At 46.1% G+C, this 56,529-nt stretch carries 53 protein-coding genes and 1 tRNA gene; 29 read left to right on the top strand and 25 right to left on the bottom strand.

The features are described 5' to 3' along the window. Window positions 1-94: 94 nt before the first annotated feature. The 3 genes from F752_RS24620 to F752_RS0119060 all read right to left on the bottom strand — a co-directional run bounded on the left by F752_RS24620 (window position 95) and on the right by F752_RS0119060 (window position 2,097). A complete protein-coding gene (locus tag F752_RS24620) occupies window positions 95-580 on the bottom strand; it encodes a DUF4168 domain-containing protein (RefSeq protein ID WP_051049923.1) in 486 nt (161 codons plus the stop codon). 152 nt (window positions 581-732) lie between these two features. Beyond that, on the bottom strand, window positions 733-1,497 hold the full coding sequence (locus F752_RS0119065) for an SDR family oxidoreductase (RefSeq protein WP_017733348.1): 765 nt from the start codon (window positions 1,495-1,497) through the stop codon (window positions 733-735). Between the two features lie 159 nt (window positions 1,498-1,656). Next, entirely contained in the window at window positions 1,657-2,097 is a 441-nt protein-coding gene (locus tag F752_RS0119060) for an organic hydroperoxide resistance protein (protein WP_017733347.1), read from the bottom strand. A gap of 290 nt (window positions 2,098-2,387) precedes the next feature. On the opposite strand from F752_RS0119060, the gene F752_RS0119055 reads away from it, so the two are divergent. Continuing rightward, complete coding sequence (locus F752_RS0119055) at window positions 2,388-3,374, top strand: DUF6929 family protein (RefSeq protein ID WP_152425209.1); 987 nt, start codon at window positions 2,388-2,390, stop codon at window positions 3,372-3,374. Between the two features lie 45 nt (window positions 3,375-3,419). Here F752_RS0119055 and F752_RS0119050 read toward each other — a convergent pair whose 3' ends face one another. After that, the gene (locus tag F752_RS0119050; RefSeq protein ID WP_017733345.1) at window positions 3,420-4,253 is read right to left on the bottom strand and encodes a DUF4249 domain-containing protein; all 834 of its coding nucleotides are present in this window, start codon (window positions 4,251-4,253) and stop codon (window positions 3,420-3,422) included. Further along, on the bottom strand, window positions 4,253-6,655 hold the full coding sequence (locus F752_RS0119045) for a TonB-dependent receptor (RefSeq protein WP_017733344.1): 2,403 nt from the start codon (window positions 6,653-6,655) through the stop codon (window positions 4,253-4,255). Before F752_RS0119045 ends, F752_RS0119050 begins: the two co-directional genes overlap by 1 nt. Before the next feature lie 230 nt (window positions 6,656-6,885). Here F752_RS0119045 and F752_RS0119040 point away from each other — a divergent pair, with 230 nt between their 5' ends. The 4 genes from F752_RS0119040 (at window position 6,886) to F752_RS0119025 (ending at window position 12,491) form a co-directional block, all read left to right on the top strand. Then, on the top strand, window positions 6,886-7,314 hold the full coding sequence (locus tag F752_RS0119040; protein ID WP_026135850.1) for an FKBP-type peptidyl-prolyl cis-trans isomerase: 429 nt from the start codon (window positions 6,886-6,888) through the stop codon (window positions 7,312-7,314). Between the two features lie 147 nt (window positions 7,315-7,461). After that, on the top strand, window positions 7,462-9,648 hold the full coding sequence (locus F752_RS0119035) for a peptidase domain-containing ABC transporter (RefSeq protein WP_017733342.1): 2,187 nt from the start codon (window positions 7,462-7,464) through the stop codon (window positions 9,646-9,648). Between the two features lie 21 nt (window positions 9,649-9,669). Beyond that, the gene (locus tag F752_RS0119030; protein WP_017733341.1) at window positions 9,670-11,034 is read left to right on the top strand and encodes an HlyD family secretion protein; all 1,365 of its coding nucleotides are present in this window, start codon (window positions 9,670-9,672) and stop codon (window positions 11,032-11,034) included. Beyond that, a complete protein-coding gene (locus tag F752_RS0119025; protein WP_017733340.1) occupies window positions 11,034-12,491 on the top strand; it encodes a TolC family protein in 1,458 nt (485 codons plus the stop codon). The genes F752_RS0119030 and F752_RS0119025 overlap by 1 nt, the downstream gene beginning before the upstream one ends. Window positions 12,492-12,568: 77 nt before the next feature. Here the strand turns inward: F752_RS0119025 and F752_RS0119020 are convergent, their stop codons facing one another. The 4 genes from F752_RS0119020 to rsfS form a co-directional block, all read right to left on the bottom strand. Then, window positions 12,569-13,381: a hypothetical protein gene (locus tag F752_RS0119020; RefSeq protein ID WP_017733339.1), complete on the bottom strand. Its 813-nt coding sequence runs from the start codon at window positions 13,379-13,381 to the stop codon at window positions 12,569-12,571. Next, window positions 13,371-14,147: a UDP-2,3-diacylglucosamine diphosphatase gene (locus F752_RS0119015; protein ID WP_017733338.1), complete on the bottom strand. Its 777-nt coding sequence runs from the start codon at window positions 14,145-14,147 to the stop codon at window positions 13,371-13,373. Before F752_RS0119015 ends, F752_RS0119020 begins: the two co-directional genes overlap by 11 nt. Before the next feature lie 87 nt (window positions 14,148-14,234). Then, window positions 14,235-16,304, bottom strand: coding sequence for an ATP-dependent zinc metalloprotease FtsH (ftsH, locus tag F752_RS0119010; protein WP_017733337.1), 2,070 nt, complete (start codon window positions 16,302-16,304; stop codon window positions 14,235-14,237). Between the two features lie 67 nt (window positions 16,305-16,371). Continuing rightward, a complete protein-coding gene (gene rsfS, locus F752_RS0119005; RefSeq protein WP_017733336.1) occupies window positions 16,372-16,734 on the bottom strand; it encodes a ribosome silencing factor in 363 nt (120 codons plus the stop codon). A gap of 37 nt (window positions 16,735-16,771) precedes the next feature. On the opposite strand from rsfS, the gene F752_RS0119000 reads away from it, so the two are divergent. The 4 genes from F752_RS0119000 to sucD all read left to right on the top strand — a co-directional run bounded on the left by F752_RS0119000 (window position 16,772) and on the right by sucD (window position 21,573). After that, the gene (locus F752_RS0119000; RefSeq protein WP_017733335.1) at window positions 16,772-17,533 is read left to right on the top strand and encodes a biotin--[acetyl-CoA-carboxylase] ligase; all 762 of its coding nucleotides are present in this window, start codon (window positions 16,772-16,774) and stop codon (window positions 17,531-17,533) included. Window positions 17,534-17,599: 66 nt separating this feature from the next. Then, window positions 17,600-18,889, top strand: coding sequence for a cation:proton antiporter (locus tag F752_RS0118995; RefSeq protein WP_017733334.1), 1,290 nt, complete (start codon window positions 17,600-17,602; stop codon window positions 18,887-18,889). A 320-nt stretch (window positions 18,890-19,209) separates the two neighbouring features. Beyond that, on the top strand, window positions 19,210-20,517 hold the full coding sequence (ahcY, locus tag F752_RS0118985; RefSeq protein WP_017733333.1) for an adenosylhomocysteinase: 1,308 nt from the start codon (window positions 19,210-19,212) through the stop codon (window positions 20,515-20,517). A gap of 162 nt (window positions 20,518-20,679) precedes the next feature. Beyond that, the gene (sucD, locus tag F752_RS0118980; protein ID WP_026135847.1) at window positions 20,680-21,573 is read left to right on the top strand and encodes a succinate--CoA ligase subunit alpha; all 894 of its coding nucleotides are present in this window, start codon (window positions 20,680-20,682) and stop codon (window positions 21,571-21,573) included. A 278-nt stretch (window positions 21,574-21,851) separates the two neighbouring features. On the opposite strand, the gene asnS is transcribed toward sucD, so the two are convergent. Further along, on the bottom strand, window positions 21,852-23,300 hold the full coding sequence (gene asnS, locus F752_RS0118975; protein WP_017733330.1) for an asparagine--tRNA ligase: 1,449 nt from the start codon (window positions 23,298-23,300) through the stop codon (window positions 21,852-21,854). Window positions 23,301-23,496: 196 nt separating this feature from the next. Here asnS and rpoN point away from each other — a divergent pair, with 196 nt between their 5' ends. The 3 genes from rpoN to F752_RS0118960 all read left to right on the top strand — a co-directional run bounded on the left by rpoN (window position 23,497) and on the right by F752_RS0118960 (window position 26,536). Further along, complete coding sequence (gene rpoN, locus F752_RS0118970) at window positions 23,497-24,942, top strand: RNA polymerase factor sigma-54 (protein ID WP_017733329.1); 1,446 nt, start codon at window positions 23,497-23,499, stop codon at window positions 24,940-24,942. Then, window positions 24,943-25,671 carry a hypothetical protein gene (locus F752_RS0118965; RefSeq protein WP_017733328.1) on the top strand — a complete coding sequence of 243 codons (729 nt, stop codon included), beginning with the start codon at window positions 24,943-24,945 and terminating at the stop codon, window positions 25,669-25,671. An 85-nt stretch (window positions 25,672-25,756) separates the two neighbouring features. Beyond that, window positions 25,757-26,536 (top strand): enoyl-CoA hydratase/isomerase family protein, encoded by a 780-nt coding sequence (locus tag F752_RS0118960; RefSeq protein ID WP_017733327.1) that lies wholly within the window; start codon window positions 25,757-25,759, stop codon window positions 26,534-26,536. Window positions 26,537-26,688: 152 nt separating this feature from the next. Here F752_RS0118960 and F752_RS0118955 read toward each other — a convergent pair whose 3' ends face one another. Then, complete coding sequence (locus F752_RS0118955; protein ID WP_152425208.1) at window positions 26,689-27,501, bottom strand: outer membrane beta-barrel protein; 813 nt, start codon at window positions 27,499-27,501, stop codon at window positions 26,689-26,691. A gap of 155 nt (window positions 27,502-27,656) precedes the next feature. On the opposite strand from F752_RS0118955, the gene F752_RS0118950 reads away from it, so the two are divergent. Beyond that, window positions 27,657-27,730 (top strand) — tRNA-Arg (locus tag F752_RS0118950). 52 nt (window positions 27,731-27,782) lie between these two features. On the opposite strand, the gene F752_RS0118945 is transcribed toward F752_RS0118950, so the two are convergent. Then, complete coding sequence (locus F752_RS0118945; RefSeq protein WP_236614036.1) at window positions 27,783-28,397, bottom strand: TlpA family protein disulfide reductase; 615 nt, start codon at window positions 28,395-28,397, stop codon at window positions 27,783-27,785. Between the two features lie 395 nt (window positions 28,398-28,792). Between F752_RS0118945 and F752_RS0118935 the strand changes: the two genes are divergently transcribed. Both F752_RS0118935 and ygiD read left to right on the top strand, forming a co-directional pair. Beyond that, window positions 28,793-29,374, top strand: coding sequence for a Crp/Fnr family transcriptional regulator (locus F752_RS0118935; RefSeq protein WP_017733323.1), 582 nt, complete (start codon window positions 28,793-28,795; stop codon window positions 29,372-29,374). A 171-nt stretch (window positions 29,375-29,545) separates the two neighbouring features. Next, window positions 29,546-30,379, top strand: a complete 834-nt coding sequence (ygiD, locus tag F752_RS0118930; protein ID WP_026135844.1) for a 4,5-DOPA-extradiol-dioxygenase — start codon at window positions 29,546-29,548, stop codon at window positions 30,377-30,379. A 153-nt stretch (window positions 30,380-30,532) separates the two neighbouring features. On the opposite strand, the gene F752_RS25890 is transcribed toward ygiD, so the two are convergent. Next, the gene (locus F752_RS25890) at window positions 30,533-32,215 is read right to left on the bottom strand and encodes a GAF domain-containing sensor histidine kinase (protein WP_160164142.1); all 1,683 of its coding nucleotides are present in this window, start codon (window positions 32,213-32,215) and stop codon (window positions 30,533-30,535) included. Between the two features lie 112 nt (window positions 32,216-32,327). Here F752_RS25890 and trxA point away from each other — a divergent pair, with 112 nt between their 5' ends. The 3 genes from trxA to F752_RS24610 all read left to right on the top strand — a co-directional run bounded on the left by trxA (window position 32,328) and on the right by F752_RS24610 (window position 34,679). After that, complete coding sequence (gene trxA, locus F752_RS0118920) at window positions 32,328-32,633, top strand: thioredoxin (protein WP_017733320.1); 306 nt, start codon at window positions 32,328-32,330, stop codon at window positions 32,631-32,633. A gap of 154 nt (window positions 32,634-32,787) precedes the next feature. Continuing rightward, on the top strand, window positions 32,788-33,948 hold the full coding sequence (locus F752_RS0118915; RefSeq protein ID WP_017733319.1) for a lycopene cyclase family protein: 1,161 nt from the start codon (window positions 32,788-32,790) through the stop codon (window positions 33,946-33,948). 539 nt (window positions 33,949-34,487) lie between these two features. Continuing rightward, complete coding sequence (locus F752_RS24610; RefSeq protein WP_051049922.1) at window positions 34,488-34,679, top strand: hypothetical protein; 192 nt, start codon at window positions 34,488-34,490, stop codon at window positions 34,677-34,679. Here F752_RS24610 and F752_RS0118905 read toward each other — a convergent pair. Next, on the bottom strand, window positions 34,674-35,705 hold the full coding sequence (locus F752_RS0118905) for a hypothetical protein (RefSeq protein ID WP_017733317.1): 1,032 nt from the start codon (window positions 35,703-35,705) through the stop codon (window positions 34,674-34,676). The genes F752_RS24610 and F752_RS0118905 overlap by 6 nt on opposite strands. Window positions 35,706-35,950: 245 nt before the next feature. Here F752_RS0118905 and F752_RS0118900 point away from each other — a divergent pair, with 245 nt between their 5' ends. Next, window positions 35,951-36,145: a YwbE family protein gene (locus tag F752_RS0118900; RefSeq protein WP_017733316.1), complete on the top strand. Its 195-nt coding sequence runs from the start codon at window positions 35,951-35,953 to the stop codon at window positions 36,143-36,145. 80 nt (window positions 36,146-36,225) lie between these two features. On the opposite strand, the gene F752_RS0118895 is transcribed toward F752_RS0118900, so the two are convergent. The 3 genes from F752_RS0118895 to F752_RS0118885 form a co-directional block, all read right to left on the bottom strand. Then, the gene (locus F752_RS0118895) at window positions 36,226-37,020 is read right to left on the bottom strand and encodes a DsbA family oxidoreductase (RefSeq protein WP_017733315.1); all 795 of its coding nucleotides are present in this window, start codon (window positions 37,018-37,020) and stop codon (window positions 36,226-36,228) included. 21 nt (window positions 37,021-37,041) lie between these two features. Continuing rightward, window positions 37,042-37,998 carry a manganese catalase family protein gene (locus F752_RS0118890; RefSeq protein ID WP_017733314.1) on the bottom strand — a complete coding sequence of 319 codons (957 nt, stop codon included), beginning with the start codon at window positions 37,996-37,998 and terminating at the stop codon, window positions 37,042-37,044. Between the two features lie 220 nt (window positions 37,999-38,218). After that, complete coding sequence (locus tag F752_RS0118885; protein ID WP_017733313.1) at window positions 38,219-39,070, bottom strand: metallophosphoesterase; 852 nt, start codon at window positions 39,068-39,070, stop codon at window positions 38,219-38,221. Window positions 39,071-39,189: 119 nt separating this feature from the next. Here F752_RS0118885 and F752_RS0118880 point away from each other — a divergent pair, with 119 nt between their 5' ends. The 5 genes from F752_RS0118880 to F752_RS0118855 all read left to right on the top strand — a co-directional run bounded on the left by F752_RS0118880 (window position 39,190) and on the right by F752_RS0118855 (window position 44,380). Next, window positions 39,190-40,476: a hypothetical protein gene (locus F752_RS0118880; protein WP_017733312.1), complete on the top strand. Its 1,287-nt coding sequence runs from the start codon at window positions 39,190-39,192 to the stop codon at window positions 40,474-40,476. Between the two features lie 243 nt (window positions 40,477-40,719). Then, window positions 40,720-40,950: a FeoA family protein gene (locus tag F752_RS0118870; protein ID WP_017733311.1), complete on the top strand. Its 231-nt coding sequence runs from the start codon at window positions 40,720-40,722 to the stop codon at window positions 40,948-40,950. Window positions 40,951-40,958: 8 nt separating this feature from the next. Then, window positions 40,959-43,085: a ferrous iron transport protein B gene (feoB, locus tag F752_RS0118865; RefSeq protein WP_017733310.1), complete on the top strand. Its 2,127-nt coding sequence runs from the start codon at window positions 40,959-40,961 to the stop codon at window positions 43,083-43,085. A 2-nt stretch (window positions 43,086-43,087) separates the two neighbouring features. Then, window positions 43,088-43,225 (top strand): FeoB-associated Cys-rich membrane protein, encoded by a 138-nt coding sequence (locus F752_RS26320; protein ID WP_017733309.1) that lies wholly within the window; start codon window positions 43,088-43,090, stop codon window positions 43,223-43,225. A 345-nt stretch (window positions 43,226-43,570) separates the two neighbouring features. Further along, the gene (locus tag F752_RS0118855) at window positions 43,571-44,380 is read left to right on the top strand and encodes a formate/nitrite transporter family protein (protein WP_017733308.1); all 810 of its coding nucleotides are present in this window, start codon (window positions 43,571-43,573) and stop codon (window positions 44,378-44,380) included. 57 nt (window positions 44,381-44,437) lie between these two features. Here the strand turns inward: F752_RS0118855 and F752_RS0118850 are convergent, their stop codons facing one another. Then, window positions 44,438-44,707: a hypothetical protein gene (locus tag F752_RS0118850; RefSeq protein ID WP_017733307.1), complete on the bottom strand. Its 270-nt coding sequence runs from the start codon at window positions 44,705-44,707 to the stop codon at window positions 44,438-44,440. A 179-nt stretch (window positions 44,708-44,886) separates the two neighbouring features. On the opposite strand from F752_RS0118850, the gene F752_RS0118845 reads away from it, so the two are divergent. Beyond that, window positions 44,887-45,090 (top strand): heavy-metal-associated domain-containing protein, encoded by a 204-nt coding sequence (locus tag F752_RS0118845; RefSeq protein WP_017733306.1) that lies wholly within the window; start codon window positions 44,887-44,889, stop codon window positions 45,088-45,090. Window positions 45,091-45,463: 373 nt separating this feature from the next. Here F752_RS0118845 and F752_RS0118840 read toward each other — a convergent pair whose 3' ends face one another. The 6 genes from F752_RS0118840 to F752_RS24600 all read right to left on the bottom strand — a co-directional run bounded on the left by F752_RS0118840 (window position 45,464) and on the right by F752_RS24600 (window position 52,202). Next, window positions 45,464-46,990 (bottom strand): outer membrane protein assembly factor BamB family protein, encoded by a 1,527-nt coding sequence (locus F752_RS0118840; protein WP_081604609.1) that lies wholly within the window; start codon window positions 46,988-46,990, stop codon window positions 45,464-45,466. A gap of 61 nt (window positions 46,991-47,051) precedes the next feature. Further along, window positions 47,052-47,483: a transmembrane 220 family protein gene (locus F752_RS24605; protein ID WP_017733304.1), complete on the bottom strand. Its 432-nt coding sequence runs from the start codon at window positions 47,481-47,483 to the stop codon at window positions 47,052-47,054. 340 nt (window positions 47,484-47,823) lie between these two features. Continuing rightward, the gene (locus F752_RS0118830) at window positions 47,824-48,417 is read right to left on the bottom strand and encodes a TlpA family protein disulfide reductase (RefSeq protein ID WP_017733303.1); all 594 of its coding nucleotides are present in this window, start codon (window positions 48,415-48,417) and stop codon (window positions 47,824-47,826) included. Between the two features lie 479 nt (window positions 48,418-48,896). Then, window positions 48,897-49,550 carry a M23 family metallopeptidase gene (locus tag F752_RS0118825; protein ID WP_017733302.1) on the bottom strand — a complete coding sequence of 218 codons (654 nt, stop codon included), beginning with the start codon at window positions 49,548-49,550 and terminating at the stop codon, window positions 48,897-48,899. Window positions 49,551-50,410: 860 nt separating this feature from the next. Further along, window positions 50,411-51,127, bottom strand: coding sequence for a LytR/AlgR family response regulator transcription factor (locus F752_RS0118810; protein ID WP_017733299.1), 717 nt, complete (start codon window positions 51,125-51,127; stop codon window positions 50,411-50,413). Then, window positions 51,102-52,202 carry a sensor histidine kinase gene (locus tag F752_RS24600; protein WP_017733298.1) on the bottom strand — a complete coding sequence of 367 codons (1,101 nt, stop codon included), beginning with the start codon at window positions 52,200-52,202 and terminating at the stop codon, window positions 51,102-51,104. The genes F752_RS0118810 and F752_RS24600 overlap by 26 nt, the downstream gene beginning before the upstream one ends. A 240-nt stretch (window positions 52,203-52,442) precedes the next feature. Between F752_RS24600 and F752_RS0118800 the strand changes: the two genes are divergently transcribed. From F752_RS0118800 to F752_RS0118790, 3 genes are all read left to right on the top strand, one after another. Beyond that, the gene (locus F752_RS0118800) at window positions 52,443-53,054 is read left to right on the top strand and encodes a peptidase associated/transthyretin-like domain-containing protein (protein WP_017733297.1); all 612 of its coding nucleotides are present in this window, start codon (window positions 52,443-52,445) and stop codon (window positions 53,052-53,054) included. A 52-nt stretch (window positions 53,055-53,106) separates the two neighbouring features. Continuing rightward, window positions 53,107-53,697: a YceI family protein gene (locus F752_RS0118795; protein ID WP_160164141.1), complete on the top strand. Its 591-nt coding sequence runs from the start codon at window positions 53,107-53,109 to the stop codon at window positions 53,695-53,697. Between the two features lie 355 nt (window positions 53,698-54,052). After that, window positions 54,053-54,436: a hypothetical protein gene (locus F752_RS0118790; protein WP_017733295.1), complete on the top strand. Its 384-nt coding sequence runs from the start codon at window positions 54,053-54,055 to the stop codon at window positions 54,434-54,436. Window positions 54,437-54,644: 208 nt separating this feature from the next. Here the strand turns inward: F752_RS0118790 and F752_RS26700 are convergent, their stop codons facing one another. Further along, window positions 54,645-54,743, bottom strand: coding sequence for a histidine kinase (locus F752_RS26700; protein WP_152425210.1), 99 nt, complete (start codon window positions 54,741-54,743; stop codon window positions 54,645-54,647). Window positions 54,744-55,074: 331 nt separating this feature from the next. On the opposite strand from F752_RS26700, the gene F752_RS0118785 reads away from it, so the two are divergent. Further along, entirely contained in the window at window positions 55,075-56,310 is a 1,236-nt protein-coding gene (locus tag F752_RS0118785; protein ID WP_026135841.1) for a PQQ-dependent sugar dehydrogenase, read from the top strand. The last annotated feature ends 219 nt before the right edge of the window (window positions 56,311-56,529 follow it).

Genomic DNA, 56,529 nt, shown 5'->3' with positions numbered 1-56,529 from the left:
CAGACTCTTCAAAACATAAAAAAAGTGGCCGGAATTTCTTCCGACCACTCATGCTATTCATGAGCCGCCTTTCTCTTTTTGCATGGGAACAGTTTTATTCCTGTTTTCCCACTTTCTCTTCTAGGAGCTGGTTAATTTCCTGTTGCAGCTCAGGGTCCTGCTGGTAAGCCATTCCAATTTGCTGGTAGGTTTGCTGGCCTATTTCCTCTTCAATCAGCTGGCTAATTTCTTTCTGGGCTTCCTGCTGCACTTCCATTATTTTTTGGGCAGCCTTGTTGAAAGCAGCCATTTCTTCGGCTGTAGCATCTATTTCGCTGATGTTCTGTTGCTGCTGGCGGGCCATCAGAATTTCATTGAACTTTGCAAGGTCAATGTTTTCTTCCTCCTCAATGGCCTGCATCATTACAGTTTCATTCTCCATTCTTATTTCATTGGCCTTGATGTAGACATCCACAAACTGCTCCAGTTCATCGTCGCTAAAATCAGTTTTTATCTGCTCCTGTTCTGCTGATACCTGTGCCATGGCAGCGCCACTCATAAAAAGGGCTGCCGCCAGCGAAAGCAAGAACTTTATTTTCATTCCCGCTATTTCCTTTTTTAAATTCGTCATCTTCTGGTGTTAATTATTTGTGAAAAAAATAATGCACTATCAGTTTAGTGCATTTTTTCAGCATACGGATGCCCGGGAGTGATGTTCCATTCCAGTGGATTTATTTCTCCTGCCTCCTGTATCTATAGGGCACTGATGCTCATGCCACCGTCAATAATAATGTTCTGGCCGGTAATGTAAGAAGCCTTTTCCATGGCTAAAAAAGCGACAGCTCCTGCCATTTCCTCAGCCTCGGCAATGCGTTTCTGGGGTGTGCGTGCAATAATGGGGTTGGCTCTTTCGGCATCGGAAAGGAGCCCTTTTGTTAAGGGCGTTTGGGTAAACCAGGGAGAGACGGTATTCACCCGAATATTCTCCTCTGCCCACTCGGCAGCCAGATTCCTGCTGAGTTGAATAAGGCCGGCCTTTGACATACTATAGGGGGAGCCGGTACGAACATCGAACATTCCGGCAATAGAGGCAATGTTGATGATAGAAGTATTTTTCCCCTCTTTCAGGAGGGGAAACAGCTGGCGGCACAGTTCAAAAGGAGCCATCAGGTTTACTTCCATCACCTGCCGGTATTCCTGCTCCAGGTAATCGGTTGTTGATTTACGTATATTGGTGCCGGCATTGTTTACCAGCACATCTAAAGCACCCCAATGCTCGCTAATCCAGCTTTGCAGTCGCATCCGGTCTTCTGGCTTACTAACATCTGCAGATAAGCCGCTTGCTTTAAATCCTTCTTCCCGAAGCTCCTTTTCTATCTGCTGTACCTGCTCTTTATTACGAGCGGTAAAAAGAACTTCGGCACCAAGCCCTAAAAATTCCTTTACAATGGCCAGCCCTATTCCTTTGGTGCCGCCGGTAACCAGCGCCCTTTTGTTTTTTAAATCCCAGTGAGTCATTAATTTCAGTTGGTAGCGTATGTAATAAATGTGGTTCAGCACCTTTTTGGTGTCAGCTGTGCTGGTTTATCTGGCAAAAAAAAGGCGTTGGGTGGTGAGCTTCATTCAGGTGAAGCTTTAACCTTTCAGGTGCCGGTTTATAATGGGTTCCGGAAAACTCTATTTTGTTACCAGGTCTACCTCTACATTCCCTTTAATGGCTTTAGAATAAGGGCAAATTTCATTTGTCTTTTTAATTAGTCGCTGTTTAGCCTCTTCTTCCAGTCCGTCGGCCTGCATTTCCATTTTTACTTTTAAGCCAAAGCCATTATCCTGCGGATCTTTTCCTAAGGAAACATGGCAGGTAACTTTTAATGCATCGTCTTCAAGTTTCAGGCCCAGGGTTTCAGCGGCAAGCTTTGCCGCACTACTAAAGCAGGCAGCATATCCTGCCGCAAAGAGTTGTTCCGGATTGGTTTTTCCCTGCGCGCCATCACCTCCCAGCTCTCTGGGTTCGGTAGTGCTCAGGTTTATAGCTCCGTCGGAAGATTTTACCTGCCCGTGGCGTCCTCCTTCTGAAGTGGCAGAAGCGGTATATTGTACTTTTATTTCTTTACTCATAAGTATGGATGTTTATAAACTTTCGTTTTGTTGTTATAACAGTTTGTATAGTCTTGTGTTGAAGTTATTCTTCTTTATTTGTACAAACTTTCCTTTTTTGCCATGAAGCCTGTTTGTGGAGTAACACTCCGACTCCCTTACTGCGCTGGCTGCCTTGCTTGCTCCATTCTTTTCAGTAGCGGCTAACAATATGTTTGTAAAACTATTGAGGAGTGCAGGAGCAGCCTTTTAGCCCCGAGTGGCAGACAGCATTTATTAAAGATAATTTCAAGTGAAGTTTTAACCCTTTTATGATGATTTTTCTTCCACTGGCGCTTATCTTTAGTCTTTTACCTATACTCATTCATCATCAGAATCCAATGATTATAACAGGCCGTGCAGTTATATTAGAAGAAGTTCCTTCCGGTTCCGGACTGGCAGTGGAAAAGGGCAGGGTATATATTGTGGGAGATGATTCTCCCTTCCTTTTTACTCTCAGTGCCAGTTTCGAGTCCATGAATAAAACGCTGCTCCTGCCCTCTTTTAAGGAGATGCACCGGATTCCCAAGCCGCTTAAGCCGGATTTTGAAAGCTTGCTTGCCGACACTTCCGGCAGTCAGCTGGTGCTTTATGCTTTTGGCTCTGGCTCTAAATCGGTGGAGCGCGATAGCCTGCTGCAAATAACGATGGGCGAGCCTGTGCAGGTGGAGCATTTTTCTTTGAGTGCTTTTTATGCAGCCTTAATGGAAAGGATGCAAATAGGCATAGAAAGCTTTAACCTCGAAGGAGCAGCTCTGATGGACGGTACTGTTTATTTATTCAACCGCGGTAATAATTATATCATTACTCTCCGTTGGGACAACTTTAAGGCTTACCTGAAAAATGAGAAAGAGTTGCAGGAGCTGGAAATGAACTTTTATCCTATTATCCTGCCGGAAATAAAAGGTGTAACCGCAGGCTTTTCCGGCGCCTGTCCGGTACCTGAAAAGCGTGCCCTGCTGTTTACGGCTACGGTTGAGGATACCCAAAACTGGATTGATGACGGAGACATTTTAGGGAGCTTTATTGGTAGCCTTTCTGTAGATGAGCTGGAGAAAGGGAGACCTACCCGCACTGTTTTAGTGATTGATGAAGAGGGCACGGGCATACTGGAGAAGCTGGAGTCCATTGATATCGTTTCGCAAACACCTGAAGGAGATTTCCATGCCCTTTCGGTGGCAGATAATGATGATGGGGCTTCTAGCTTGCTGGAGCTTAAAATCACCAAAGACTTTTTCGAACCTGAAGAGGAAAGGTAAAAAGAAAGGCAGCCTTTTTTGGCTGTCCTCTTAAACGACCGATATTTATTCCTCTTCCTCCTCCCTGATAATGATGGTGCCGGTGGTAACCGAAGCTACCTGGAAATAGCCCAGTGGCGGGTTATCAGGATCGGTGAGGTTGGTGATGGTACTTACCGGGTTTTGCGGCGGCGGACTAAAGAGGCCCCCGTCGTTGAACAGGAGCGTTACCAGCTCAAGGTAATACTGGTACATTTCCTTTTCAAGCGTATACATCTCAATTCGTACAGTATCGCTGTTTCCGAAAGGATAGCTAAACCGAATGTTCGCCAGGGTGTCGGGTACGGGCGGCTCAGAATTGTTCTGGAGCAGGAAGTCGGTGCGGTCGTTATAAAGCGAGTCATTCTCATACACTTTAAAGCGGAAATAGTTATTCCGGTCTGCCGGCAGTCTGCCGAAAAAGAAAATATAGTATCCTTCTTCAAAAATAGGATTGGCCTCAAAGTAGCGATAGTTGAGTGAATCAATTACAGCCTCCTCAAGCAGGGTGCCGGTATCTTCGTACACATTCCCGTTCCACTCGATGTGCAGCGTATAGCTGCGCCCAATCACCCCTTCAAGCGAATCAGTAACATACAGCCCTGGTTCAATCTGTTCCAGGGTATCGGCATGGCCCTTATTGTCGCTGATAATCACCAGCGCCTCGGTTACCGGCGGCGGGGGCGCATCGGAAAAGTAGTCCTGCGTAAGGCTGAGACGTACGGTATGCGGCCCTTCTGTATCGGTTAGCTCCGCTTCAATTACTAACTGCGGGTCTTCTACAGGCAGGTCAAACACTACCTCTTCGCGGCAGCCAATCAGCAGAAAAACAGCCAGAAAAATTATAATATATGTTTTCATTATGGCTTAAAGGTAAAATTATAGGTAACAGAGGGTATAATGCTGAACAGGTACAGTTTTACGGCTCCCGGGCGGCGACTCACTACCGGCTCTCCCTGTCCGGGTTCAAAGGAAGGATCATCGTTATAAATATCTTCAAAGGTTATGCTAAAGGCATTTTCCCTGGCATATACATTGTAAATGGAGAATGACCAGCTTCCTACCCACTTTTTATCTTTACGAGGGACTCCATTAAAGGTGGCGGACAGGTCGAGCCGATGGTAAGGGGGCATGCGGTGCGCGTTCCGGCGGCTATTATCATATACAGGCACCGTTTGCCCTGCAATAACCGTACGCCCAACCGGAAAGGATACGGCAGAGCCTGTACGGTATACGAAAGCGCCGGAGAAGGTCCAGCGGGGGCTGGCTTCATGGTTTACCACCAGCGAAAGGTCGTGGGTACGGTCGTAGCGGGCAGGGTAAGGCTGGTCGTTATTAATGCCACCGACCTGGCGCATGGTACGGCTGAGGGTATAGCCCAGCCAGCCGGTGGTGTTGCCCAGGTTTTTACGGAGGAGCCATTCCGCTCCATAGGCCCAGCCTCTTCCTTCCAGTATCTCGGTTTCAATGTTGTTGGTGAGCAATACCTGGGCAGCCGGTTTAAAATCAATCAGCCGATCCATCCACTTATAATATAGCTCCACAGAGGCTTCGTATGTATTTTTGTCGAAGTTTCTGAAATAGCCCATGGCTACCTGGTCGCCTATGAGCGGACGAATGTAGGCATCGGCCGGAATCCAGCGGTCAATCGGCAGGCCTGCGGTGGCATTGGAGGCAATCTGCAGGTATTGCATCATCCGGTTATAAGATACTTTTACAGAACTATTATCGCTCAGCAGGTAGCGGGCCCCAAAGCGTGGCTCCCAGCCATCGTAGAATTTAATTTTTTCGAAGTTGCCGTACTCCAGTGTATCTGTAATAGATTCGTTTGTTCTGGGGAGTCCGGGAGTATAGGTATATACCTTACTCGGCCCGATATTCTGAAAGGTGGAGTAGCGGAGTCCGTATTCCAGCGATAAGCGGTCGGTAATTTCCTGCTTATTGCCTGCATAAAGAGCCTGTTCAAAGGCATAACGGTCGAAGAGCTCTAAATCCTGAATGGCAGACTCTCCCTTAAATGTAATTTCCGGAGGGCCAAAATGGTGGTAAATGCTATTGGAGCCAAAGCTGATGGTGTTTTGCGGATTCAGGAACCAGGAGAAATCCAGCTTCAGGTTTTGCTCCTCCAGTATGGACTGCCACAGAAAGCTATTGACGCCGTCATCGGCATCAAAGCCATAATCGTATTGGCTGTAAATAAGGGAGGTATTGAGGAATAATTTATCGCTGAAGAGGTGGTTCCAGCGGGCGGTGGCGGTAGTGTTTCCCCAGTCGAGTCCAAAGAGGTTGTCCATGCCAAACACATCGCGCCCAAAATACCCGGAGAGGTAAAAGCGGTTGTTGTCGTTGAGGGTATAATTGGCTTTGGCATTAAAGTCGTAAAAATAAAGGGTGCTGCTGTTAATCTCTTCGTCTGAGCTCAGGCGGAGGAACAGGTCGGCATAGGTGCGACGGCCTGAAACGATGAAAGAGGAACGATCTTTAACAATAGGTCCTTCTGCCGTTAACCGGCTGGAAATGGAGCCAATGCCACCCGAAAAAACATAGTTTTTATCATTGCCGTCGCGCATTTGTATATCGATTATAGAAGAGAGGCGACCACCGAAGCGGGCAGGAATACCCCCCTTGTAAATTTCAAGGTTCTTAATGGCATCGGGATTAAAAACGGAAAAGAAACCTAAAAAGTGAGAGGCATTGTAAACCGTTGCTTCGTCGAGCAGGATAAGGTTCTGGTCGGCAGAGCCACCACGTACAAACAGGCCGGTAGTACCTTCGCCGGCAGTGGCTACTCCTGGCAGTAGCTGGAGTGTTTTAAGCACATCTACTTCTCCAAAGAGGGCAGGCAGTGCCTTTACTGTTTCAATAGATAGCTTTTCGCGCCCCATGGCTACTTCCGCTATATTGGCATCCTGTCGTTCTGCACTCACCACTACTTCCTGCAATTCCAGGCGGGCGGGCTGCAGGCTAATGTTTAATCTGGTGTCCTGCTCCAGGTTTACCTGCTGTACCTCCTTTTCGTAGCCAATGTAGTTATAGACAACAGTGTACTTGCCTGCCGGGAGGCTAAGGGAATAAAAACCATATACGTTGCTGGTGGCGCCGGTAGAAGGCTGGCTCTGCAAACTAATGGTAGCACCAATGAGCTCTTCACCTGTAGTAGCGTCCTGCACATACCCACTCAGGCTGTAGGTTTCGTCTGACTGTGCCATGGCCATAAAAGGAAAAAAGAGAAGGCAGAAAAAGAGCGTTTTTAAATGATACATACGTTAGGGTAATTTGGCCTGCAAAGCTCGCTAATTCAACGCACATCTGCCGGGAATATTGATATATTTTCATTCTAATTCCTTTAAATCAGAAGGCTGAAAAAGGCTAAAATGCAAATTCCGGCATCCAAGAAAGCTTCCATAATTTTTGAATCCTTTACTTAAAAGCCGTATCTTGCAGTAAGGGCTTGTTTATGAGCCTTGTTTATTCATTTTTAAAGTTTTTTACAATGTCACAAGCAAAACAAGGAGATACCGTTAAGGTACACTATACCGGAAAACTCAATGATGGAAGCGTATTCGATTCCTCCGTAAATCGCGAACCACTGCAATTTACGCTGGGTGCCGGTAACATGATTCCCGGTTTTGAGAAGGCTGTGGAAGGGATGGGAGTAGGCGATAAGAAAACAGCCGAAATTGCATCTGAGCAGGCTTACGGAGAAAAGAGAGAAGATATGATTATTTCTGTTCCGCGCGAAAATGTTCCTGGCGATATCAGCCCTGAAGTAGGTCAGCAACTGGCCGTACAGCAGCAGGGTGGTCAGCAGGTGCCGGTAACAGTTACCGAAGTAACGGAAGAGAAGGTAGTATTGGATGCCAACCACCCATTAGCGGGCAAGGATTTAGTATTTGAAATTGAGCTGGTTGAGATAGCCTAAATTAGCACGTAAAAAATTGAAACCCATGCATTTTGTATGGTTTTTTTTTTGAGCATTTTTTTATTTTTTCCTGACCGTGGAGGTTTTGTGTCTTACTTTTGCAGCTCTGTTGCAGGCAGATATGTCTGAACCTAAAAATTCCTGTGAATGAACAACCGGCAAATCTTTAAGATTGTAGCACATTATAAGAATCTGTTAAAGCCTGCCTATACCAAGCCCGATGCAGGCGAAACAGAGCCTTATCACCCTCCATACAGCCGGGAGGAAGTACCCGATTTTATTCATCATCTCATTGAGGCGGGCAGCAGGGCCCATCTTATTTTTATTGAAAATAACTTACCTGAAAAAGAATTTCCTCGGTACCTCCAGGAGATGGAGGTCCCTTTTATTGCCTTTGCCGAAACGGCAGAGGGTGTAGTGCCAGTGTGTGTGCAGGCGAAAGGTAAAGAAAAATGGGGCGCGACTTTTTTCGGAGAGGATGGGGGTGTAAAGAACAGGGAAATAGCCCCGGCAGATATTCATCTTTACAGAACCACTTCCGGGAATGTTCATTTCCTTACGGCCATCTCTTTCGATAGCCTGCTGAGCGAAACATCTGCTGAGCAAAAGCCAGATGAGGCTTTTACTCCTGTAACCCGTCTGCTCAAACTGCTCTCTACAGAGCGTAAAGATATCTGGTATATCTACGTTTATGCCATTTTTGCCGGAATTATCAGCCTGGCGCTCCCGCTGGGAATACAGGCAATTATCGGGATGATTTCAGGTGGCTTAATTTTTAGTTCTGTTATTCTCCTGGTGGGCCTGGTAATTCTGGCTGTACTTATTGTAGGTGGCCTCCAGATCATGCAAATAAGTCTGGTGGAGGTGCTCCAGCGGCGCGTTTTTACAAAGGCAGCATATGAATTCTCCTTCCGGATTCCGCGGATAAAAGTAGAAAGCATTCGGGAGTATTATGCGCCGGAGCTCATGAATCGCTTTTTTGATATCTTAACTATTCAGAAAGGTCTTCCAAAGCTGCTCATCGATATCTCATCTGCCAGCCTGCAAATTTTCTTCGGACTTATTCTGCTATCTCTTTACCATCCCTTTTTTGTGATTTTTGGCATTTTCCTGCTGTTGATGTTAGGCAGTATTTTTTACTTTACAGGTAGTAAAGGGCTCAAATCTTCGCTGGTAGAATCGAAATACAAGTATAAGGTTGCCTTTTGGCTGGAAGAACTCGCCCGAACCCTCAATGCTTTTAAAATGGCAGGTAATACGACCCTTCCTATCCGCAAAGCCGACCAGTATGTCAACAGCTATCTGCATTACCGCCACGACCATTTTAAGGTGTTACTCAGCCAGTATCGTTATTTCGTGCTGTTTAAAACACTGGTAACGGGAGGTCTGCTGATTATTGGCAGCTTACTGGTGGTAGACAGGCAAATTACCCTTGGACAGTTTGTTGCCTCGGAGATTATCATCATTCTTGTTTTAAATGCAGTAGAAAAAATTATTACCTATATGGATACGGTTTATGACCTGCTGACAGCTGTTGAAAAGATAGGTAATGTAACAGACCTGCCACTGGAGCGGAGTGGCGGAATAAGTATTCCACGCAATTATTTGCAGGGAGGCCTGCAGCTACGGGTGCGTAATCTCAATTACCAGTTTGCAGACGGTGGGTATGCTTTAAAAGGAGTTAATCTTGATGTTCAGTCTGGCGAAAGAATAGGCATAACGGGTTATAACCAGTCAGGGAAGAGCACGCTTGCCAATATACTGGCTGGCATTTTTACGGAGTTTGAAGGGGCCATCACCATTAACGGGTTCTCCTACCGTGACCTCGACCTCATTAATATGCGCGATTATGTGGCCAAAAATATTTCGCATGAAGATATTTTCGACGGCACCATTCTCGACAACCTGGGCCTTGGGAAGCCTGCCATTCATTACCCGGAAATAGTAGAGGCGATAGAGCTGGTGGGGCTGAGCGACTTTATTAACAGCATGCCGGACGGGCTACATACCCATGTAACCAGTGCAGGACAGGGGCTTCCCCACAGTGTGGTGCAAAAGCTAATACTCGCCCGCTGTATTGTAAAGAAGCCCCGTTTACTCATCCTCAACGATTACTTTGGCGGTTTTGCGAAAAAGGAGAAAAAAAGGCTGATGCAGCTCTTAAGTAGTGCCGACAGAGGCTGGACCCTGCTTGCTTTCTCCAATGACGCTGTGGTGCTGAAATCCTGCCAGCGGGTAGTGGTGCTGGAAGGGGGTAAGGTGGTAGCGGAGGAGCCTTACCAGGTTTTAAAACACCAAAACCTTCTTAATGAAATTTTAGAAACGGGTGTTTAACACCGGCCTATCAGTAACAGCATGTTAAACTTATCGCCGAATAAAATAAAAAGTAACATTGCAGAGGAGCATCTTTCGGCCTTAAAGGTATTGCAGACCCCTAAGGCAGGAAAGCTGCTGGCACGCTGGATTATCGGAATTTTTCTGCTAATGGTTGGTGCAATGTTCCTGCCCTGGCAACAGAACATCCGTGGAGATGGGGAGATTACCGCCATTAATCCTGCTGACAGGCCACAGACTGTAGAAACCGCGATTGCCGGTCGTATTGAGGAGTGGTTTATTCAGGAAGGACAACGTGTAGCTAGAGGCGATACGCTGTTACGGCTTTCGGAGGTTAAGGAAAAGTATTTTGATCCTGATTTGTTGGAGCGGCTTCGTGAGCAACTGGAGGCCAAGGAGTCGACCATTGCAAATAAAGAAGAAAAAGCCGATGCCCTGCGCGATCAGCTTCAGGCTATGGAGGAAGGCCTGCAGCTAAAACTGGCACAGGCCCGGAATAAGCTGCAGCAGATCATCCTTAAAGTTAAAAGCGATAGTGCCGACCTGGTGTCGGAGCAGGTGCAGAACAAAATTGCAGAGGAACAGCTGGAGCGCCAGCAGGCCCTGTTCGAAAAGGGACTGAAGTCACGTGCTGAGCTTGAAAGCAGGAGCTTAAAGTTTCAGGAAAGCAGGGCAAAGGTTGTGGCGCAGGAAAATAAATATCTGGCAGCCCAGAATGAGCTGATGAATGCACGGATTGAACTCAATTCTATTGAGACAGAAGTTCGTGAGAAAATGAGTAAGGCACGCTCCGAACTGAGTGCCACCCTTTCAGAAGTAAATACCAGCGAGGGAGAGCTGGCCAAGCTGAGGAACGAGTATGCCAATATGCGCATCCGCAGCGAAAATTATTACCTCACGGCTCCGCAAAGCGGCTTTATTGTACAGGCACAAAAGGCAGGAATAGGCGAAACCCTTAAAGAGGGCGAGGCGGTTGTCACTATTATGCCGGCAAATCCCGGAATAGCCGCAGCCTTATACATTAAACCTATGGATGTGCCCCTGCTAAGCAAAGGACGTAAAGTGCGCCTGGAGTTCGAAGGCTGGCCGGCTCTTCAGTTTAGTGGCTGGCCCAGTGTTTCTGTAGGTACCTTTGGGGGTGTTGTGCGGGTAATAGATTATGTGGAAAGCCCGGTTCAGCCGAATATGTATCGGATTCTGGTAGTGCCGGACCCGGATGATGAGCCCTGGCCTCCCCAGCTGCGGATGGGCTCCGGTGTGCATGGCTGGGTAATGCTCGATGAGGTGCCGGTTTGGTATGAAATATGGCGGCAGCTGAATGGCTTTCCGGCCAGCCTTAAAGAAGCGCCGGATACTTATTATGAAGAAAAAGAACTGAAAAAATAATGCATAGCAGGCAGGTTTTCAGAAGGGTTATAATAATCCTGTGCGGCTGGCTGGGCTTTGCCCATACGCTTTCTGCCCAGGAAGATCCAGGTGAAAAAACCATTTTTCCGCTGGAGGCTTTGTATGAGAGAGTGCTGGAGTATCATCCACAGTTACAGCAGGCCGGTTTACTGACAGAGGAGGCCAAAATGCTTATTCGTGAAGCCAGGGGGGCTTTCGATCCCAAACTGGTGTCGGAATTTGAGCAAAAGTACTTTAACGACAAGGAGTACTTTACGGTATGGAAGAGTGAGCTAAAAATACCAACGCTCATCAATACCGACCTGAAGGTAGGCTATGAGCAGAACAGTGGAATTTATCTTAACCCTCAGAATAAGCTTCCTGAAGCTGGCTTAGTATATGCCGGTATAAGTGTACCGCTAGGGCAGGGGCTCCTGACCGATAGTCGCCGTACAGCTTTGCGGGTAGCCCAGCTCGAGACAGAGCTTGCCGAAGCAGAGCGGGTAAAGCTTATCAATAAGTTTCTGTATGAAGCGGCAAAAGATTACTGGACCTGGGCCCTGGCTTATCAGCAACTGCGCCTGAACGAAGAAGGGGTAGAGCTGGCACGCTTCCGGTTTGAAGGCATACGGGAAAGCGTATTTGTGGGAGATTTGGCTCCCATTGATTCTGTAGAGGCTGCCATTACCGTTCAAAGCAGGGAAATCGAGTATCTTCAAAGTAAGCTTGAGTACAAAAATGCCCTTCTGCAACTGGCCGTTTACCTGTGGACCGAAGAAGGAGAGCCTCTGCTGCCACAAGCAGGTATTGCACCGGAGGAGTTGGTACAGCTGGTGCCGGTGCCGCTGCAGGCTGTTGAAGAGTTAATGAGTCTCGTGGAGACACAGCATCCTGATTTGCGGAAGCTCCAAGCGAAAATAGAACAGCTCGAAGTAGAGGAGCGCCTGTATCGTGAGCTGTTAAAACCTGTTGTAGACCTCCAGTATAATTACCTGCGACAGCCCGAGCAGGTAGTGGTTGAGGAAATTCCTTTGGCTTTTAGCGAAAACTATAAGCTGGGTGTAAATTTTGCTTTTCCTTTACTACTTCGGAAAGAGCGGGCAAAGCTTCAGTTAAACCGGATTAAGCAGAAACAGACTTTTTTTGCACTCCATCAGCGCCAGCGGGAGCTTAGTGCAGGTCTTGAGCAGGCATATAATGAGTATCTTAACCTGAAAAGGCTCCTTGTGGCACAGCAGACCATTGTGCGGGATTATCAGCGGCTGCAGGAAGGAGAAATAGAAAAATTTGAAGCAGGTGAAAGCTCTCTCTTCCTGGTGAACCAACGCGAGAACAAGTTACTGGAGGCCAGGCAAAAACTGCTGGAGCTTGCAGCCAAATACCAGAAGGCACGGGCAGCAGTGCTTTGGTCTGCAGGCCTTTCCGTGTCGGGCGAGCTGACCGAAGCAGGATTGTAAGATGAAAAGGGGGGGGGGCTGCCATTAAATTGCTTAATAGCAATTGTACCGGCTAAAGTAGTTCCGCAGGTGTGCTTTTAGGGAAGCTGGCGGTAAGCCGTAGCTATTTCCTCATTGAAGAAAAAATAAATTTCCTCGCTGTAAAGAAGGTGCGTGTAGGGGCCCCCTTCGGGTAGGGCAAAACTATCGGGTTTCCCACCGTAAAGCGGAAAGCGAAGCAGGCTGTCAGCCGTAAGTAGGAGCAGCTGATCATCGGCAAAGGTGTAGTGAATCCACTCCGGCAGAGGCAACATTTTTTCAAAAGTGCCCAGGCAGTCAAATACATACAGCCGGTTCTGGGTGAACAGGTATAATTTATGCTGATACTCCTTTAGGGCTTCAATATTAAAAGTGCTTTCCTGCCCGAACTGGCTAAGATTTACCGTCGTTAGGAGCTCCCTGCGTCCGGGCGCCCATTTTTTAAGTTGCAGGGAACCGGCATCTGCCACCCAAAGGGTATTGCCCGCCGACCAGCTAAGAGCCGTGGCATAACCGAATAAATCGGGAGGGAGTCGCTCTGTACTCAGCAAATTTAAAAAGCGATCGAGGAAAAGCAACTGCTGACTATTTTCATCGAAGCTCCCGATTTGCAGACCTGCTTTGGCATCGAGTGCGGTATAGTAAGCGGCCGATTGGGGCGAATAGGTATAGAGCAACTCTCCGGTGGGCGTGTAACTGCTAATTTCTCCTTCGCGAGTGGCAACATAAATGCGGCCATAGGTATCTGCTGCAACTGTTACCGGCGGCTCTATGTGAAAGGCGTATAAACGCTGGAAAGTCTGGGCCTGCAGAAGGGAGGACCAGCAGCTTAGGTAAACGGCACCAAATAGCAAGAGCGCTTTAAGCTTCATCTTTAAATTGGTGAAGGTTCATTTTTTTGCCGTCGAATACCCCATAGGTGTTATGGCTGAGCCACTCCCCCAGATTGATATAACGGCTTTCGGAGGCTACTTCCAGGTCGAGCGGCAGGTGGCGGTGGCCAAATACATAGTAGTCATGATGTTGTGCCCCTTCCACTTCCTTACAGTACGCCAGCAGCCACTCATTCTCTCCTAAAAAGATGCTATCCTTTTCCATATGGCTGGCCCTGCTGGTTTTAGACCATGTATTGGCTATTCCAATGCCTAAATCGGGATGAACCTTACCAAACAGCCAGATGCTGAGAGGGTTTCGGAACACCTTCTTGAGCATTTTAAAGCGGCGATCTCCCGGGCCAAGGCCGTCGCCATGGCCGAGCATAAAACGGCTTTCGTTAATGTGGAAAGACAGAGGCTGGTGGTATACGGAAATGCCGAACTCTTCCGGAAAGTAATTCTTCATCCACATATCGTGGTTACCGCTAAAGATATAGATAGGCAGGCCGGCATCGCTCATTTCGGCTAGTTTCCCCTGCAGGCGGACTCCACCTTTAGGAACGGCATGCTTATACTCGAACCAGAAATCAAACAGGTCGCCAAGCAGGAAAAGTGCATGGGCATCGGCGCTTATGCTGTCGAGCCAGCGAACGATTTTTTTTTCGCGCTCTATGCTTTTCTTTCGGTTTGGGGCACCTAAATGAAAATCGGATGCAAAGTAAACTTTCTTGCCGGCAGGGAGCCGGATGTCCTTCAGGTTCATATCCTGTTTGCTCTTATCAATAATAAAAAGAAAAGATCAGGCCGCAAAGTACCTGATCTTTTCTGTATGCTTAAAAGCTTATGAGGCTTATTTATTTGTTTTATCTTCAGAAGAGTCGTCCTTTTTTTCCGTCTTTTCTACTTCAACAGGCTCCTCTTCCTCAATAATGGTAGTAGCATCTGGTGCCTGTACAGAGGTTTCCAGCTCTCCGTTCGTAAACTTCTGGTAAGTCGTTTGCCTTTCGAAAGGGCGAGGACCTATCAGGCGAACCAGGTCGGACTGGAAGATGATCTCCTTCTCCAGCAGCTCCTTTGCTATTATTTCCAGCTCTTTAATTTTCGACCTCAGCAGGTCGAGTGTGTGCTGGTAAGCCTTGTCTACAATCAGGCGAACTTCCTGGTCAATAGTTTCAGAGGTTGCTTCGGAGTAGGGCTTGTTAAAGCTGTAGTCGTTTTGCTTGGCATCGTAGAACGAAATATTACCAATCTTTTCGTTCATACCATAAATGGAAACGATGCTGTAGGCCAGCTTGGTAATTCGTTCCAGGTCGCTAAGTGCACCGGTCGAGATTTTTCCGAATACAATCTGCTCGGCAGCACGGCCACCAAGGGTCATGCACATTTCGTCGAAGAGCTGCTCGGTCTGGTACAGGAACTGCTCTTTAGGCAGGTACTGCGCATAGCCAAGCGCGGCTACTCCACGAGGTACGATACTTACTTTAACCAATGGGTCGGCATGTTCGAGGAACCAGCCAGCTACGGCATGGCCCGCTTCGTGGTAGGCAACAATCTTTTTCTCTTCAGGAGAAATAATCTTGTTCTTCTTCTCTAAACCACCAATTACACGGTCAACCGCATCCTGGAAGTCCTGCATATCTACCATTTGTTTGTCGCGTCGGGCGGCAATAAGGGCCGCTTCGTTACAAACGTTGGCTATTTCGGCACCGGCAAAACCCGGCGTCTGGGCAGCCAGTTTTTTGGCATCAATGTCGCTTGCTATCTTAATAGGCTCCAGGTGTACTTTAAAGATAGCTTCACGGCCTACAATATCGGGCTTGTCGATGCTAATCTGGCGGTCGAAGCGGCCAGGGCGTAGCAGGGCAGAGTCCAGGATATCGGGACGGTTGGTTGCACCTAATATAATTACACCAGAGTCGGTAGAGAAACCATCCATTTCTACCAGCAGGGAGTTAAGGGTGTTTTCTCTTTCATCGTTACTGCCCGGCATTTGGCCGCGGCCACGGCTACGTCCAATAGCGTCAATCTCATCGATAAAGATAATACAGGGCGCTTTTTCCTTGGCTTGTTTAAAGAGGTCGCGCACCCTTGCGGCACCTACCCCTACAAACATTTCTACAAAGTCGGAACCTGAAAGGGAGAAGAAAGGTACGCCGGCTTCTCCGGCTACTGCTTTGGCTAAAAGGGTTTTACCGGTACCGGGAGGGCCCACAAGCAGAGCACCTTTAGGAATTTTACCTCCCAGTTTGGTGAATTTGCCAGGGTTTTTCAGGAATTCAACAATTTCCTGTATTTCCTCTTTTGCCTCATCGAGTCCGGCCACATTGCCGAAGGTAATTTTTACTTTATTCTCTGCATCAAAAAGGGCTGCTTTAGATTTGCCTATGTTAAAGATTTGTCCGCCGGGGCCTCCGCCACCGGTCATACGGCGCATCAGGAACCAGAAGCCAAAAAGGATTAAGAAAACAAAGCCCCAGCTAAAGAACATATCGGTAAAGTTCTGCCGGGTATCTACTTCATAACCTACCTGCTGATCTTCAGGCAGCTCATCTTCCACCTCTGAAAACTGCTCCACAAACACTTCGTCGCTGCTAATTTTCAGGCTATAATGAGGCCCTTCGGCAGTAGAGGTAAACGGCTGATCCTTGAGCGCTTCCTGGTGTACAGGCTCTTCCAGTGCTTCAGGAGTAAGGGTAATTTCTACCAGGTCCTGGTTCGATATGAGTTCTACTCTGGCTACATCGCCCGATCTCATCATTTGTTCAAACTCACGGTGGGTGGTAGGGACGGTTGAATTTGTTCTGCTTAACCACAACACGGCAAAAATCAACACCAGTAGCGCAATAATAATATAGGCCTGGTAATTTGGTTTTTGCGGTGGTTTGGGGATTATCTTTTTTCTATTTGGTTTTTCTGCCATTAGTTCGGTATATGTATATTCTGTATTTAAACTAAATAAAGAGGATTAAAGTATCCGCTAAAAGGCTTTATTCTGCAATTTCTGTTAGAACGGCATCTCCCCACAGCTCCTCAAGCCCAAAGAACTCCCGTCTTTCTTTTTTAAAGATATGCACTACTACATCAACATAATCAATTAGTATCCACTCTTTGTTTTGCTTGCCTTCTTTTTGCCAGGGGTGCTGTCTGAGGTTTTTATAGACTTGTTCTTCTACGGCCTCGCTAATAGCATCGAGCTGGGTATCGGAATTACCAGTACAGATTACAAAATAATCGGCTACTGCATTTTTTACTTTTTTGAGGTCAAGAACTACGATATTGCTTGCTTTTCGGTCTTGCATGCCCTCAATGACAACAGATTTTAAATAATCTGAATTTGTTTTATCTTCCATTCGGGGTTTTTAAATTGCTCAACAAATTTACTAAATTTTGAATAAAATATTTGCCCAAACGCTTTTTCTGGGAAAGAACCTCATAGACCTGCCAGAGTGTCATTCTACTAATACAATTGCTGCCGAATTGTTAAGCCGGCAATCTGTAGCAGAGGGAAGCGTGGTTACGACCGACCATCAAACGGCCGGTCGCGGGCAGCGTGGAAACAGTTGGGAGGCCGCTGCAGGCAAAAATTTAACTTTTTCTATAATTCTTAAACCTTCCTTCCTGCATGTACAGGAACAGTTTAGTCTTAACATTATCACATCCCTTGCCATTTATGATTTACTGACAGAATTGCTGCCTCCGGGCCTTTCAATCAAATGGCCAAACGATATCTATTACTACCAGCAAAAACTGGGCGGTATTTTAATCGAGAACACATTAAAGAACACCAGTTTGGAGTGGAGTGTTCTGGGAATAGGCCTGAATGTAAACCAAACCCGCTTTAAAGACGGTAAAGCCAGTTCTATGGCCATTATTGCCGGTAAAGATTTTGCTCGTGCTGCTGTTTTAGAACGCCTGCTCCTGAAGCTCGAAAGTCGATACCTGCAACTGAAAGCGGGGGGTGTGGCAGCTCTCCGCAAAGAATACCTGAGCCGCCTCTACTGGTTGGGAGAGGTACATACTTTTCGCTCTGCCGGCGAAGACTTTAACGGGAAAATAATTGGTATTGATAAAGTAGGGCGCCTGGCCGTTTGCCTGCCGGATGATGAAATCCGCTACTTCTGGATAAAAGAAATTGAATTTATCCGCTAATTAATGGTCCTTTATTTTTAAACTTAAATACTTCTCCTGCGTTAGCCAACTGTTAAGGCGTATTTTATGGAGTTGGAAAAAGAGTTTTATAACCTGGCAATAATTTTACTGGGGCTGGCAATTTTAGGTGTCACCTGGTTGCCCAATATACTGTCGAATAAGCCGCTGTCTTATCCTGTTATTTATGTAGTGCTGGGGTTTCTATTATATAAGCTTCCTGTTAATCTTCCTAGTCCCCTGCCCCACCTTAACAGCAGGTTTGTGGTCCATCTCACAGAGTTTTGTGTTATTGTTTCGCTTGCGGGGGTAGGGCTCAAGATTGATCGCCCTTTAAAATGGAAATACTGGCGCCAGCTTTTTCAGTTGCTGATTATTGCCATGATAGTAAGCTTTACCCTTTTTGCCGCTGCTTCTTACCTATATGTTGGCTTTACCATTGCCGGAGCAGTTTTGCTGGCGGCCGCACTTTCACCAACCGACCCGGTGTTGGCTGCCGATGTGCAGGTTGGCCCTCCCGGGGAGGAAGAGGAGCAGAAGGATAAATTTTTGCTCACGGCAGAGGCCGGCTTTAACGACGGTTTGGCATTTCCTTTGGTATTCCTGGCTATTTTACTGGCAACCTTACCTGACTTTGGCGAAGTAATGAAAGATTGGCTGGTGCATAAGTTACTGTACAAGCTAAGTGTCGGAATTATTGGTGGTTGGTTGCTGGGCCTAATTTTTCGGCGAATTTTCGTGCTGTTCCAGCGGATTGAATTAACAAATGTATCAGATGGGTTTGTGTCGCTGGCCCTTACCCTCTTAACCTATGGCATTATTGAAATAGCGGGTGGTTATGGCTTTTTGTCGGTTTTTATAGGAGCACTTATCTTTTCCAGAAATACAAAAAGCCATTCCTCAGAAGAGGGCGTAAGGTTTGAGTTCCGGAAGGAGCTGCACAACTTTACCGACCAGCTGGAAAGACTCCTGATTGTAGTGATTCTATTTCTGTTCGGAGCGATAATTTCAGCCGGTTTATTTGATTACCTGAGCTGGAAGGGAGTGGTTGCAGGCACAATCTTCATCTTTATTATAAGGCCGCTGGCTGGCTGGCTTAGCCTTATAGGCACCAGTCTCAATGGTCGGCAGAAATGGCTGGTAAGCTTTTTCGGTATCCGGGGCGTTGGCTCCCTTTTTTACCTTTCTTTCGGGCTGAGCCATGTCAGTTTTGCTGCCGATAAGTCTTTGGAATTATGGGCGGTAGCCGCCTATACCATTCTGCTTTCCGTTTTTGTTCATGGCATTCTGGCCTATCCGGCTACTAAATGGGCGCAGCAAATCAACTCTTCCGGCTGTACAGGGTGCACAGAAAAATAATGAGAGATAGCAATAAGTGATGGTTAGGGGAGTTGCAACAGATGTTCTTTTGCTGGGGACATAATTTTTTGAACATTATGGCTGGAAGTATGTTTTTATTCTGGCACGCATGAATTTTTAAGACAGTCAACCTGCTTTCCAGTTTCCTGTTAAGAGCCCAATTCCCTTTGGTGAGATGCGCTATGCAAAAGGGTTCTGCTGCCGGTGAAGCTTTAGTTCTTTCTCTACAATGGAAACATTCATGGAAAATGGCTGCTTTGTTTGCTGTGCATCTTTTTAGTAATTTTGTATTAGAATATATTGGCTGAAAATTTTTGAAAATGTTAGAAACAAAAGAAAAGTACAAAGTAAAAGACATTTCTCTGGCTGACTGGGGAAGAAAAGAAATCAGGTTAGCCGAGGCGGAAATGCCCGGTTTGATGGGCCTCCGCGAAGAGTACGGCTCTAAGAAGCCTCTGAAAGGAGCTCGTATTGCCGGATGTCTGCACATGACCATCCAAACAGCAGTGCTCATCGAAACGCTCGTGGAGCTGGGTGCTGAAGTAACCTGGTCGAGCTGTAATATTTTTTCTACACAGGACCACGCTGCCGCGGCTATTGCCGCTGCCGGTATCCCTGTGTATGCCTGGAAAGGAATGAATGAAGAAGAATTTAACTGGTGTATCGAGCAGACACTTTTTGCTTTCAAAGATGGAAAGCCACTGAACATGATTCTTGATGATGGTGGTGACCTTACCAATATGGTAATCGATAACTACCCTGAGCTGGTAGATGGTATCAAAGGTCTTTCTGAAGAAACAACCACCGGTGTTCACCGTCTGTATGAGCGCATGCGCAAAGGAACTCTTCCAATGCCTGCCATTAACGTAAACGACTCCGTAACCAAGTCGAAGTTCGATAATAAGTATGGCTGTAAAGAGTCGTTAGTAGATGCTATACGCCGTGCAACAGACGTTATGCTGGCTGGTAAAGTAGCTGTAGTGGCAGGGTATGGCGATGTGGGTAAAGGTTCTGCGGCCTCTCTTCGCGGAGCAGGTGTGCGTGTTATCGTTACCGAAATCGACCCGATTTGTGCGCTGCAGGCTGCCATGGATGGTTTTGAAGTGAAGAAGATGGTAAATGCCGTTAAGGAAGCCGATATTGTAGTCACGGCCACCGGCAATAAGGATATCATCACCGGAGAGCATTTCAAGCTCATGAAAGACAAGGCTATTGTATGTAACATCGGTCACTTCGATAACGAAATTGATGTTGCATGGCTGAAGAAGAACTACGGACATACGCACGACAATATAAAGCCGCAGGTAGATCTGTTTAATGTAGATGGAAATGACATCATTCTGCTGGCCGAAGGTCGCCTGGTGAACCTGGGTTGTGGTACCGGCCACCCAAGCTTTGTAATGTCGAACTCCTTTACCAACCAAACGCTTGCGCAAATGGAGCTTTGGGAGAATAACGACAAGTACGAAAATGCTGTGTATATGCTTCCTAAGCATCTGGATGAGAAAGTTGCTGCTTTCCACCTGCCAAAAATTGGTGTGGAACTTGACGAGCTTACCAAAGACCAGGCCGAGTACATTGGTGTGGAAGTAAATGGTCCGTTCAAGCCAGAATACTACCGTTACTAACTAATTAGTTTGCCTGTTTGAATTTGAGAGCCCCCTGCCTGCAGGGGGCTTTTATGTTTGCTGTTTAGCAGGCATGGAGGAGTGGAAGAAGAGGGCTTTCGCAAAAACCTTTGTTTAAGCCATCAAAACTTTTATTTTTGTGCAAAATTAAAATTACAGCGCATGAGTGTTCTAGTAAATAAAGATTCTAAAGTGATCGTACAGGGCTTTACCGGCTCAGAAGGTACGTTTCATGCAGGACAAATGATCGAGTATGGTACAAATGTGGTAGGTGGCGTAACTCCTGGTAAAGGAGGGCAAACACACCTCGATAAGCCTGTATTTAATTCTGTAGCTGAGGCTGTAGAAAAAGCAGGTGCCAATGTATCCATCATTTTTGTGCCACCTGCCTTCGCAGCCGATGCTATTATGGAAGCGGCCGATGCAGGTATTAAAGTGATCATTGCCATTACAGAAGGTATTCCTGTAAAAGATATGATGGTAGCCAAAGACTACCTCAAAGGAAAAGATGTAGTGCTGATAGGCCCTAACTGCCCGGGTGTTATTACCCCTGGTGAAGCAAAGGTGGGGATTATGCCAGGCTTTGTGTTTAAGAAAGGCCGTATCGGTATCGTATCTAAGTCAGGTACGCTTACCTACGAAGCAGCCGACCAGATTGTAAAAGCTGGTTTGGGAATTTCTACTGCCATTGGTATCGGTGGTGATCCTATTATTGGTACACCAACCAAAGAGGCTGTAGAAATGCTGATGAATGACGAGGAAACTGATGCCATTGTAATGATTGGTGAGATTGGTGGTAACTACGAAGCATTAGCCGCCCGCTGGATCAGGGAAACCGGAAACAAGAAGCCAGTTGTAGGCTTTATTGCCGGCCAGACTGCGCCTGCCGGTCGTCGTATGGGCCATGCCGGTGCCATTATTGGGGGTGCTGAAGATACTGCAGAAGCCAAAATGAAAATAATGCGCGAATGTGGTCTTCATGTGGTGGACTCTCCTGCCAACATTGGTGAGACGATGCTGGAAGCCCTTAAAAAAGCAGGGGTAAAAACAGCTTAAAGAGTATTGAGTAGCGGATATAAGGTGTTTAGACTGAATGTGCGCTGCTTAAAACTAAATTGCAAACGAAACAGAAAGCCATCCTTTGAAGAAGAGGGTGGCTTTTTTTGCATAAAGTCCCGCCCTTCAATAAGATAAGAGACCAGAAATTGCCTGTAGGTCAACTCAGAGAGTTGATATTTTTCGTCTGGAGCCCAACCATGGCATTGGATCCATTGAGATACAAAAAAAAGCCCCGGTGTCCTGCCGTGGCTTTTTTAATATTGTTGTTTTTCTCCTTAAAATTCGGCATTGCCGGGGAAGCGCGGGAAGGGGATTACATCGCGGATGTTGGTCATGCCGGTAACAAAGAGCATCAGGCGCTCAAAGCCCAGTCCGAAGCCACTGTGTGGAGCAGTCCCGAACTTGCGTGTTTCGAGGTACCACCAGAGGTCTTCTTCGTGTATATCAATGGCTGCCGCTCTTTCTTTTAACTCCTCATAGCGCTCTTCTCTTTGTGAACCACCGACTATTTCGCCAATTCCCGGGAACAGGATATCCATGGCCCGTACTGTCTTATTATCTTCGTTGCGGCGCATATAAAAAGCCTTAATGGCTGCCGGATAGTCGAACAGGATAACAGGCTTTTTAAAATGCTTTTCTACCAAGTAGCGCTCGTGCTCCGACTGCAGGTCGGCTCCCCATTCTTCAATCAGGTAGTTAAACTTCTTTTTCTTATTGGGTTTAGAGTTCTTCAGAATTTCAATGGCTTCGGTATAGCTCAGGCGTTCGAAATCATTGTCGAGGATAAAACGCAGCCGCTCGATAAGACCCAGTTCATTTCGCTCTACCTGTGGCTTATTCTTTTCTTCTTCTGCTGCACGGGCATCGAGGAACTCCAAATCATCTGTGCAGTTATCCAGCGCGTAGCGAATCAGGTATTTAAGCATTTCCTCAGCTAAATCCATATTCCCTTCCAGCTCCACGAAGGCCATTTCCGGTTCTATCATCCAGAATTCAGCCAGGTGGCGGCTGGTGTTGGAGTTCTCTGCCCTGAAAGTGGGGCCGAAAGTATAAATTTCTCCCAGCGCAAGCGCACCGAGCTCACCCTCTAGTTGTCCGCTTACCGTAAGATTGGTTTCCTTTTCAAAGAAGTCTTCTTTAAAGTTTACCTTACCTTCTTCGGTGCGAGGGAGCTTGTCGAGGTCAAGGGTGGTTACGCGGAACATCTCTCCGGCACCTTCGGCATCGGAGCCTGTAATGATAGGGGTATGCAGATTGACAAAACCCTTTTCATGAAAAAATTTGTGCACCGCATAGGCCATGGCATGGCGCATTCGGAAAACAGCGCCAAAAGTGTTGGTGCGCATGCGGAGGTGCGCTATCTCGCGCAGAAACTCCAGTGAATGTTTTTTAGGCTGTAGCGGGTATTTTTCAGGATCGGCTTCGCCTAAAACCTGAATCGAATGTGCCTGTAATTCGACAGACTGTCCCTGCCCCTGGGAAGCAACGAGTGTGCCCTCTATAGCCAGTGCCGCGCCGGTGGTAATTTTCCTGAGCACCTCCTCACTTGTTTTGGCAGGGTCGGCTACTACCTGTATGTTTTTAATGGTAGAACCATCGTTGAGGGCGATAAAAGCTACATTTTTATTTTCGCGCTTGGTACGTACCCAGCCCTTAATAGTATAGGTCTTGCCTTCTGTGCCGTTGCTTAAAAGTTCCTTTATTTTGGTTCGTTGCTGTGCCAAGGGTGTGGGGTTAAGTTTTTTATTAAAAGGTTTTTAATCTTCTGCAATATTACTAAACAGTTTAAAAATGCAAAACCTTGTGACGTGTAAACGTTTAATATGAGAAAAGATGCTATTTTAAAAATGCCAATATCGTCAAATACAGAAAAAGTAATAAATTTACATACTCAACAATTGCTAAATCAAAGCAGCCCGTATGCAGAAGCTTAGTTTAAGTCAAACCTTATCGCAAAAGTTGTCTCCTCAGCAGATACAGTTTATTAAGCTGCTGCAGGTGCCTACGGCTGAGCTGGAATCGCGCATAGAAGAAGAGCTTGAAATTAACCCGGCGCTGGAAGAAGGACGCGAAGAAGAGGAAAAGACAGATAATAACGATGATTTTGAGGACGACTATAACGAAAAAGATGATATAGATGTAGATGATTACCTGCGCGACGATGAGTTCGGCGGGTATAAAATGCAGGGCGACGGCAACTATAATGAGGATGAAAAGAATATGCCGCTGCCCATGACCACCACCCTCACGGAGCAGTTGCTCGACCAGTTAGGTTATTTGCGACTCGACGAAAGGGAGCATACGGTGGCCATGCAGCTGATAGGTAGTATCGAGTCTGACGGCTATATACGGCGCGAGCTCGATGCCATTGCCAATGACCTTGCCTTTTCGCAAAACATCCGTACCGACGAGGAAGAGCTGGAAAGGATCCTTCGAATGATACAGGAGTTCGACCCGCCCGGAATAGGGGCAAGAAACCTGCAGGAATGCCTCCTTCTTCAATTATACCGTAAGCGCGATGCGGGGCAGAATGGCCCGGTGGAAGTGGCTATTACTATTCTGGAAGACCATTTCGAAGAATTCACCAAAAAGCATTACAAGAAGATTATAAAAAGGCTGAACATGGAAAGCGAGGAGGAGCTGAAAGAAGCCATCGATACCATAGTACGGCTAAACCCGAAGCCCGGAGGGGTAGGAAACTCTCTTGCCAGAACGCAATACCTCATGCCCGACTTCATTCTTACAAACGATAACGGTAAGCTGGAGCTCTCGCTGAATTCACGTAATGCTCCCGACCTGCGCATCAGCCGCTCTTATTCAGAAATGCTCGATTCTTACGATAAGAGCAATAAAAAGGATAAGAAGTTAAAAGAAACCGTGAGCTTTGTAAAGCAGAAGCTCGATGCGGCAAAGTGGTTTATCGATGCCATTAAGCAGCGGCAGCTCACCCTGCTCCACACCATGCAGGCCATTATTGATTACCAGTACGACTATTTCCTTACCGGCGACGAAAGTAAACTGCGCCCCATGATCCTGAAAGATATTGCCGACCGTATTGGTATGGATATCTCGACCGTTTCGCGGGTGGCCAACAGCAAGTCCGTACAAACCGAGTTTGGTATATACCCATTGAAGTATTTCTTTTCAGAGGGCATTTCTACCGATCAGGGAGAGGATGTGAGCAGCCGGGAGGTTAAAAATGCGCTGAAGGAAATGATTGATAATGAAAGTAAACGGAAGCCCCTCTCTGATGAAAAGCTGGAAAAAATGCTGAATGAAAGGGGCTATCAGATTGCCCGTCGCACCGTGGCCAAGTACCGCGAGCAAATGAATATACCGGTGGCACGTTTAAGGAAGGAGTTGTAAGTGGGAGGTAGCAACGGATATGCATCCCTGCATCCGGGGCAGGAGGAGCCGGAGCCGGAAGAGCTTCACTTACAGGAGCCGCAGCAGGAAAAACCACAGGGGCGTTTTCGGTGGCTGGCCGAAGCCATTTCGCTGGTGTTTCATCCTATTGTGATGCCCAGCCTTCTGTTTGCCCTCATTTTTCTTTTGTCGCCCCGGGTAACCGCTCCATTAGCGGCAGATTTGCGTTGGTCTATGCTTAGCCTGCTGGTATTAACCACCCTCATTATTCCGCTGGTGAGTATGCTGGTGCTGTATTATTTCGGGAGTATTCCTAATCTTAAAATGCCCGACCGCCAGGAGAGGCGCATGCCCTTCTTATTTATTTCCATCTTTTATGCTGTTACCACTTACTTTTTCATCACAAAGTACCAGCACTTTATTCACATAAACATCATGCTGACCGGCATCACCTTTGTTATTTTTATGGTGAGTATTATATCGCTTTACTGGAAAATAAGTGCACATAGTGCGGCTGTGGGAGGTGTGGTTGGTTTTATGGCTTCTTTTTCGCTTGTATACCACGATGCGCTGCTGCTTTATGGGTTGGTTGGTATGGTGGTAGTAGCGGGGGCTGTAATGTCTGCGCGACTGTACCTGCACGAGCATCAGCCGGCAGAAGTGTGGACAGGCAGCATGCTGGGGCTGCTGGTAAGTATCGCCACTGTTTTCTTCTTTCTTTTTTTCTGAACAGGAAGAAGGCAAACTTTTAAATTTCGGGAGCATTTCTGTAAATTAAGCACTTTGCAACAATTGTTTAACCTATCAATTAGTCATGTATCAATTTTTAAAATATGAAAAAGAGGGTGGTGTAGCCACCATCACCCTTAACCGGCCGGAAGTTTACAATGCCTTTAATAACGAGCTAAGCTTTGAGTTGCAGGATGCTTTTAAGGCAGTAAAAAAAGACGATGAGGTACGTGTGGTGGTGCTTACCGGCGAAGGAAAAGCGTTCTGTTCCGGCCAGGACCTGAAGGCTTCTCAGGCCGATCCGAACCGTTCCTTTGCCGAGTCGGTACGGAAGCGCTACAATCCCCTTATAAAGGCGATGCGGGAGCTGCCGAAGCCTATTATAGCAAGAGTAAATGGCGTGGCTGCCGGGGCTGGCTGTTCGCTTGTGCTGGCCTGCGATATTGCTGTTGCGGCTGAGGAGGCAAAGCTGATAGAGGTGTTTGTGAATATCGGATTAGTGCCGGACTCCGGTTCCTCTTATTTTCTGCCCCGGCTGGTCGGCTCTGCCAAAGCTTTTGAATTGTGCACCATGGGGTCAAAAGTAAGTGCGCAGGAAGCACTGGAGCTGGGAATGGTGAATAAAGTGGTGCCACTCACACAGCTCGACGAAGCGGTAAAAGGCTTTACGGATTATTACGCATCAGCGCCTACCAAAGCCATCGGACTTATTAAAAAGATGCTGAATAAGTCGCAGCATGCTAATCTGGAAGAGATGCTGGAGTATGAAGCTTACAACCAGGAGATTGCCGGTTCAACTGTCGACCATAAAGAAGGCGTGCAGGCCTTTTTAGAGAAGCGAAAGCCGGTTTACCAGGGGAAATAGAAGCCCGCAAAAACCACTTTCCTTCTGCCTGGCAGGTAAAGGAAAGCGGCATAGGAGGTCAGGGATTTATAAAAGAAAAGGCTGATTGCATGGAAGCAATCAGCCTTTTTTCTTAATTCTTTATATTTAATTATTTCTCCAGTAGAAAGCGATTAAAACAGGTCTACTGCAAGACCAACTCTATAGTTCGTTAAATCCGGAAATTCTTTGTAGATGGCTTTGCCGGCAGCATTGTCCACGCCTGTACGGTGTAAGGGACCACCAAATTCTGTATCAAACAGGTCGGACAGCTGGTATTCAAGAAATACACTAAAGGCTCCATAGCCAATGCGGGTATAGGTGGTATATCGAAAGCGGTTGAGTCCCCACTGGCGCTCGTCTTTCACCTTCCTGGTTTCACCACCTGGCAGCTCGTATTTTACTTTAGTGTGTGCTGCATACAACACCCCAATTTTACCGCCCAAAGCTACGGAAAGACCTGCTGCAGGATTGCTTTTATTAGAGTTAAAGGCAAACTCCAGTGGTATATCTACATAGTTGGCTGCCAGCCGGTTTTTCTCCCATGTGGGAGTATTATATACATCCTGTACTGAGTCCATTACAAGAATGGGGATTTCACTTTCGAAGCCAGGTATTTCATCTGCATCTTTGTAGGTAAGAATGGTATTATTGCTGAACTGGTACTTCTCCAGACCCAGGCCAAGACCGGCATTAAAAGAGAATTTCGAGTCGCCAAGTGGAATTGTATAAAGGTAGTAGATACCTACACTTTTGGAGCGCCATGGGTTAATTTCAAAATCGCGGGGTGCATCGTCAAGGAGATTAAGTCCTACGGAAAGCAGCAGTTTACCGCTAATGTCGGGCTGGTAGGTTTCGTTGGTGACATTATCCGCATCATCCTGAGCAAAAGCAGTAAAAAAAGAGCCGATAGATAACAGGAAGATAAAAGTGAATTTGATTTTCATAAAGAGAATTTTGGCCTTTAAACGATTAGGAAACAAAGTTATTATTTTTTTTAAAGGAACGTAATTTTTCTTTGCATATAAAAATCTTTTATCTACATTTGCAATCCCAAACGACAGTAAACAGGCTTAAAAAATGGCCGGTGTCGCTTTAAAAAGGCCTTGTAGCTCAACTGAATAGAGCATCTGACTACGGATCAGAAGGTTCCAGGTTTGAATCCTGGCAAGGTCACTAAAAAGCCTCTTTATTATTAATAAAGAGGCTTTTTGTTTTTCCTGAATGCCTATGGATCCTGTTCTGGTTTCTGCTGCAGGCTCAGCAGAAAGCTCCTGAAATCTTCGGTATCATAATCTGCCATTCCTTTGTGAGTGAAAGCAAGACTGCCCCTGGCATCGACCACAAAAGTGGCAGGAATGCTCTGACTCCGGTACATGCCGGGCAGTGGACTATCTAGCTGGTATACGTCAAAATCGTAGCCTTTCTTTTTCTGAAACTGTACAGCTTTCTCAAAATCTTCGTCTAGTGATACCATCAGGAAGACAAATTCGTCTGCTCCTATATCCTGGTACAGGCTATTGATGCCCGGCATTTCGGCCACGCAGGGCGGGCACCAGGTAGCCCAGAAGTTGATGAAAATTACTTTCCCACGAAACTCCTCCATATGCACCTCTTCGCCCGAAGCATTGCGCAGCTGAAGGTTAAAGTCTGCCGGTGGGTTTTCTGCGGGAGCTGCTGCTGCAGTCACCTCAGTATCCGGATTGAATAGTCCTGTCTGGAGCAGGCCGCGTTGCAGAAAGCCAATCACTTCGGTATGTAAGCCGGTCAGATAAAGCGTTAATGCAGCTGCGCCAATAAGTCCGTATTCTATCAGGCTCTTTTTTAATTTTCTATTCATCATAATGGCTGTTAAAATTATGGAGGCTGGAAAAAGCTGCCGCCTCAACAGGAATTGGGGAGCATTGAATTAGGTTAAAAGTAGGAAAGATTTCAAATTCCTGCTTTTAAATGTTCTGCTGCGTAGAGCGAGTTCCTATTCCTCCAATTCAGCTTGTAATGTCCGAAAGCCCTCTGGCAGCTTTTTACTTACGAGCCCTTCCGCTGCTGGTTTAGATTCCTGCTCTTCTGCATAATTAAGCATGCTTTTAAAAGGAAGCCGATGCAAAAGTATGGAAATTTACCGCCATTTTCAGGAATAAAAGCCGGTTGCGGCAGAGGCTTTTGCGGGTTTTGCCGGTAACAATTTGTTTGCCACAGCGATTAATCAGCTGAAGTCATCATTTCACTCAAAGGGTCATGTCGCAGGTTTTATTCAACAGCATTCAGCAAAAGGTGCAGCTTTCGGAAATTGAAATGGAGCAATGCAGGGGCTTTTTTTTGGCGAAGAAGCTGCCAAAGAAGCATTATTTGCTGAGGGCAGGAGAGGTGTGCGCCTACATTGCTTTTGTGGAGCAAGGCCTGCTGCGCTCCTATACCATAGATGCGAAAGGAAATGAGCATGTACTGCAGTTTGCCCCTGAAGGCTGGTGGATATCGGACAACTACAGTTTCCTTACCGGCGAGCCTTCTTCTTACTTTATCGATGCCCTGGAAAGGGCTGAGCTGCTCCTCCTGAAGTGTCGGGCGATGGAAGAAATGCTGCAAAAGGTCCCCAAAATGGAGCGCTTCTTTCGCCTGCTTATGCAGAACAACCTTATCGCCCAGCAGCGCCGCACTCTTGGCACACTTAGTTTTTCAGCCGAAGAACGATATATCCGCCTGTTGAATCAGTATCCTGAAATTGTACAGCGCGCCCCGCAGCACCTTATTGCTTCCTACCTCGGTATTACACCCGAAACACTGAGCCGAATCCGCAAGAAAATAGCTTCCAGAGCCTGAGTCCCCATTCCACTTTTTTTCTTTCTTGACTTATGTCAACGGAAAGCTTTCTGGCCATCGCTATTTTTGTGTAGTTCATGCTATGGATTATGGCATTTTGGAGCAGGCCGGCATGTCACCTTTATGAAGCGCAGGAAATTTATCAGAAACATTATATCAGGAGGAGTTGCTATGAGCACTTTATCAGCATTCAACACATTTACCAGCGGGCTTAAGGAAGATGGCTACCTGATGCCGGTGCTGTTTGTCGGCCACGGCTCGCCCATGAACGGGATTGAGAGCAATACCTTCAGCCGACGCTGGGCTGCGCTGGCGCAGGAAATTCCGGTGCCGAAGGCGGTGCTGGTGATATCGGCACACTGGCTGAGCCGCGGCACCCGCATTACGGCCATGGATTTCCCAAAAACCATCCACGACTTTGGTGGCTTCCCGCAGGAGCTGTTTGAGGTGCAGTACCCCGCGCCCGGTAACCCACAGCTGGCAAAGGAAACAGCGCAGCTTTTCAGATCCACCGAACTGGTGCAGGACCACGACTGGGGCCTCGACCACGGCAGCTGGACTATTGTGCGGCATATGTACCCGGAGGCGAATGTGCCGGTGCTGCAGCTGAGCATCGACTTTACCAAAGGGCCGCAGTACCATTACGAGCTGGCCAGGGAACTGTATGGGCTCCGGAAAAAAGGGGTGCTGATTATGGGGAGCGGCAATATGGTGCACAACCTGCGCATGCTTTCCTGGGACAAAATGGCCGAACCGGAATATGGCTTCGACTGGGCACTGCAGCTCAACGAAAAGTTTAAAGAGCACATTGCAGCCGGCAGCCATCAGGCCCTCATCCGCTACGAAAGCATGGGCAGCGAAGCCAGACTGGCTATCCCAACTGTGGAGCATTACCTGCCGCTCCTGTACACGCTTGGGCTGCAGGGGAAGGAGGAGGAGGTCTCCTTCTTTAACGACAAAGCCGTAGGCGGTTCTCTAACCATGACATCGGTAAAGATTGGTTAGGCAGGAAAAAAGAAAGCTGTCATACTAAGTTTGAGGTGGCATTCTGTTTCTACTGGTGAGGCGCCTGCCGGCCGGATAGGTCTCTCAATGGTTGCAGGGGAATTGTCTGCCAGCAATAGGCGGTTGCTTTCTGTTGTGACTCATGAAGCTTCTTTAGCGCTTCATGAGTAATTTAGCTGTAGTGCCATGACTAGTGGCAGATTGAAATTGCAGGCTTCCGCCCAATAGCTCAGCCCTGTCGAAGAGGCTTCTGAGGCCAATTCCCCTTTGACTCCTGCTACGAATGTTTTCGATATCAATTCCCTTTCCGTTATCCGAAACTTCCAGAATAACAGAGTCATTCGATGCTGACAGCTGGATATTGATTTTTGTGGCGTTAGCGTGCTTTACTGCATTCGTTGTAAGCTCCTGAAAAATGCGGTAGAGTTCTTTTTTATGAGCAGGATTTTCAAATGGCTCATCAGTATTCATCTTATAATCCAGCTCAAAATGCAGAGATGCAGATTCGTTCAGCTCGGTGGTTTTTTCTTTAATGAGTTGGTAGAGCGTTTTATTAAGGATGTCGGGTGGGTAAAGGTTGTGCGAAATATGGCGATACTCTTCTATGCTCTTGTCAACAAGGGCGCCAAGGGCGGTTAAGTCTGCATCGGGGTTTTGGGCGCTGAGGAGCTGAAGCTTCATTGATATAGCTGCCATTAAATTGCCCAGACTGTCGTGTAATTCTCTTGCTATTCTTTTTCGTTCATTCTCCTCACCTTTCAGCATGGCATGAATTAAATTATGCTGGTGGTTTTTTTCTTCGGTAATATCATGGGCAGTGCCACTTACCCGTTCGACCTCTCCCTGTTCATTGGTAATGGCTATCCCTTTTTGAAGGAGCCAGGTCGTAGTTCGGTCTTTTCTGTTTATTCTGAATTCTACTGTGTCGGTAGTGGAAGGTTCCATCCTTTGGACAGTCTGTTTTAGAACCTTTCCTCGATCGTCTGGATGTATGAATGCCATCCATTCCTCCTGGTGAACTGGCTGGCCATTCGCTTCCATTCCAAACAGGTGGTACATTTCAGGCGACCAATGCATTTCATTGGTTTTTGCATTCCAGTCCCAGCTTCCAATGCGGGCAGTCTCCTGGGCTTCCATCAGGCGTTCGGCCAGTGTCTTTAATTGTCGCTCAGCCTCCTTTAGTTGATTTTGCTTTTGCAGCGCCTCTTTCCTTAGCTCTAGGCGCTCGACCACCTTTCGTGCCAGGATCTTTAAAATTCTTTGTTGTTCTTCTGTTAATTCCCGGGGGTTGCTGTCGATAATGCAGAGAGTGCCAAGGGCCATTCCATTCGGTGTTATAAGAGGGGCGCCTGCATAAAAACGAATATTAGGGTCCTGAGTTACCAGGGGGTTGTTTTTAAATCGCTCGTCCAGAAGGGCATCTTTTACTATCATTACCTCCTTTGGTCGTTGGATGGCATGCCGGCAAAAGGCGGCTTCTAGGGGCGTTTCCTGAGCAGTAAGGCCTATTTTAGCCTTAAACCATTGTCGTTGCGAATCGAGCAGAGAAATTAAAGAAATAGGAGTGCCGCAGAGAGCAGATGCCAGTTCAACAATATCATCGAACTCCTTCTCCGGGAGAGTATCCAGAATCTGGTATTCCTCTAAAGCGTTAAGTCTTTCCTGTTCAGTCAAATTCAAATATTTGGCTTTCTCTGTTCTGAAGTATCGGGAAGTTAAGCAGGAGGGGTCCTGTAACTTGCCTGGTTTGCCGGCAGTTGCCTTTCTTTCCTGAAAGAAGGTTTCGCCCTTTTGTTTGGTGGAGAGAAGGGGAAGTTTGGCCGAGGCCGGCGGCATACCATACATTATTTCTAAAAAGAGAACAGGAAGCACTGAGGAAATGTTATCAGGAGGAAGAGGGATATTGAGGCCTATTGTATAGCATGAGTTTTAAAGAAGCAGAACAGTGATGAGTCAGAAAAAAAGTTTTCAGGAATTAATAAAGGGAGAGAAGCCGGTGCTGGTTGATTTTTTTGCAACCTGGTGTGGTCCCTGCAAAATGATGCCACCCATTTTAGCAGAGCTTAAAGAGCAGATAGGCGATAAGGCGGCTATTATTAAGATTGATGTAGATAAAAATGGTCCGCTGGCGGCAAAATATGGGGTGCGCGGAGTGCCTACGCTCATGCTTTTTCAGGAGGGGAAGTTGAAGTGGCGGAAGTCGGGTGTTATGCAGGCCCGGCAGCTCCGGCAGGTAATTGAAGAGTATGTATAGGGGAGCCTCACTGGTTCCTCCGTTCTCTTAAAGCCTTTCGGTGGTTTATGGTTTAGCTTTTGTGGCTACTGTTTAAGCAGCAGTATATCTGGCTGCACATTTAAATACTTGTTTATTTTTTCCGAAGCCTCTACCTTCGGAAAAATTCAACTGAATGCAGCAGTACGACATCATTATTGCCGGAAGTGGGGCGGCCGGCCTGAGCCTTGCCTGGTACCTGAGTCAGTCGGAAACGGGCCGTCAGTTTTCAGTTTTGCTGCTCGATAAGGAGCCTAAAGACCAGAACGACCGCACCTGGGGCTTCTGGAGTAAGGAGTCTACGCCTTTTGATGGTATCGTTTCGTGGCAATTTGATAAAGCAGAGTTTATTAGCCGGCATTATCGGGAGGTATTGGATTTGGCGCCCTATCAATACCGGGTGCTGGAAGGAAGGCGGTTTTATGATTTTGTAAGGAAGTCGCTCGCGGTTTTACCAAATTTCCATTTCCGGCAGGAAGTGGTAAAGAGCATCCAGGCAGGAGCAGAAACAGCCATTGTGCAGACGGAGCAGGATGTTTACGAAGCTCCGTGGGTGTTCAACAGCATTTTTTCGGCCAAAAAAGTAAAGGCGCAGGTATTGCAGCAGCAGGGCCTATACCTGCAGCAGCATTTTAAAGGCTGGCTGGTGAAAACTCCACGGCCGGTTTTTAATCCACAGCAGGTCCGTCTATTCGATTTTCGTACCCCTCAGCACAGGCAAATGCGCTTTATGTATGTTATTCCACATGCTCCCGACCGGGCCCTGGTGGAGTATACTCTTTTTTCGAAAGATTTGCTGAAGACTAGCGAGTATGAGGCGGCGCTGGAGCATTACCTCCGGCAGGTGCTAAAGCTGAAAGGGTTTGAGGTGCTGGATGAGGAGTGGGGTATTATTCCCATGACTACATACGACTTTCCTGCCCGGCAGGGTGAGCGGCTTATCAATATCGGGACGGCAGGCGGGGCTTCAAAACCTTCAACCGGTTATACGTTTTTACGGATACAGCAACATTGCAAAGCCCTGGCTGAACAATTGGTGCAGGGCCAGCCTCCTTATGCAAAGGTGAGGAGCAGCAGGCGCCACAAGCTGTACGATGCCATGTTGCTGAATATTATGGGCCGGCAGGGGGCGGAAAGTGAGCGTATTTTTAGTGAGTTGTTCAGGAATAATCCTCCATCCCGGATTCTGAAATTTTTGGATGAAGAAACTCATTTTGGCGAAGAGCTTAAAATCATGAATTCTGTACCCAGGGCGTTATTCATCAGGAGCTTTTTTGAGTTACAGTCGGAATTTTAAAAAAAAATTAAATTTTTTTTTCAACCTGTTCCGGAAAGATGTAGCGCTTTATGATTTCCTGTAGCTACAGATGGTATTGATTAAATTATTCACCATGTATTAAGATAAGTGCGGCTCCCGGAGTACAGGTATAAAGTTTATATGAAAAATACCTTTTTGGTATAGCTGTATTATAATGAAAATAAGGCTAAAATGTCATTTGTGGATGGTTTTTGTGCTTTTTGCCAAATATGCCACTTCGGTTTTGTGTCATTTTTTCAATTTTACTCAGTCTTATTTTAGCGGACTGGGTAGTTCAAATATCTGTTTTGCCTGACTGTCAGCTCTGTACAGTGGAGTCTGGGGGCCAGCCAATGTTAAGCTGATTGTAAGTTTTTTTATTTTATTACAGGGTACCTTTTGGAAGAGGTCATTCCGCGCTTTGCTGCTATTTTTGTCACAAGTTATAAACAATTTATCAACGGATTGCGTAGAAGTTGTGAACAAGGATGTTAATAAGTCCTTCCACCATGTTTGCAACTTTTTAGCTGGAGGAAAAAATGATGAATACGCACTCTATCGTGATGGAGCAGCAGAACCGGGGAGATCAGCTGCATCTATTAAAATCTTACAGCCGGTTCCTGAAATTACGTAAATCGGGCTTTCCTTTTTCGGATGCCCGCAATATGACCGGCCTCAATGACGATAATGCCTTTGAAAAGGCACAGGAGATTTATAAAAACTACTTATAATTTAACCTTTTGTACAATCAATGACAGGCTGGTCTTCATGATTTCGCCCATGTTTTTGCATTGTAAAAATGTAGGTTCCTGGTGGTGAGCCGCTAAGTCGCTTTTAAGCTTCTCCACATGAGCCTCCGGTGCAAGATCATCATGCATCATTGCCCGTAATAATTTCCTGATAGTCGTTTTTGCTGAAATAATCCGGTTAGCCATCAGGGAGCGCTCTTCCTTCTGGTATTGCTGCACCGTTGTTGGCGTCATATTGCGGATGCCTAACTCAATCAGTGGGTTATTTTGCTTAAAATACTGCGGCATATAAATGGCTTTCCTTCCCTCATACGACTGCTGGTCAAAATCAATCGCCCTTATCCGGTAATGTACCTCCTCGAAATCCGGAGTTACCTCCACTACAAAATTGCTGCTGTGCATATCGCCTAGCAAGCGCAAAAAGCAGCGCTCATTAAACTTAACAAACTCTTTTGCCAGCCTGATCTCGTTCAGGCTTTTATCTTTCAGGTGCCGGCGGATAAACTGGTCGCCCGGAATGCCGGCAATATGCTCTTCGATCAGCGTATGGTCCTGCACGATATAGTTGATGCGGTTGGGCGAGAGCAGATGTTCCAGTTCCAGGCCATATATACGCGAAGCATCGGCCTGCTTAATATAAAAATAGTCGAAGTTATCGTTGATGTTGTTGACAATTCGTACCCGAAATGGTTTGGTATTGCCATACACGCAGAGGTCGATCCGATCGATGTAGAGGTGCTGCATGATTGAAAGATCTCCATCAGCCTTTAAGAGGGCATAAATTTTCTTTAGGCTCAGGTAAATGTCCTGCATATCGTCCTGAGGGTAAAATACGGTTTCCCAAAGGGTGTCGGCACCAAATTTATCGTAGAGCGGAATGGAGTTGTCGAAGCGGAGCAGGTCTTTGTAGGTAATCGATAGTTCTACCTCCCGGTCCTGGTCCTGCAGGTAAGCCCGCAGGTGTTTGCTGATAGCGTATATTTTCTTTTTCTTGCTGATAATAGCCATAGGAACTGCTTACTTGCCGCTTCAAAATAAGTATTTCTTTCCAAATCCTTATAAAGGCTGCTTTACTCCTTTTTGTTTTGGGAAGAAATCAGTGAGAAGGGAGTAAAAGAGCATTCTTCCATTTCTCCGTGACTTTTCCTGCTAAGCCTATTGAAACTTAAGGATAAAGCACCGGCAGGGCAGGCAAAACCATAGCTCCCGCAGCGGGTTATGGATACTCAATAATTACTAAAAAAAGAACCATTATGAACGGCAAAAACAGGACAGATGTACAGCCAGGGATGCATGTAAAAATTGTGTTGAAAGAAGACCAGCGAACCGGTAAACTGACAGAGGGCGTTGTAAAGGACCTCCTGACAAAGTCGGCTACTCATCCGCATGGAATTAAAGTTCGCCTGGAGGATGGACAGGTAGGGCGGGTAAAAGAAATTATTGGCTGATTAAAGTCCTGGAGGCACGGGAGCAGTTGTAGCTCACATTCTGTATTGCCTCTGCTTATCCTAAAGTTTCAACAGCCTTATCAGGAGACAGTGGCCCCTGCTTCATCCAGTTCTCTTTCTGTGACATTGCCCCAGTAGTTGCGGTACACTTCGGCGGTGGGGGACTTTTGGCTAGGTTCCAGTTGAGGAGCTACCTGTTTAATGGCATCTAAAAGTACGCTGTATGGCCGGTAACCTACAATAACGACTCCTGCTTTTCCTGGTTGTTGAATGGTAAGGGTAGGGAAGCGCCCGAAGTTGTGGATACGTACTGCCTGCAAATCTTCCCTGAAAGTGTCTTTTCCAGCTCCTGTTTGCCAGTCTTCCCTAAAACGCCGGGGATCCAGTAAATGTGGGTACTCTTTGGTCAGCTCATCGGCTATCTCTAATAGTACCTCCTGTTTGGCAATATTCTTTCCATGCAGCATTACTGCCTCCCGGCAGCGGCGCAGGTAACTCTCTGCAGCATCTGCCGATTGTAAGCCAGCACATTTTACGGCAATACAAGCCGGGAAAGAAGATTCGGGCGGATTTTGGTGCCACACAGTATCTTTGATTGGCATTCCCGAAATATGTCTTGCTTCCATCCATAAGGGGCCCATCTGTAGTGGGCGGCTAACAGAATTGAGAGGATCGTTATAGGTGTTCCAGTCGGGCAGTAAACCGCCCATGCGGTACCGCCATCTTATTTTTCCGGCAAATTCGAACCTGAGCCTGCGCCATTGTGGCTCAAAGGCCCAGCTCCAACAACAAAGAGGATCGGTGTAGTATGTTATCTCCACCAGATCCTCCTGCTCATTTTCTATATTTTCTCTTATTGATTGCGCATTATTCATGCACTAATAAGAGCACTGCCATTACTTTTGTTTAGCAGTCCTGCTCTCCGGATACTTGCTCCACTGGTTTTCACCTTTTGGAATAGCCGCCCGAATTTTCTCGCTTCTCATTTTGCTGATTTCCTTGGTCTTCTCTTCAGCGCTTTCCATGGTGCGATCGGTGCCTGTAGGTTTATGATCCAACATGCCATTGCTGTCGATTACATGCTTAATTGGGTCTTCGACATACTGCCATGTTTCACCCAGCATGGGGCTCTTGCCTTCATTCCATGGCCCCCTTGCTTCTGCACCACTCGACATGTTGAAGTATGTATTGCTATAGCGCGGATCGCTCTGGCGTACTCCCGGAGGAAAGTTTGGCTGTATGGTTTCCAGGGCTGCCTCGAACATCTGGAAGTGAGCCACCTCGCGGGTCATCAGGAACTTGAGCGTTTCTCTTACATAAGGGTCATCTGTAAAGTTTAGCAGGTATTCATACACAATTTTAGCTCTCGACTCCGCGGCCATGTTTGAGCGCAGGTCAACGGTTAAATCGCCATTGGCATTTACATAGTTGGCCGTCCATGGGTTGCCCTGGCTATCCCGAAGCTGCGGGCCACCGCCACTTACTGCCAGGAACTGCGGGTTTACCATAGCTTCGTGGATCATGGCTTCCTTGTTCGCTTTTCCGTCCAGCAGGGTCATAATTTCGGACTTGTCCGCTACGTTCTTCAATTCACCGGTTACACCATCCAGTAGCATCTGAATAGTTGCTCCCACAATTTCGAGGTGGCTAAACTCCTCTGTGGCAATATCCATCAGCATATCATACTTATCGGGGTGTGGCTGCTTTGCTGCAAAGGACTGAGTAAAGTACTGCAGGGCAGCTTTTAATTCTCCGTTAGGGCCGCCAAACTGTTCGAGCAGCATGCTGGCAAACTTTGGGTCTGGCTTGGAAACCCGTGCATTAAACTGCAACTCTTTTACGTGGTAAAACATATAAAAATTGTTTTAAGGTTAAAAAAACGCTGAGGATGAGTTTACCTTACTGAACAGGGTCTGCTGTGGGAATGTTTGACTATTGTTGAGTATTTATGGGCTGATTTTCAGTCACTTTCGTGAAGTATACGGAGGGTTCATGGCGGGCATCCTGCAGGGAAAACCGTTGCGCTGGAGGTGGAGGTGTACGGCTTCTTCAGCCCCTGAAAGGGTATTTTGTTTAGAGGTAATAGTCCAGAACGGTCATTTCGGACCTAGCCATAAAGCGGAAAGGAAGTGTAGAGGTGCCAAAACCTTTGGAAACATATAAAAAGGGCTTTTCTTTATTGTACCAGCCGTTTACATAGTCACCTGATTTTACCGGGAGTACCGGAACGAAATTAAGAAACCGTACCTGCCCGCCATGGTTATGGCCGGCAAAAGCATACGATATGTTTAACCGGTCCTTCTCTTCCCTCAATTTATTGATAAACTGAACCTTTTTTTTAACCACTTCGTGCTGCAGAGGACTGTGCACCAGCAGGAGGTGATGTTCTTCCCGGCCTACTTCTTCCACGGCCTCCGCAAATCGTCCTTCTCCTTCAATAAAGTCATCCACTCCCGTAATCATTATTCTGTTACCCTTTAGCTGGTAAGTCTTCGACTCATTGATCAGGAAATCGCAATGGTGGCTTTCGTAAGTTTTTTTTAGCTCCCGGAGGTCTTTGTCAGCCTTGTGGTCGTGGTTTCCGGGAATGGCTACTTTAGGAGTTTCTTCTTTAAGCAGGCTCAGGAATTTGGCCGCCGGGCTGGTATCTCCATCGCTGTCGAGGGTATCGCCGGTAATCATGATCAGGTCTGGTTCGTGGCTGTTAATTTCCTCGGCCAGTTTTTCGTATTGTGGCCATAGTGTATGCCTGAAATGGAGATCGGTAATTAATATAAGCCTGACTTTATCCTTTGCTTTTTTATTGCCGATATCGTAGTGTCTGGTTTCAAAGAAGTACTTTTCCAGCAGTAAAGCATCGAGCAATACAAGTCCGGCGCCTGCCAGGGAGGCACCCATCATCCATTTCTTATAAACTTTCTTCATTTTTAAATGCGCTCTTGGGTAACAGGAGCCTGCTTTTGCCTACACAGGGTAGGCTGCCGGAGGAGTGTTTGGTTTTATGTTATCCCCGGAGAGGCAGGTAAGGGTTAAAACTATTATAAATGCCTAAAGTTTATGGAATAGAAAACAGGCGGAGGAAGCAGGAAAGTAAGGTATGGATGAAGAAAGAAACAGTAAAACAATTTATGGAATATTTTTTAGGTGGATTAATTGTATTAGCACTTGTAATACCCAACACAACTAATTTTAAAGAAAGAAATGCTTTTTCAGATGAAAAACGTCTGGAGGAGGCAATGGAGTTGTACCGGGCCGAAACGCTGGGCGATTCTGTAACCCTTGTGCCCGGGGAATATTATGACAGAGGTAAATTCTTTACTTTTTTCCTGGGAGAGAAGAATCGCGGTATGTGGACGACACCTGTAACGGCCGCAGTTTTTGACTATGAAAAGGCAAAAGGAGGGCTGGAGCCGGTGGGTGTTGGAGGCAGTAACCAGACGATTTCCATCGACCTGGCCGATTCGGCAGGAAGGGAGTGGGAACTTCGTTCAATGAATAAGGACCAGAAGAATGCATTGCCAAAGTTACTCAGGCCTACCTTTCTGCGCTTTATGTTCCGCGACCAGGTGGCCGCCATGAATCCTTACGCTTCCCTGGTAGTGCCGGTATTATCCGAAGCCATTGATATTCATCATGTAGAGCCAAAATTGTATTTTGTCCCTTATAATGAAGAATACGGAAAGTACAATGAAAGAATGGCAGGGCGACTGGCCTACCTCGAGGCCGATTTAGACTCTTCATGGGAAGGAAGTGAAGAATTTGGAGAGCCGGAAGAGGTGGTGGAGTTTGATGAAATGATGGAAATCAGGAAAAAGGACGAGGTGCCGATTGATGAACAGCTGTACCTGAAGTCGCGCCTTTTTGATATGCTCATCAGCGATTGGGACCGCCACGAGGGCCAGTGGGAATGGGCACTGGTAGAAAAAGGTGGCGAGGAAATATTTGAGCCCATTCCGGTCGATCGCGATAATGCCTTTTACACTTTTAATGAGGGTGCCCTTAGTCACCTGGCATTGCTGCTGAATAAAAAGTTTCAGTCCTTCCGGAAAGACTATGGAAAAGTTTCAGGCTTAATGAAGCAGTCTGCCAAACAGGATGTAATGATACTGGCCGATGTACCACTGGCTGATTTTGTGGAAACAGCCCGCGAAATTCAGGAAGAGTTAACCGACGAGGTAATTCATAAAGCTTTTAAGCAGTACCCTGAGCCAGTATATGAAATGAAAGGAAAGGAACATGAGGAGATACTGAAAGTACGGCTCGAAAAATTACCTGAAGCAGCTGCCGAATTCTTTCACCTTATTCAAAAGAAAAACAGGAAGAACAGTTAAATCTGCCGGCCTTGCCCAAATGATAGCTTTGTTTTCTTTTTAATGAGCGGTTGAGGTATTCCTCAGCCGCTTTTTGTTTTTCACAGGTTGTTCCTTTAAGCTTGTGGCACTTTATCTGTTTCTGGCGCTTTGCTTCCTCTTTAATACGCATGGCTGGTGGAATAAAGGCAAAATTTAAGGCGCTTTTAGTTTATATATTCAAGTGCTTGGCTTACTTTTGTTTGTAATAATTCTAAATAAGTAATGAGCCTTATTTCAGCAGATAAAATGGATGTTCACCAGGAGGTTGAGGTCCGGGAAATAGAAGAGTCGGAAGTTTCCTTAAAGCTTCTGGAAATGGGTATTTTGCCGGGCAAGCGGCTAATCCTACTCCATATTGCTCCTTTGGGCGACCCTATGGCTTTTCAGGTTGATGATGCCGTAATTGCACTCCGAAAAGATGAGGCTCAGTTTGTTAAAGTAGAAACTATTTAAACCGGCGCATGAGTACAGTAACCCAAATAAAACCACAGTTACAGTTAGTTGCGCTGGCCGGCATCCCTAATGTGGGGAAATCGACCATCTTTAACCACTTAACAGATCTTAACCAGAAAATTGGGAATTACCCCGGTGTAACGGTCGATAAGAAAACCGGAACAGTACGCCTGGGTTCCGATCAGAAGCTGAGTGTGGTAGACCTGCCCGGTACCTACAGTCTTTTTCCGCGTTCGGAAGATGAGCGGGTAGTGTACCAGGTACTGTGCGGACAGGAAAAGAATACCCAACCCGATGCTGTGCTGGCCATTGCTGATATGGGCAACATGGAGCGAAGCCTGTTTTTTGTTTCGCAGCTTATCGACCTGGGCATTCCTCTTACACTGGTGCTGAATATGGAAGATGCTGCCGTGCAGAAGGGTATATCCGTTAATACCTATAAGCTGTACCAGGAACTGGGCGTGCCGGTAATTGTGGCCTCGGCCCGGAACCGGCAGGGACTGGAGGCGGTAAAAGAGGCGATGAAGGAAAATACCTTTACCGTGGCGCCTCCCTTTCTGGATACAGACGATCTTGTATCGGCCGAACTGATACAGGAGATAAAGGAGCTGTTTGGTTACTCTCATGACTATCAGGCGCTTCATGTACTTAAATTTGCCGATGAACCTGAATTGCTGGGGAAGGATCAGTCTTTATTGCTGCAGGCCCTCATCGAGAAGCACTCCTTAGATGTAGCGCGTATGCAGGCGCAGGAGACCACCCTGCGTTATGATAAAATTCAGGATATTATTAAGCAGGTAGTAAGCCGTAAATCGGTAAAGCCGAAGTCTGTCACCAAAAAGCTCGACAAGGTACTGCTGCATCCGGTAGGAGGCTATTTGCTCTTCCTGGGCATACTGTTATTGATCTTTCAGGCTATTTTCTCCTGGGCTTCTGTGCCAATGGACCTGATAGATCTTTTATTTGTGAATACAGCCAGCTGGCTACAGGAGGTCTTGCCGGCAGGAGCACTTACCAGTCTGCTTACCGAAGGGATTATCCCCGGCATAGGTGGTATTGTTATTTTTGTTCCCCAGATTGCCCTTCTGTTTGGTTTCCTGGCCATTCTGGAAGATACCGGCTATATGTCGCGGGCGGTTTTTCTTACCGATAAGCTCATGCGGCCCTTTGGGCTGAATGGGAAAAGCGTGGTGCCCCTTATTTCAGGCATGGCCTGTGCCATCCCGGCCATTATGGCGGCGCGCAATATCGGAAACACCAAGGATCGGCTTATCACCATTATGGTGGTTCCCCTCATGAGCTGTTCGGCCCGCCTGCCGGTATATGTTATCCTGATAGGGGTAGTGGTGCCTGATGCCTACTATGGCATTTTCCATTTACAGGCGGTAGCGCTAATGGGAATGTATTTGCTAGGCATTGTGGCGGCTCTTTTGTCGGCCCTGCTTATGAAGGGCTTTATAAGGGTGAAAAACAAAGGTTACCTGGTCGTGGAATTGCCCCTGTACCAGGTGCCCCGCTGGCGCAATGTGGGGCTGACAATGCTGGAGAAATCGAAGACCTTTGTAATGGAGGCGGGTAAAATCATTCTCGCCATCTCGGTCGTACTGTGGGTTATGGCCTCTTACGGACCGGGCGATAATATTGCAGAAGCGGTGGCTTCGGTGCCGGTTCCGGAAGTACAGACGGAAGCAGCCATGGAGGAGTACCGGAATGTGGTATTATCGAAAGAGCTGGAAGCCTCCTATGCGGGAATTATTGGGAAAGCCATTGAACCCATTATTGAGCCCCTGGGTTATGACTGGAAAATAGGCATTGCCCTTGTAACCTCCTTTGCCGCGCGCGAAGTGTTTGTTTCGACCATTGCAACTTTATATAGCATAGGAGAAAACCCTGAGGAACAAATGACCATACAGGAGCGTTTGAAAGCTGAAATAAGGCCCGATGGGCAGGCGATGTATACTACGGCTGTAGGTTGGTCGCTATTGGTTTTCTATGCTTTTGCCATGCAGTGCATGAGCACCATAGCAGTCGTACATCGCGAAACAAAGGGCTGGAAATGGCCACTGATACAGACGGCTTATTTAACCGGGCTGGCGTATATTTCTGCCTTTATCGTTTATCAAACCTTGTCTTAACTATGATACAGGAACTGCTGGTATTTGCGATTTTCTTTGCCGTTATAGCTTATGGCATCTACAATACATTTTTTAAAAAGAAGAAGATGGAAGGCGGGAGCGGCTGTGCGAAATGCTCGTCTAATCCGGCTAACCAATAATACTGGCGGTGAATAGCTGAAAGAAAAAATATTTATAATATAAGCTTTAAGGCCTGGGAGTCAATTCTCAGGCCTTTTATTTTTACATCCGGGTTTTTCCGTTTTTTATGCTTAGAAAGACCTCTCAATTAATGTTAACAGCAAAATTTACCATAAGTACATGGTGTTAAATTATTTAATGAGCGGTTGCCTGAGGAGTAAAAAATGATGGTGGATAAGTAAATGGCTGCAACTTATAAATCCACTTGGAGTATATGATGTTGTGCCATTGTTTTAGAGGTCAGCCCTGTTATTCTGAGGTAATCAGGAAAAGGAAATCCTCTGCCATGCAGTAAAACTTTTTCCATGTTACAAGAAAATCAGTCCAATCAAGTCCATGAGGAAGCAGAAGAGCGTAAATCGCCAACTGCCAGTATCATTCATCACACCATTCTTAAGGAGGCGGAATCTGAGCTTACCCGCACCTCGTCGAGTTTGTTCTGGTCGGGCCTGGCGGCAGGTTTGTCCATGGGAATTTCCATGCTTGCAGAAGGTTTGCTGATATCCTACCTGCCGGAGGCAAAATGGGTGCCTCTTCTTTCCAACTTTGGTTATACCGTTGGCTTTCTTATTGTTATTTTAGGCAAACAGCAGCTATTTACAGAAAATACGCTTACACCTGTGCTGCCCCTCCTGCACCGCAAAAGTGCCAGAATATTCTGGAATGTATTACGGCTATGGGGAGTGGTACTGGCGGCTAATTTATTAGGAACTTTCCTCTTTGCCCTGGTGGTAACGCATACCTCTGTATTTGACAGTCATTTGCTCCAGGTTTTTGCTGATATTGGCCATAAGGCAATGAAGCCTGATTTTGGAACTACCTTTGTGAGTGGAATCTTTGCTGGCTGGCTTATTGCCCTGATGGTGTGGCTGCTGCCTTATTCAGAATCAGAGAAGGTGTGGGTAATTATTATTGTTACCTTTATCGTAGGCCTTGGGCATTTTAGCCATGTAATTGTCGGATCGGTTGAAACCTTTACCCTGGCAGCCATGGGGGAGGCATCATGGCTGGAGGTGCTTGGAAGCTACATTCTACCTACCCTCTTGGGCAACATAACCGGAGGGGTAATTATTGTGGCAGCCCTCAACCATGCGCAGGTTAGAGCAGGAGATTAAAAGAATTACAGGAGGTAGCATTTTTCTTGATATAAAAGATAGGTGGCTTGTTTCTGCCTAAACCCTGGCTTTCAGTTCATATTTTTTGGTTTCGTTGCCTTGCTCCAGTTCTACTGAATAGGTGAGTTTGGTTCCTGAAGGAAACTTCTCCTTATCCAGGTAAGGGGTTCTTGTCTGCTGGATGAGTAATTCCCGCTCGTCCTCATTAACTTTTCGATAAATTTTTATTGCTCCGGGGCAGTCTTTGCGAAAAGAAATCTGTCGGCCTTCTTCCGCTAACTCTATGTAGGGAATGTTTTCCGGATGGTCTGTACTTACGTCGGTCATACAATTATTCATTTAGGGTGATGTTTGTATAACGCCTGTAGACAGAATCTGTTAACATTAAAAACTGAGGAAGAAAAGCAGCGTCAGGTAAAGGGAGAGCCGGGATAGGAGGGAAATGTAACCTTCAATTCCTGATGGGGTATATTAATAACAGGTGACTAATAAAATAACAGATTGATATGAAAACCAGAAAGTTTAAAACAGATATAAATTGCGATAGCTGTGTAAGAAATGTAATGCCTTACCTGAACAGTGTGCCTGATGTGGAGTCGTGGGAGGTAGACACGAACAGTAAGGAGAAGGTACTAACGGTGAAGGGTAATTTTAAAGACGAAGAGGTAGAAAAGGCCGTGGCAGATGCCGGTTTTCATGTAAAAGGATGAGAAGCTTCTGCACGCTGCCTGTTTCAGCACCGCTACTGGCTGATGGGCTTTCCTTTTTTTTAAAGACGCTGAGGGAGGATGGCAGGTAGAGGATGTAAAGCTATACTCGGAAAAGCCTGGTTTAGGGTCTTTGGTTTACAAAATGTTTGATTTTGCCTAGAGGCTTCAGGTGCGCCACGGACTTGGGGCTATGCCTAGTTCGATGAAACAGCGGTTTCTGAAGAGGGGCCGGATCAGATAGTTTTGTATTTAAAAACAATAGGCGAGGAGGACGAACAGAGCTCCTTTGCTAAAACCTCGTTATAAAAAAGGGATAAAGCACTACTTATTTGCTTTATCCCTTTTATTTTTTAGTTCAATTCCTGTTTGCTATTTATTTTTTGACGGTATAGGCGTACATCCCATTTTCGCCAGGCTTTACCCATTTGCCCAGTAGTTTTGGGGAGCCGCCGCCAAAGTAGAGTGTATTATCCCGCACCCACAGCCACGAAAGAATAGGGACAGGATTTTTAACGCTGTGGAGCTGCTTGCCGGAACCGGCTTCATAAGCCTGCAGGGTACCATCCAGTGAACCTACGAAATATACATCATTGGCTAAATAGCCGGGCACAATGGAGGCAGGCTGTGCATGATTTTTCACCCATTTATGAGAGCCGGTGGCTGCATTCAGGGCTTTTACTGAAATTGGATACTTGCTGGGATCACCCGGGATTTGAAAGCCATTATTGCTCCATCCAAATACCATACCATTTCCAATGGAAGCCTCTCCATGCATTCCTCCCTGCACGCCGCCGTAACCGAAGGAGGTGCTCCATATTTTCTCACCAGTGGCTGCATCAAATACATGGTAGAAGCCACTTTTCTGGGCGGCGCCCACCAGTTTTCGGTCTTGCCCGTTTACATTGGCTACAAAAAGCTGAGCACCTCCGGCAAAGTCATAATCTGGTCCTTCCGGATGTGCGGGGGTCCAAACATCGTGCTGCGTTACCTGATTATGCCATTTCATTTCTCCGGTAGTGGCATCTACGGCAATAACGGCATCGGAGAGTTCGGATGCTTCTCCTGTGTAATTGTTGCCGGTGGTGAAGTAAAGCATGTTTAAGTCAGGGTCCAGGGCGAAGGAAGCCCACATGGGAACTCCGGTATGAGGAGGGGTTACCAGCGGTCTTTCCCATACCGTTCTTCCGGTATTTACATCCAGGGCCACCACTTCTCCCTGGAAATCGGGCTTAAAGTTTTTCTTCATCTTTGTCATAGGCTCCTCTACCGACTGTACACCTATGTATATCAGTCCATTATGGTAGAAAAGCTCACTCAGGTTGCCTGCTTGTTCATCTTCGGTGAAGCTGGTTTGCCAGAGTACATCGCCGGTGGCCGTATCCAGGGCAAAAGCAGTGCCCTCCACACTGGCTTCAATGAGTTTTCCTTCTGCCAGTACTCCTGTACCGGCCAGGCCATGCCAGGGCCAGCTCTTCATGGGCTCTTCCACTTTGTTTTTCCAGATGAGCTTACCGGAAGTTCGGTCGACTTTGTATACAGTGCCTCCCCAGTCTGCAAAGTAAACAGCAGAACCGGTTTCATCAATTACAGGGGCATGACTTACAGGGGTTGGCGTAAGGTACTTCCAGTTTAGTTCCATATTAGCCACATTGCCGCTGTTAATGGTGCTCTCCATGGTCGAGTGCTGATTCCAAAGACTCTCTGCCAACTCAGGGTTTACCTCAGCAGCAGGAGCTGGCGCTACCTCTACGAGAATAGCGGCGTCCGTCTGGGCATGGGTGCTGCCAAAGGGCGTTAACAGGCAGGGCAAAAGCAAGGCTCCGACAAAGAGGGCTTCTCTGAAAAAATGGTAGAGGCTTTCTAGAGTAAGGACTCTCATGTTGGGTAGGTGTGGTTTCATACTATCAATATTTAGGATACTCTAATTATTTGCTGAAGAATCGATGATTTAGGTCATAGTGCTATTTTCCTCGATATATTTTATGGCTTTTCTTTTTTATTAGATGGAGGTTCTTTTGTTTTTGTCCGTTTTCGCGCCAGCCGATAAGTGCAGCCAGGCCCAGAACAGCTGCAACAATCAGGAGCCCGAAGGCCTCCCGGGCCTCTTCCATACGTTGGGTTTTCATGGAGAGGTCCTGCTGCTGCCACTCCTGTGCAATCCAGTCGCCTACAGCACCAGGATACATATAGGCAAAGCCTGCCAGGCCGAGAAAAAAAACTGTAATAAGAACTGGCATGGGAAACCTTCCGGCGGCAGCAGTGCCAGCCATGAGCGCGGCAAAACCATAGATACTCACCCAAAGGGTGGGGTCCGGGTCATTCCACTGCCAGTAAGCAAAAAGTAAAAAGAGAAGGCTCCAGCAGCCAAAGAAGGTGCGTTGAAAGTGCTGCATATCCGCTGTCGGTCGTGGCTTGACTTCTGTAACCGCCAGCCGGCTTCATTTGTTTTAAATAGCGGTTGCTTAGCGGGTGAGCTAGTGTAGGGAAGTATGAACAGGGAACGAGGTCGTAAAGCCGTAAGTAGAGCAAAGCAGCCAAGCCGCTACACTTTTTTCTGTTTGAATCATTTGTAGCTGACAGTTCGAGGGGAGGGGGCGTATCAGTTAAAAGGGGAAAGGTTTTTGGCTGAAAGTAGGAGAGGGCTCAGCAGTTTCATCTTCATAAACTTTTCTCTTTTGTATCCTGCGGTTGCCCAGCCTACAGTAAGCTTTCCACCGCAAACATTGCGAAGCCTTACTGCAGCCTGCGGAGGAACTCCCTGAATTCCTGGGTATCGTAGTCGGCCATGCCCGATTGCGTGAGAGCCAGACCACCGCGGGCATCGATTACAAAAGTGGTAGGAATGCTCTGGCTCCGGTACATTGCCGGTAGTCTTCCGCTCGGCTGGTATACGTCAAAATCAAAGCCTTTCTTTTCCTGAAAGCGCCTGGCCTTTTCAAAATCATCGTCGAGCGATACCATCAGGAATACTACCTCTTCGGCCTGTAAATCCTGATACAGCTTATTGATGCCAGGCATTTCTGCGATGCAGGGTGGGCACCAGGTTGTCCAGAAGTTAATAAAAATAACTTTCCCTCTGAATTCCTCCAGTGTCACTTCTTCGCCTGCTGCATTGCGGAGCTGGAGGCTGAAATCGGCCGGCGGGTTTGGGTGTAGAGTAGTTGCTTCATTTATTTCTTCCGTCGTTGGGCGGAAAAGGCCGGTCTGGAGCAGGCCCTGCTGCAGGAAGCCAATGATAGGGGTGTGGAGGCCGGTTAAATAGAGTGTCAGCGCTACTGCCCCCAAGATGCCATATTCTATCAGTCCCTTTTTTACTTTTTTATTCATTCTGATGCGGTTTTCGGAAACATGAGCCTACAATATAGTTAAAAATCGTGCTACAGGCTTTCTGTTGGGGATACTAGCAGGAAAAGTAGTGACTGATAATATATTTCAACGAAAAGTCTGGTGGGTGTTAACTCCGCTGGAAGGAAGTAGAGATCAAAGCAAAAAGCTGCCGGGTTTATTCCGGCAGCTTTGGCGAAACTTCTGTGCTTGTAGTGAAAAAAAGTTTGTCTGTTTAAGGGGAGTCGTAGTCATCAAAAGCTTTATCACTTATCTCAGAACTTGTCTCAATTTTAACCTGTAATTAAGCTCCTGCTTTTGATTCCTTCGTTAAACTTTTTCTTTTAGGAGTTGGGGAATAGTTTCGTTAGCGAGAAGTTAACTCATGAGTAGGTTCGCAAAATCTTGCGCTTACACCTACGCAGGGCTATTCCTGCTCAAGCTCCTCTCTTACTATCTGCCATTGAGCTCTATACGTTGGACTACTTCATGAGGAGCTTTCCCTGTGCTTTAAGATCAAAGAGGATCTGTAGGGGTTGATTGTTCTTCCAGGCCCCGACGTGAATGTGTGGCATCCAAGCATATCCGTTATTTCCGACATGGGCTACATGCTGACCAGCCTTCACCTGATCTCCTTCCTTTACCTGAATGTTTTGCACATGGCCATACACCACTTTAACGCCATCATTTCTTTCAAATATGATGCTGCTGGCCCTTCCTCCTCCTTTTTTGCCTGGCTGATTTACCTTCTCATTAATATAAACCTTTACAACCTTACCGTTAAATGGTGCTAATACCTTTTGATTCCAGCCATACCAGTCTTCATTGGAGGTACCATCATTTTTGTAGAACATTGGAAAACGCTTATCCGGCCCTCCCTCATAACTTACCACCATCACATCTTTGCCCAATTCATCGCCTAGGGCTCCTTTAAACTGCCCGAAATGATGATCATTTGACTTGAACTTGAGCGCATACACCGGGTGGATGACAATAGTCTCAATGAGGGAAGTATCTACCGCAGCTTTCTCTTCAATGCCTTCCTGCGAAAAGGAAAAAAGAGGAATCAGCAGCAGCACAACTAAAAATATCGCATGGAATGAAGAAGCGGGAGTAGTCGAAAAAGAAGCGTTCATAATGTATGAGCATTTAAAGTAGAAGAAATAAAATGTTAAAGAAGATAGATTTCTGCCTCAAAAGTAAAATTTCTAAACTGGCCGTTTGATCTTCAATAAAAATCTGGTTTTGAATTAAGGCCAGGTACCTCTCCATAAGAATCTTCCAGGCAGAAGGTAGTCTTACAAACCTGGAACATACAGTTTCTTAGAAGTAATTTACTTTTTTCTTCCAAAAAAAGAAATAGTTCAGCTGACTAGGGGCAACATTCATTTTTAAATAAACTCTTCAGCTTAAACTAATGGGATAGCCAGAAATACGCCTTCACTTTACCAGACATTCAAATGAATTCTGCAGCCTAAGAGGCGGATGAAAGGCTAAACGGAAGGCAGACTTCTTGATTTTAGAGCGATTCTTAAAATTGAGCGATTGGCAGAAGTTTTGCTCTTCTAATTTCAGTTTTAGTTCTTCAGCTCTTTTTCTTCCTGCTTTATAATTTTGATCAAGGCTTACAGCCTTGTCAAGGTAAGTTAATGCTTGATTTCTATATTTCTTTATCTAAGGCCGATTTCACTCCTGATGTTAAGAAAGTTTTGGCAATTCAACGGCTGACTTCTCTATTCTGGTTGAACATGAAGTTATCAGCTGTTTGATTTGTAGAAAAATGGCAGTTGGAAAATTAATGGGGGTAAGGCGCTTTCTGCACCCTTATCCTCCTCTTATGCCCATCTCTTCATTTGAAGGTAAAGATGATTTGAGCCTCTGGTGCCGTGGCCCGGTAAATTTTGATTTTTCATGGCAATCCGGTTTTGTTTAGGTGATTAAGTTGTCCGATTGCTCTACAGCGTAGCAGCCTGCTTTACAATTGTACAGTTTACTGTTACTGGGAGGAGGCCATTCTGGCATTCAGCGTTTTCAGGACTTCACTACTGAAGGTTCTTCCAATGGGGATAACATGCTCTTTTATGCTTACCTCACAGGAGGACCAGCTTTCTACCTTTGAGACAGGAATAATGTAAGACCGGTGGATACGTAAAAATCCTTGCTGCCGTAGTTTTTGCTCTAGTGCGCCTGTCCTTTCCTGAACTTTTATTGTTTTTTTATCCATTACTATTTTTGCGTAATCACGCTGGCTTTCAATGTAGAGGATTTCATCTAAGGGAATCTTCAGGTGCTTATTCCCTTCCTGAGTAAAAAGGAAGCGGTGTGCAGATGGAACTTCTTTGAATGGTGCGCTTCCTGATCTGTATTTATAGACTTTTCCTATCGCTTGTAAAAGCCTTTCAAAAGAAACTGGTTTCAGTAAGTAGTCAACAACATCGAGCTCGAATCCGGCCAATGCGTGTTCCCGATGTGCTGTTGTAAAAATGACCAAAGGGGCATTGGAGAGTGATTTGATTAGCTCAATTCCTGTTAAAGAGGGCATCTGAATATCCAGGAAGAGAAGATCTACAGGCTCATGGTGTAGGGCCTGGAATGCTTTTACCGGATTTTGGAAGGTTCCTTTTATTTGAAGGCTATCCATCCGGGAAATGTGCGACTCTAAAACCTCAATGGCCAAAGGCTCGTCATCAACGATGTAACAACTTAGCTTCATGATAGGATGCGTTTGGTTTAGCAGAAACTAGAATAATAGGAATTTCCATATTCACCTGGAAAGAAGATTCCTCCTCCTGAATTTTTAAGGTGTAATTGTTTCCAAAAAGCAGGTCTAATCTTCGCTGCACATTTTTTAAACCAATTCCCTTTGGCACATCTCCAGCTGCCTGGGCTGAAGGTGCAGCTGATTTACTGTTTACTACCTTTACAACTAAGCTTTTTTCTTGTATCAGCACTTCTATCCTTACCCACACCTGGTCTAACTGCTGGCTGGCTCCATGTTTAAAACTGTTTTCCACAAATGGGAGGAGGAGCATGGGAGAAACCTCTTTTGCTTTGGCAGAGCCTTTAACGGTGAAAGATACATCCAGGCGCTCACCATAGCGAAGCTTCTCTAATGTAATGTAGGTGGTAATTATTTCCAGTTCTTTTTCAAGTGCAACCTGCTGTTTATTCCCCTCATAAAGCAGGTAATTTAAAAGGTGAGAAAGCTTTAACACTACCTCACTGGCTTTATCCGATTTCCTAAGTGTGAGGGCGTAAAGATTATTTAAGGTATTAAACAGGAAGTGAGGGTGAATCTGGGACTTTAGAAAATTCAGTTCGGCCTGAATCTTTTCCTTTTCCAGCCTCTGTGAAGCTCTGTCTTTTTCAAGCCAGTTCTTGCCTACCTTAATAAAGGCGGCTAGGCCTACAATAGGATAAATACCCAATACTAATTTTAAGACTTCAAAAGGTTGAAAGCTAAGCTCATTCGGAAGGTCAGGTCTTAAAAATGGATTGTAAAAATAAAAGTGGTACAACTTCTGGAGAGCGCCCGCAACAAACATAGAGAGGAAGAACAGTGAAGAAAAGAGGATTATTCTCTTTTTAAAGAAAAACTCCGGAATCAAAAAATACAGTACGAAATAGGTGGCAAGTATCTTAACGGGCAAATCCAAAAGCCTGTAAATAAAAACCTCCCCATAGCTTTCTCCTTCAAAGCTGCCAATAATCAGGACGTAATACAGCACGAAAGCCAGCCAAAAGGCAATGTGCCAGAGTACACGCGTTCTGAGTTGGTAGTAGTTCATTAACGGATGCTATTATTAAATAAATCTAATCATTAAAATCTGAAAAAGGATATAAAATGACAGACTACGCAGATATTAGATGAACTGCACCTTTAAGCAGGTGAATAGCATTCATAGTCTGCCACCTGTATTCTATCAGGAGGGGAGGGCTGTATATCTAAGGAAGATGGTTTCAAGAATTCCATGATTTAAATTACTGGAGTTCATTTAAAAATATTTTGAAACCAAATGCTATTAAATATGAAATCATCTGTTTTTGTACTCTTTATTTTACTTTTCACCCAGGTATGCCAGGCACAAAAAGAAAAGGTGCAGTATCAATCTTTGGGTCGCTGTGATGGGTGTGAGGCTATTTTCGAATACGGTAACAGGAAACTGAGCAGCATAGATACCCTTCCTGATTATCATCAGAACGAGCCAAAGTTAAAACTATCGGGCACCATTTATAAGCCGGATGGCCGGACTCCTGCACCAGGAGTAGTGCTATTTGTTTATCAGACTGATTCAGAAGGAAAGTATCCTAAAAAAGGAAATGAGGTTGGCTGGGCGAAGAGGCAGGGCTATATAAGAGCGTGGATGAAGACAGACCAGAACGGGGCATACACTTTTTATACGTTCATGCCAGGCTCGTATGGGAATGGTCCGGCACATATACATGCTACAGTACTGGAGCCCGACGGGAAGTACTACTTCATAGACGACTTTACCTTTGAAGGAGATCCGAACATGGACTCTTCGCTTGGCAGTAAGAATAGGGGAGGCTCAGGTTTGGTAAAGCTTCAGAAAGAAGGAGTTCTTCTTTCTGCAGAGCGTGACATTGTTTTAGGACTAAACATTCCAGACTATGAATAGCTATAGAAATATATTACTCATTACCTTACTCCTTTTTGGCACTGCAGGATGCTTGGAAAGGAAGGAGCTTAAAGCTGAGAAAGTAGTAGTGGCTGGCCCTCAGCCTGTAAATAGCATTATCAGGTACTCCCCTGTAAAAATCAATACCAAAGAGTCAGTCATTCATTGGCGCGCAACAAAGATGATGGGGACAGCAGGACATAAAGGTACTGTGAAGTTTCAGGGAGGGACTTTATTTTTTGAAAATGATACTTTGATGGGAGGAACGGTCATTGCAGATATGAGCACTATAAGTATAAGTAACTCGGGAGAGTATGGCCAAACCACTCTGAAAAACCTGTCAAACTACTTAAAGAAGAAGTCCTTTAGTGCCGAAGAATTTCCCACTGCAAGTTTTCATATCACAGAAGTAAAATATTTGGGAGGTGATAGCCTGCGTGTTTGGGGAAATATGCAAATAAAAGATGTGCGTAAACATATCTCTGTTCCTGCTATTTTAGAGCGTTCCGGAGAAAAAACCACAGGCTTCCTTACCCATTTTCGCCTCGGTCGAAAAATGTGGAACATTGGCAAGGGAGGAAATTTGCTGGAAGAGAATTTGGTTGATGAAGACTTTCAGCTAAGTATAACCTTAGCACTTTAACTGTATATTTCTGATCAATTTCAGCTTGTAAATAATATCCTTTGCCATTCGAGCGTAGGGAGGTAGCGGTAAAGCACCTGGTACTCGCTACACCAGTCTAAGTACCGGCGTATATAGGTTCCACCGAGAGAGGCGCGGCCTGTTTATGCTATGTCACCCATACTATTGGAGTTCCTTCTCATTAGCCTAATGTCTGCCAGAGCATCAGCAGTTGCGGCATCACTTTTTTGAGAACAGGATTCCGGTTTGGTGAAACTTAACGTATCCATCAGTTTAACTTAAAATTTTTGGCAGTTTGGCTACAACTTTAGGATCAGATCAGGTGTCTTAGAATAAACCATTTAATCCTTCTTAAATGAAAAATTTAACACTTTTACTTCTTCCCCTTTTTCTCTTTCTCCTGGTATCCTGTGAGAAAGAAGAACTCTTACAGGAAGAGCCCAGCATATTGAGCATTTCTTTAGCCGAAAGCTCCTCTATTCAAGAGCCACAAGAGGTTTCCGTAACCATTGAAAAACCCACTCCCTGCCATTATGTGAGTGGAACCAATGAATCCATCTCCGGTAATACCTTCAACTATGATTTTACTCTTTTAAGCGGCGCGGAAGTCTGCGCAGATGTCATTGAGGAGGAAATTGTTACAGTAACCTTTGCTCCTTCGGAAAGTGGAGAATATACCTTAAACTTCCTGATTAATGGGAAGCTATATGAAACCCGGACAGTGACCGTAACAGAATAACTCTTTTTAGTTTACACTTGCAAAAGCCTGAGCAGAAGAATTTTTGCTCAGGCTTTTTAATTGAGTATGAAGAGCTAAGTCGCTTGCTAATACTTTTACTATGTCTTGATGCTAATCATGGTGATATAGTTAATAATATAGTCTAGCGTGTTTTTCATTTACACAGACTTTTAGATGCTTCATTAAATCCTGGTGTGACAGGTAAATCCTATGAAAATTCCTGTACAAACTGCTCTGCCTTACCTGGCTCCGCGTGTATGAGAGCAGATAAGGTATTCAGGCTATTGAAGAGGAAATACGGACTTATCTATTTGTCAGGCTCTTAAACTGTAAGGGGACTTATACTTCCTTTAATCGTTCACTTTCTAAGAGAATTTCTTTCCAAAGGTGAAAATAAAAACAGTCTCATAAACAATAGAAAGGCTCGCTGTATTGGATTTGAAGCGGGTTTTTAAGTGCAATAATGAAGATTTCCATTTATCGGCTTCAGATATGGATAGCCTAAACTAAATTGTTGTGCAGGAGCGGGGGCACTTATCCTGAAATACATTATATGAAACGGATGAAATCTCGTAAATAAGAAGTTAATAAGTTACTATAAATAAGTATATCGTTATCTTGACCCAAAATTTTAGAACATGAATAAACATTATTCTAAACTCATGGTAGGAGTTGCCATACTGGTGGCGTCCTGCGGAACACAAGGTGAGCAATCTGAACCTATAACTGATAGCTCGGAGGTTACTTCTGCACCTGTAGAAACAAAAGAAGCAAATACTGACTATGAGCCTGCTTTTGAAGGTCAGACACGTGTTGCCGGAATTGAAACCACCACTCCCTATGAGGTTGCAGTTTTGAATAGTACCTTGAGTAGACCATGGGGAATTGCAGCACTGCCCGATGGCCGGTTCATTGTTACAGAAAAAGGGGGTACGATGCGGATTGTTGCAGCCAATGGTGCTGCAGGTGAACCACTCCAGGAAGTACCTGAGGTGAACGACGCTGGTCAAGGGGGCCTGCTCGGCATTGCACTTGACCCTGCATTTGACCAGACAAGAATGATTTACTGGGCATTCTCAGAGTCACTGGCGGACGGTAATGTTACGTCCGTTGCTAAGGGTAAACTTTCAGCCGATGAAAAATCTCTGGAGGACGTGGAAGTCATTTACCGCGCTACACCAGCACATGAAAGCACCCTGCATTATGGAGGACGCCTGATCTTTGGCAAAGACGGAAACCTTTTCCTGTCAACCGGAGAGCGTTCGGATCTTGAAACCCGTCCTCAGGCACAGGATCTTAATTCCGGTTTAGGAAAGATTATCAGAATTACGACTGATGGTGAGCCAGTAAGCGGAAATCCTTTTGAAGGAAGGGCAGGGGCCCGTCCTGAAATTTACAGCTACGGCCATCGCAATGTTCAGGGAATAGCCTTTCATCCTGAAACAGGAGACTTATGGGAAACCGAGTTTGGTCCACGAGGAGGTGATGAGTTGAACCGTATAGAACCAGGCAAGAATTATGGATGGCCAGTCATCACCTATGGAGTCGAATATTCAGGAGAACCTATTGGCGACGCTATTCAGCAGAAAGAAGGAATGGAGCAACCTGTTTATTACTGGGACCCGGTAATCTCGCCAAGTGGTATTACTTTCTATAATGGCGATGAGATCCCTGAGTGGAAAAATAATTTGTTTATCTCCGCTCTCAGCGGCCAGCACATCAGCCGCCTTGTTATTGAAAACGATAAAGTTGTGGGTGAAGAGAGACTTTTAGAAGACCAGAATCAGCGCTTTCGCGATATTATTCAAGGTAGAGACGGTGCGTTATATGCAATAACAGATCAGGGACGACTGTATAAAATAAGCAAGAAGTAGGTTGCGGATAAACCGGAATGTAAGAAGGTTATGGCGGCAGCTGTGATCTTTTTTGATGGCTTTTTATGAAGAAAAGCTAATCCTATTCCTGTTTGTAAAAGGCTTGGTAAGAGTCACCCATTGACTCTTTGAGAAAAAACAAAAAAGACCAGGTAGCTTTGCCATGAGTGGTCGGAAGAAATTCCGGCCACTTTTTTTATGTTTTGAAGAGTCTGTCGA

The organism is Nafulsella turpanensis ZLM-10 (genome assembly GCF_000346615.1).
GTDB classification, from domain to species: domain Bacteria; phylum Bacteroidota; class Bacteroidia; order Cytophagales; family Cyclobacteriaceae; genus Nafulsella; species Nafulsella turpanensis.
Note: the sequence above shows the minus strand (reverse complement) of the source record. Positions and strands in the feature narration are given on the sequence as shown.

What these genes read in the sequence shown, in the direction of transcription:
- F752_RS24620 (WP_051049923.1), bottom strand. Translation starts at nt 580, where the DNA reads ATGAAAATAAAGTTCTTGCTTTCGCTGGCGGCAGCCCTTTTTATGAGT.
- F752_RS0119065 (WP_017733348.1), bottom strand. Translation starts at nt 1,497, where the DNA reads ATGACTCACTGGGATTTAAAAAACAAAAGGGCGCTGGTTACCGGCGGC.
- F752_RS0119060 (WP_017733347.1), bottom strand. Translation starts at nt 2,097, where the DNA reads ATGAGTAAAGAAATAAAAGTACAATATACCGCTTCTGCCACTTCAGAA.
- F752_RS0119055 (WP_152425209.1), top strand. Translation starts at nt 2,388, where the DNA reads ATGATGATTTTTCTTCCACTGGCGCTTATCTTTAGTCTTTTACCTATA.
- F752_RS0119050 (WP_017733345.1), bottom strand. Translation starts at nt 4,253, where the DNA reads ATGAAAACATATATTATAATTTTTCTGGCTGTTTTTCTGCTGATTGGC.
- F752_RS0119045 (WP_017733344.1), bottom strand. Translation starts at nt 6,655, where the DNA reads ATGTATCATTTAAAAACGCTCTTTTTCTGCCTTCTCTTTTTTCCTTTT.
- F752_RS0119040 (WP_026135850.1), top strand. Translation starts at nt 6,886, where the DNA reads ATGTCACAAGCAAAACAAGGAGATACCGTTAAGGTACACTATACCGGA.
- F752_RS0119035 (WP_017733342.1), top strand. Translation starts at nt 7,462, where the DNA reads ATGAACAACCGGCAAATCTTTAAGATTGTAGCACATTATAAGAATCTG.
- F752_RS0119030 (WP_017733341.1), top strand. Translation starts at nt 9,670, where the DNA reads ATGTTAAACTTATCGCCGAATAAAATAAAAAGTAACATTGCAGAGGAG.
- F752_RS0119025 (WP_017733340.1), top strand. Translation starts at nt 11,034, where the DNA reads ATGCATAGCAGGCAGGTTTTCAGAAGGGTTATAATAATCCTGTGCGGC.
- F752_RS0119020 (WP_017733339.1), bottom strand. Translation starts at nt 13,381, where the DNA reads ATGAAGCTTAAAGCGCTCTTGCTATTTGGTGCCGTTTACCTAAGCTGC.
- F752_RS0119015 (WP_017733338.1), bottom strand. Translation starts at nt 14,147, where the DNA reads ATGAACCTGAAGGACATCCGGCTCCCTGCCGGCAAGAAAGTTTACTTT.
- ftsH (WP_017733337.1), bottom strand. Translation starts at nt 16,304, where the DNA reads ATGGCAGAAAAACCAAATAGAAAAAAGATAATCCCCAAACCACCGCAA.
- rsfS (WP_017733336.1), bottom strand. Translation starts at nt 16,734, where the DNA reads ATGGAAGATAAAACAAATTCAGATTATTTAAAATCTGTTGTCATTGAG.
- F752_RS0118995 (WP_017733334.1), top strand. Translation starts at nt 17,600, where the DNA reads ATGGAGTTGGAAAAAGAGTTTTATAACCTGGCAATAATTTTACTGGGG.
- ahcY (WP_017733333.1), top strand. Translation starts at nt 19,210, where the DNA reads ATGTTAGAAACAAAAGAAAAGTACAAAGTAAAAGACATTTCTCTGGCT.
- sucD (WP_026135847.1), top strand. Translation starts at nt 20,680, where the DNA reads ATGAGTGTTCTAGTAAATAAAGATTCTAAAGTGATCGTACAGGGCTTT.
- rpoN (WP_017733329.1), top strand. Translation starts at nt 23,497, where the DNA reads ATGCAGAAGCTTAGTTTAAGTCAAACCTTATCGCAAAAGTTGTCTCCT.
- F752_RS0118960 (WP_017733327.1), top strand. Translation starts at nt 25,757, where the DNA reads ATGTATCAATTTTTAAAATATGAAAAAGAGGGTGGTGTAGCCACCATC.
- F752_RS0118955 (WP_152425208.1), bottom strand. Translation starts at nt 27,501, where the DNA reads ATGAAAATCAAATTCACTTTTATCTTCCTGTTATCTATCGGCTCTTTT.
- F752_RS0118945 (WP_236614036.1), bottom strand. Translation starts at nt 28,397, where the DNA reads ATGATGAATAGAAAATTAAAAAAGAGCCTGATAGAATACGGACTTATT.
- F752_RS0118935 (WP_017733323.1), top strand. Translation starts at nt 28,793, where the DNA reads ATGTCGCAGGTTTTATTCAACAGCATTCAGCAAAAGGTGCAGCTTTCG.
- ygiD (WP_026135844.1), top strand. Translation starts at nt 29,546, where the DNA reads ATGAGCACTTTATCAGCATTCAACACATTTACCAGCGGGCTTAAGGAA.
- F752_RS25890 (WP_160164142.1), bottom strand. Translation starts at nt 32,215, where the DNA reads ATGCCGCCGGCCTCGGCCAAACTTCCCCTTCTCTCCACCAAACAAAAG.
- trxA (WP_017733320.1), top strand. Translation starts at nt 32,328, where the DNA reads ATGAGTCAGAAAAAAAGTTTTCAGGAATTAATAAAGGGAGAGAAGCCG.
- F752_RS0118915 (WP_017733319.1), top strand. Translation starts at nt 32,788, where the DNA reads ATGCAGCAGTACGACATCATTATTGCCGGAAGTGGGGCGGCCGGCCTG.
- F752_RS24610 (WP_051049922.1), top strand. Translation starts at nt 34,488, where the DNA reads ATGATGAATACGCACTCTATCGTGATGGAGCAGCAGAACCGGGGAGAT.
- F752_RS0118905 (WP_017733317.1), bottom strand. Translation starts at nt 35,705, where the DNA reads ATGGCTATTATCAGCAAGAAAAAGAAAATATACGCTATCAGCAAACAC.
- F752_RS0118900 (WP_017733316.1), top strand. Translation starts at nt 35,951, where the DNA reads ATGAACGGCAAAAACAGGACAGATGTACAGCCAGGGATGCATGTAAAA.
- F752_RS0118895 (WP_017733315.1), bottom strand. Translation starts at nt 37,020, where the DNA reads ATGAATAATGCGCAATCAATAAGAGAAAATATAGAAAATGAGCAGGAG.
- F752_RS0118890 (WP_017733314.1), bottom strand. Translation starts at nt 37,998, where the DNA reads ATGTTTTACCACGTAAAAGAGTTGCAGTTTAATGCACGGGTTTCCAAG.
- F752_RS0118885 (WP_017733313.1), bottom strand. Translation starts at nt 39,070, where the DNA reads ATGAAGAAAGTTTATAAGAAATGGATGATGGGTGCCTCCCTGGCAGGC.
- F752_RS0118880 (WP_017733312.1), top strand. Translation starts at nt 39,190, where the DNA reads ATGCCTAAAGTTTATGGAATAGAAAACAGGCGGAGGAAGCAGGAAAGT.
- F752_RS0118870 (WP_017733311.1), top strand. Translation starts at nt 40,720, where the DNA reads ATGAGCCTTATTTCAGCAGATAAAATGGATGTTCACCAGGAGGTTGAG.
- feoB (WP_017733310.1), top strand. Translation starts at nt 40,959, where the DNA reads ATGAGTACAGTAACCCAAATAAAACCACAGTTACAGTTAGTTGCGCTG.
- F752_RS26320 (WP_017733309.1), top strand. Translation starts at nt 43,088, where the DNA reads ATGATACAGGAACTGCTGGTATTTGCGATTTTCTTTGCCGTTATAGCT.
- F752_RS0118855 (WP_017733308.1), top strand. Translation starts at nt 43,571, where the DNA reads ATGTTACAAGAAAATCAGTCCAATCAAGTCCATGAGGAAGCAGAAGAG.
- F752_RS0118850 (WP_017733307.1), bottom strand. Translation starts at nt 44,707, where the DNA reads ATGACCGACGTAAGTACAGACCATCCGGAAAACATTCCCTACATAGAG.
- F752_RS0118845 (WP_017733306.1), top strand. Translation starts at nt 44,887, where the DNA reads ATGAAAACCAGAAAGTTTAAAACAGATATAAATTGCGATAGCTGTGTA.
- F752_RS0118840 (WP_081604609.1), bottom strand. Translation starts at nt 46,990, where the DNA reads ATGAAACCACACCTACCCAACATGAGAGTCCTTACTCTAGAAAGCCTC.
- F752_RS24605 (WP_017733304.1), bottom strand. Translation starts at nt 47,483, where the DNA reads ATGCAGCACTTTCAACGCACCTTCTTTGGCTGCTGGAGCCTTCTCTTT.
- F752_RS0118830 (WP_017733303.1), bottom strand. Translation starts at nt 48,417, where the DNA reads ATGAATAAAAAAGTAAAAAAGGGACTGATAGAATATGGCATCTTGGGG.
- F752_RS0118825 (WP_017733302.1), bottom strand. Translation starts at nt 49,550, where the DNA reads ATGAACGCTTCTTTTTCGACTACTCCCGCTTCTTCATTCCATGCGATA.
- F752_RS0118810 (WP_017733299.1), bottom strand. Translation starts at nt 51,127, where the DNA reads ATGAAGCTAAGTTGTTACATCGTTGATGACGAGCCTTTGGCCATTGAG.
- F752_RS24600 (WP_017733298.1), bottom strand. Translation starts at nt 52,202, where the DNA reads ATGAACTACTACCAACTCAGAACGCGTGTACTCTGGCACATTGCCTTT.
- F752_RS0118800 (WP_017733297.1), top strand. Translation starts at nt 52,443, where the DNA reads ATGAAATCATCTGTTTTTGTACTCTTTATTTTACTTTTCACCCAGGTA.
- F752_RS0118790 (WP_017733295.1), top strand. Translation starts at nt 54,053, where the DNA reads ATGAAAAATTTAACACTTTTACTTCTTCCCCTTTTTCTCTTTCTCCTG.
- F752_RS0118785 (WP_026135841.1), top strand. Translation starts at nt 55,075, where the DNA reads ATGAATAAACATTATTCTAAACTCATGGTAGGAGTTGCCATACTGGTG.